Below are 55,437 nucleotides of genomic sequence, written 5' to 3'. Positions count from 1 at the left end.
GTGCCCGACCCGGCCGGGGTGATCGCCCTGTCCCGCGAGCTGCTGCTGCGCAACGCCGACCGCCCCGAGCAGTCCACCACCGGCGAGCTCGGCCGCAACCAGCACTGGGTCTTCGAACGGGGCGGGCAGCGTTGCCGCCGCTGCGGCACCCGGATCCGGGTGGCCGAGCAGGGCGACGGTGTCTACGCCCGCGTCGCCTACTGGTGCCCGACCTGCCAGCCCGGCCCGGCGCCCGTCCCGACCCGGCGTCCCCCGCGCCGGCGCTGACGGGACGGCGCTGACCCGGATGGCGCCGACCGGCCGGCGCACGGACGCGCCGACCCGGTCGCACGGATGTCCCGACTCGCGGGTGGGGGGTCAGGCGGTGCCGGGCTGCTGCTGCTTGTCCAGCTGCGGGGTGCCGGCGGGCTGCGGGGCGGCGGTGACCTCGCCCGCGACCGGGGTGCCGTGCAGCGAGGCCCGGATCTGCTCGAGCCGACTGGCGCCGGCCATGTCGGCGGTGGACGCCTGCACCTCCAGCATCCGGCCCTGCACCGAGTTCTGGGCCAGCTCCCCGGCGCCGAGCGCGTTGGCGTAGCGGCGCTCGATCTTCTCCCGGACCTCCTCCAGCGAGGGGGTGTTGCCCGGGGCGGCGAGCTCGCTCATCTGCCGCAGCGACGCCGCGGCCTGCTCCTGCATCTTCGCCTGCTCGAGCTGGCTCAGCAGCTTGGTGCGCTCGGCGATCTTCTGCTGCAGCATCATCGCGTTGCGCTCGACGGCCTGCTTGGCCTGCGCTGCGGCCTGGATCGACTGGTCGTGCAGCGTCTTCATGTCCTCGACGGACTGCTCGGCGGTGACCAGCTGCGTGGCGAACGCCTGGGCCGACTGCTCGTACTGCCCGGCCTTGACCTCGTCACCCGCGGCGCGGGCCTGGTCGGCCAGCACGAGCGCCTGGCGGGCCGAGGCCTGGAGCTTCTCGATGTCGCCGAGCTGGCGGTTGAGCTTCATCTCCAGCTGGCGCTGGTTGCCGATGACGGCCGCGGCCTGCTGCGACAGGGCCTGGTGCTGGCGCTGGGCGTCCTCGATGGCCTGCTGGATCTGGACCTTCGGATCGGCGTACTCGTCGACCTTGGACGAGAACAGCGCCATGAGGTACTTCCAGGACTTGACGAACGGGTTGGCCATCTCTTCCGCTACCTCCGGGGTGCCGTGTACGCGCTGTCCGATCCGGCCGCCGGTGCGCTCCTGCGCCCCATCGTGGCACTGCAGCCCGCCCGGCTTCCACCGGACGCCGACGATATCGGGGATGATCCCGACCTCGGCGTCGGGGCGTCCCCGAGATCCAGACTAGCGGCGGTGCGGATCAGGCGGCGGCCCGCGCGACCGGCTGCGGCCGGGTGACGGGCGCGGCGACCGGGCCCAGCGGCATCGCGGTCGGGTCGTCGGCACCGGCGATGCGCAGGTCGGTGTGGCGCAGCCCGACCGGGCGGCGCACGACGTCGAGGGTGGCGGCGAGGGTCTCGGCGGCGTCGCCCAGGAGGTCGGACAGCGTGATGTCGAGCGCCTCGCAGATCGCCGCGAGCAGCTCGCTGGAGGGCTCCTTGCGGCCGCGCTCGACCTCCGAGAGGTACCCGAGGCTCACCCGGGCGCGACGCGACACCTCGCGCAGCGTGCGCCGGCGGGCCGTCCGGGCCCGGCGGAGGCTGCCACCGATCGCCTCTCGCATCAGCACGGCATCCTCCGTTCGACGGCCACCCGGCCGGTGGACCGGCCGCGGGTCAACCGTACCCAGTTCCGCGCCCGGGTGCCCCGGACCGGTGGGCGCCGTCGCGTCCGCCCACGGCGAACACGCGCCTCAGGTCGTGGACGCCGAGCGCAGCCGGGCGGCGCGCAGCACGTAGTCCAGGCCGGTGACGACGGTGAGCACGACGGCCGCGGCGAGCACCGCCCCGCGCACGACGTCGATCGTCGTCGACGCCCCGAGCAGCTCGGGCAGCGGCAGCAGGTAGAGCCCGATCGCGAGGGTCTGCGTGGCGGTCTTGGCCTTGCCGCCGCGGCTGGCCGGGATGACGCCGAGCCGCAGCACCAGCAGCCGCAGCACCGTGACGCCCAGCTCCCGCCCCATGATGACGACGGTGACCCACCACGGGACGATCCCGAGCGCGGAGAGCCCGATCAGGGCCGACCCGGTGAGCGCCTTGTCGGCGATCGGGTCGGCGATCGTGCCGAAGGTGGTGACGAGGCCGAACCGCCGGGCGAGGTCGCCGTCGAGGCTGTCGGTGAACGAGGCGAGCGCGAACACCCCGAACGCGGTGAGCCGCCAGGCGACGCTCTGCCCGTCGTCGGTGAGCAGCGCGGCGAGGAAGACCGGCACCAACAGCAGCCGGACGCCCGTGAGGACGTTGGCGATGTTGAGCACCGGTGGCGGCCCCGTCGGCCGCGAGGTCATCCCCCGCTCCCCGCTCGGTGCAGCGTGCTGCGCGGGATCCGCTCCCCCGCCGAGACGACCAGGTCGGCGCCCTCGGTGCCGACGACGACCGCCTTCACCAGGTCGCCCACCGCGAGCCCGGAGCCGCGCTCGAACACGCACTCGCCGTCGACGTCGGGGGCCTGGTGCGCGGCGCGGCCGGTGCACTCGAAGTCCTCGTCCTCGGCCACCTCGACCAGCACCTCGACCTCGGTGCCGATCCGCTCCTCGGCCCGCTGGCTCATCAGCTCCTCGACCAGCGTGGAGAGCCGGGCCAGCCGCGCGGTGATCACCTCGGCGGGCACCTTGTCGTCCAGCCCGAGCGCCTCGGTGCCGTCCTCGTCGGAGTAGCCGAACAGGCCGACCGCGTCGAGGCGGGCCTGCGACAGGAAGGCCTCCAGCTCGGCGAACTCCTCGTCGGTCTCGCCGGGGAACCCGACGATGAAGTTGCTGCGGATCCCGGCCTCGGGGGCGAGCGCCCGGATCCGGGCGATCAGGTCCAGGAAGTCGGCGCGGGAGCCGAACCGGCGCATGCGGCGCAGCAGCGTGGGCGCGGCGTGCTGGAACGACAGGTCGAAGTAGGGCGCGACGCCGGGCGTCGACGCGATCACCTCGATGAGGTCGGGCCGCATCTCGGCGGGCTGCAGGTAGCTGACGCGCACGCGGTCGATCCCGGGCACCTGCGTGAGCCGGGGCAGCAGCCGCACCAGCGCGCGGGTGCCGCCGGGCAGGTCCTTGCCGTAGGACGTGGAGTTCTCGCTGACCAGGTACAGCTCGCGCACGCCCTCCATGCCCAGCCACGCCGCCTCGGCGACGACGTCGTCGGGCTGCCGGGAGACGAACGAGCCGCGGAACGACGGGATCGCGCAGAACGTGCAGCGCCGGTCGCAACCCGAGGCCAGCTTGAGGTTGGCGACCGGGCCGTCGGTGAGCCGGGCCCGGGGGATCCAGGCGTGGCCGGGCACCTCGACCCCCGCCGCGGCCGCGGGCCGCTCGACGGGGGAGATCGGCAGCAGGGTGCGACGGTCGACCGGTACGTGCGGCGCGGGGGCGTGCCCGCCCAGGAGGTCGCCCAGGCGGTCGGCCAGGTCGGGGTAGGCGTCGAACCCGAGCACCGCGTCGGCCTCGGGGAGCTGGTCGGCCAGCTCCTTGCCGTAGCGCTCGGCCAGGCACCCGACGGCGACGACCTTCGCCCCCGCGGCCACAGCGTCGGATTCGGAGGCGGCCAGCAGCGTGTCGATGGAGTCCTTCTTCGCCTGCTCGACGAACCCGCAGGTGTTGACCAGGATGACGTCGGCGCCCTCGTCGGCGTCGACCAGCTCCCAGCCGCTGTCGGTGAGCCGGCCCGCGATCTCCTCCGAGTCGACCTCGTTGCGGGCACAGCCCAGGGTGAGCAGGGCGGCACGGCGCGGGGCGGACACGCCCTCAGGGTACGGCCGTGTCCCCGCTCTCCCGACGGCCCCACCGTGGCTAGGCTGAACGGTCATGACGGCCGTTCTCGTGAGGCGGGCGCGCACGTCCGACGTCGGCACCATCAAGCACCTGGTGGACGAGTACGCGGGCCGCGTACTGCTGGCCAAGGAGATCGTCACCCTGTACGAGGCGGTGCCGGAGTTCCTCGTCGCCGAGCTCGACGGGCGGGTCGTCGGCTGCGGCGCGCTGCACGTGCTGTGGGAGGACCTCGGCGAGATCCGCACCGTCGCGGTGCACCCGCGCGTGCTGGGCCGCGGCGTCGGCCACGCGCTGGTCGGCGCCCTGATCGACGGCGCCCGCGAGCTCGGGCTGCAGCGCCTGTTCGTGCTGACCTTCGAGAAGCAGTTCTTCTCCCGCCACGGCTTCGCCGAGATCGACGGCACCCCCGTGGAGCCCGACGTGTTCGCCGCGATGCTGCGCTCCTACGACGCCGGCGTCGCCGAGTTCCTCGATCTCGCGCACGTCAAACCGAACACGCTGGGCAACGTGCGGATGCTGCTGGAGCTGTAGCCTGCGGAGATGATCTGGGCGCGACCCGCTCCGGCGCTGCGGCGCTGGGTCGGCGCGTACACCGGCTACCGCTCCGAGGCCGGCCCGCCCGGCACCCACCAGGGCGTCCCGTCGGCCCACCTGACGTTCCTGCTCTGTCTCGACGGCGCCGTCGAGATGGTCTCCAACGCCGACCCGGCGCGCCCGCCCGGCACGTTCGCGGCGATGGTCGCGGGCCTGCACGACGGACCGGCCACCATCGCCACCGGCACCGCCCAGACCGGCCTGCAGCTGCGGCTGACCTGGCGCGGCGCCCGGGCCCTGCTCGGCGTGCGGGCCGGGGAGCTGGCCGGCGACACCGTCGACCTCGCCGCCCTGCTCGGGGCCCGCACCGGCCCGCTGCTGGAGCGCCTCGCCGACGCCGGCACCTGGGAGCAGCGCTTCGCCCGGCTCGACGAGGAGCTGGCCGCGCTCGCCGGGTCCGCCGAGGGCGTCCGCCCCGAGGTCGGGTACGCCTGGGACCGGCTGGAGGAGACCGGGGGCACGCTGCGGATCGCCGACCTGGCCCGCGAGGTCGGCTGGAGCCGCCGCCACCTCGCCGACCAGCTGCGCCGCGAGACCGGGCTCGCGTCCAAGGCCGCGGCGCGCGTCATCCGCTTCGAGCGCGCCTGCGACCAACTCCGCTTCACCGAGGACCCGCTGGCGAGAGTGGCAGCCGACCGCGGCTACGCAGACCAGGCCCACCTCTCGCGCGACTTCAGAGACCTGGCGGGCCAGACCGCCACGGCATGGCGCGCAGGCAGCTCGCACACAGGCCCCGGGGCCGGCACATAGGGCCGGACCTGTGTGCGAGCCCCCGACCCTGTGTGCGAGGTCCGTTTCGTCCACGACACCGCCGTTGTGACCGCCCCGGACGATCTCCACGACCGCGCCGTGGCCGCCGGGGCGACGGTGCTTCGCCCGGTCGAGGACACCGACTACGGCAGCCGGCAGTTCGTCGTGCGCGATCCCGAGGGCAACGTCTGGAGCTTCGGGACCTGGTAGGAGTGACTACTGCTGCAGGATTCCCTGCACGTCGAGGGTGATCTCGATCGTCGAGCCCACCACCGGCACGCCGCGGGCCAGCATCTGCTGCCAGTTGACGGTGAAGTGCTCCCGGTGCAGCTGGGTGGTGGCCAGGCAGCCGGCGCGCAGCCCGTTCCACTCCTGCATGCCCAGGTAGGTGGTGTCGAGCTGGACGTCGCTGGTCATGCCGTGCAGCGTCAGCTCGCCGTCGATCAGCCAGCGGTTGCCGCCGGCGCGGGTGAAGCGGTGGCTGGTGAAGTGCAGCTTCGGGAACTTCGCGACGTCGAGGAAGTCGGGCGAGCGCAGGTGCTCGTCGCGCTTCTCGACGTTGGTGAACACGCTGGCCGCGTCGATCAGCACCTCGACGTGTGAGTCCTCGAAGCGCTCGGCGATGCGGACCTGGCCGGAGAACTGCTGGAACTGCCCGTACACCCGCGACATCGCGATGTGCCGGGCGACGAAGCGGACCGCGGAGTGGTCGGGGTCGATGTCGTAGACGCCGGGGACCGGGGTCGTCAGCGTCTCGTCGGGCAGCAGGGTGAGCTGGCCGACGGCGTTGTGCGTGCCCCACTCGACGGCGGCGCGCTCGTGCAGGCTCTGGTAGCCGCCCGCCTCGGCCCGGATCCGGTAGTCACCGGGCTGGACGGCGTGGGCGAAGAAGCCGTAGGCGTCGGTGTCGGAGTGCGCGACCCGCTTGGACGAGCGGTCGAACACCGAGATCTCGGCGCCCGCGAGCGGCTTGCCCTCGGCGTCGCGGACCTCCCCCGACAGCAGCCCCCCGGTCAGCGGGATGGGCATCACGGCCTGCCGCGCACCACTCTGCTGTGTGCGGCCACCCCGGCGACGTTTGGTCCAGAACATGGCGCCCAACATAACAGATCAGTGACTATTGCTACTTTGTGTAACGGAGACGCTGCGCGTGATCACTCGTCCGGCTCATCGGGTTCGGGACCGCCTCCCCCGCGCATCAGCCACAGCACCCCGTCGAGCTCGTCGGGCTTGATCAGCACGTCGCGGGCCTTCGAGCCCTCCGACGGCCCGACGACCCCGCGCGTCTCCAGCAGGTCCATCAGCCGCCCCGCCTTGGCGAACCCGACCCGCAGCTTGCGCTGCAGCATCGAGGTCGACCCGAACTGCGAGGTGACGACCAGCTCGGTGGCCTGCAGCAGGATGTCGAGGTCGTCGCCGATCTCCGGGTCGACCTCCTTGGCCTCGCCGGCCTTCTGCGCGGTGACGCCCTCGGTGTAGGTCGGCTCGGCCTGGTCCTTGGTGAACGCGACGACCGAGGTGATCTCGTCGTCGTCGACGAAGGCGCCCTGCATGCGGACCGGCTTGCTCGCCCCCATCGGCAGGTACAGCGCGTCGCCCATGCCGATGAGCTTCTCCGCGCCGGGCTGGTCGAGGATCACCCGCGAGTCGGTCAGCGACGACGTGGCGAACGCCAGCCGCGACGGCACGTTGGTCTTGATCAGGCCGGTGACGACGTCGACCGACGGCCGCTGGGTGGCCAGCACCAGGTGGATGCCGGCGGCGCGGGCCTTCTGGGTGATCCGCACGACCGCGTCCTCGACGTCGCGCGGCGCGGTCATCATCAGGTCGGCCAACTCGTCGACGATGCACAGGATGTAGGGGTAGGGCCGGTACACGCGCTCGGACCCCAGCGGTGCGGTGATCTCGCCGGAGCGGACCTTGCGGTTGAACTCGTCGACGTGGCGGACCTTGTTGACCTGCATGTCCTGGTAGCGCTGCTCCATCTCCTCCACCAGCCAGGCCAGCGCGGAGGCCGCCTTCTTCGGCTGGGTGATGATGGGCGTGATCAGGTGCGGGATGCCCTCGTAGGGCGTGAGCTCCACCATCTTGGGGTCGATGAGGATCATCCGGACCTCGTCGGGCGTCGCCCGGCTCAGCAGGGAGACCAGCATCGAGTTGACGAAGCTCGACTTGCCCGAGCCCGTCGACCCGGCGACGAGCAGGTGCGGCATCTTCGCCAGGTTCGCGGTGAGGAAGTGGCCCTCGATGTCCTTGCCCAGCCCGACGACCAGCGGGTGCTGTTCGGCGCGGGCGGTGCCCGAGCGCAGGACGTCGCCCAGGCGCACCATCTCGCGGTCGGTGTTGGGCACCTCGATGCCGACGGCCGACTTGCCCGGGATCGGCGCGAGGATCCGCACGTTGTCGGTGGCCACGGCGTAGGAGATGTTCTTCGTCAGCTGGGTGATCTTCTCGACCTTGACGGCCGGGCCCAGCTCGATCTCGTAGCGGGTGACGGTGGGGCCGCGGGTGAAGCCGGTGACCTGCGCGTCGATGCTGAACTGCTCCAGCACCCCGGTGATCCGCTCGATCATCGCGTCGTTGGCGCTGCTGCGGGTCTTGGGGACCGGGCCGGTGGGCAGCAGGTCGGCGGGCGGCAGCACGTAGGGGGGCTCGCCCTCGCGGTCCGGGACCGTGAGGCGCAGCTGCTCGCCCACCTCGGGTGGGTGGGGATCGGACAGAGCCTCGTCGACGGCGGGCGGGGTGGCCACGACCGCGGCCGGCGGGCGGCGGCGGGTCGTCGGGGGTGGCGGCTCGTCCGCGGGCGGCTCGTCGGGGAGCGGCACGTCCTCCGCGTCGACGACGAACGGGTCCTCGCCCAGCTCGTCGCGCACGACGTCGGCGACCTTCGCCTGGCGGCGCCGCGACGGGCGCCGCAGCCGCGCCGTCTCCGCCTCGATGACGGGGTCGGGGACGATCTCGTCGGACTCGGCCCCGGACTCGGCGTCGGGTTCCGGTACCTGTCCGAGCAGGCGGCGGACGCGGTCGGGCACCGCCCGGACCGGGGTGGCGGTGAGGACCAGGAAGGCGTAGCCGGTGAGCAGCACCAGCACGGGGGCCGCGACCCAGGCGGTGAGCCCGGTGGCCAGCGGGGTGGCCGCGAGGTAGCCGACGGCGCCGCCGCCGCTCGCCCAGGTGTCGGGCTCGACGGGCGAGCCGGACATCAGGTGCACCAGACCCAGCCCGCCCAGCGCCAGCAGCAGCGACCCGACGGCGACGCGCGGGCGCGAGTCGGGATGCGCCTCGGTGGCGACCAGCACGATGCCGGAGACGAGCAGGATCACCGGCAGCAGGTACGCGCCGCGTCCGACGACCGACCCGACCGCCCCGGAGAGCCACTGCCCGACCGGGCCGCCCGCCCCGAACCACACCCCCGCCGCGGTGACGACGGCGAGCACGAGCAGGGCGACGCCGAGGCCGTCGCGGCGGTGGGCGGGGTCGATCTCGCGGGTGCGCCCGACGGCCCGCCCGGCGGCCCGGCCCAGGCGCGCCATGCCGCGGCCGGTCGCGTCGATGCCCTTGTCGAGCAGGTCGCGGCGCGGCGGCGCCTTGCGGACCGGCGGCTTGCGCCCGGACGTGCGGCGGGCAGGCTTGCGGGGGGACGACGCGCGCGCCGTGCTGCTGGTCGTCGTCCGTCCTGCCATGGACCCCACGGTATCGGCCCGGGCCGGGTGGATCCGTGACCGACGCACCCCGCGCCCACCGCAGCGTCCCCGCCCGGACCGCGGCGTCCCCGCCGGGCCGCGGCGCGCACCGTCGGTACGCGGCGCGCACCGTCGACGGTGCGCGCCGGGACGGAACGTGCGCGCGGAACGGTGGACCGGCCCGGGGTCCGCGTTCACCGGTACCGGGTCAGCACCACCCAGGTGGTCGTCCGGACCGTCTCGCGCCAGCCCTGCACCCGGTCCAGCAGCGCGTCGAGCTGCCCGGCGGTCGGGGCGGTGACCAGCGCGATCAGGTCGTACTCCCCCGTCACCGTCTCGATCTCGGCGAACCCGGGCTGCGCGGCGAGCCGGGCGACGTACCCGGCGACGTCGGCCGTGCGGATCACGATGCCGACGCGCGCCCGGTGCGCGGTCGCCGAGCCGGGCAGGGCGACGTCGGCGTGGTAGCCGCGCAGCACGCCGTCGCGCTCCAGGCGCTGGACGCGGGCGAGCACCGCGGTGCGGGACAGGCCGACCACCCGGCCGAGGTCGGCCATCGTCGCCCGCGCGTCGGCCTCCAGGAGGGCGAGCAGGCGGCGGTCCAGGTCGTCGGGCTGACGATCCGTCGGCGGCACGGCCGACATCGTGGCACTTCGCCGCGCCATCCCGACGGTCGGTGTCGTGCCCGGCCGCGGCCGGGTCCGGACACTTGTGCCATGAATCCCGCCGAGGTCCACGACACGTTGCGGCGCCACCTGCTCGTCGACGGTTTCGACCTGGTGCTCGACACCCGGCGCAGCCGCGGCTCCCGGATCGTCGACGCCCGCGACGGGGGCACCTACCTCGACCTGTTCAGCTTCTTCGCCTCCGCCCCGCTCGGGCTCAACCACCCCGCCCTGGCCGAGGACCCGGAGTTCCTCGCCGAGCTCGCCGAGGTGGCGGTGAACAAGCCGTCGAACTCCGACGTGTACACGGTGGCCATGGCGCGGTTCGTCGAGACGTTCGAGCGCGTGCTGGGCGATCCCGCGCTGCCCCACCTGTTCCTCGTCGAGGGCGGGGCGCTCGCCGTGGAGAACGCGCTGAAGACGGCGTTCGACTGGAAGCGCCGGCACAACGCCGCGCACGGCCGCGACCCGGCGCGGGGTACGAGGGTGCTGCACCTGCGGAAGGCCTTCCACGGCCGCAGCGGCTACACGCTCTCACTCACCAACACCGACCCGGTGAAGACCGCGCTGTTCCCGACGTTCGACTGGCCCCGGATCGACGTCCCCGCGGTGCACCTCGGCGACGTCGACGCCGCGGAGGCGACCGCGCTGGCCCAGGCCCGCGCCGCGTTCGCCGCGCACCCGCACGACATCGCCTGCTTCCTCGCCGAGCCGATCCAGGGCGAGGGCGGCGACAACCACCTGCGCCCGCGGTTCCTCGCCGCGATGCAGGCGCTGTGTGTGGAGCACGACGCCCTGTTCGTCCTCGACGAGGTGCAGACCGGCTGCGGCCTGACCGGCACCGCGTGGGCCTACCAGCAGCTCGGCGTCGCCCCGGACGTCGTCGCGTTCGGCAAGAAGCTGCAGGTCTGCGGCGTGATGGCGGGCGGGCGCGTCGACGAGGTGCCCGACAACGTGTTCGCGGTACCGAGCCGGATCAACTCCACCTGGGGCGGCAACCTCACCGACATGGTGCGCGCGCGGCGGTACCTGGAGGTGATCGAGGCCGACGGGCTGATCCCGCGCGCGGCCGCGCTCGGGGCGTACCTCCTGGAGCGGCTGGCCACCGTCCCGGGCGTCGAGAACGTGCGCGGGCGCGGGCTGATGGCCGCGGTCGACCTGCCGACGCCCGCCGCCCGCGACGCCGCCGTGCGGTATCTGTACGAGCACGAGCGGGTGCTGATCCTGCCCGGCGGGGAGCGCTCGATCCGCTTCCGCCCGGCCCTGACGATCACCGAGGCCGAGCTGGACGAGGCGGTGGCCGCCCTGACCCGCGCAGTGACGGCGACGCAGGCTGCGGAGGTGGCGGCATGACGACCGCGGACGCGTCGCAGTGGGGTGGCTCCACTGCAACGGGGTTGGAGCAGAGCCACCCCACTGCAACCGGGGCGGCGGGGCCGGGCGTCGGGGCGTTCGTCAGCGGCACGTGGCGTACAGACTCGCCCGGAGGCACCACCGCCTCGGTGAACCCCGCCACCGGGGAGGAGGTCGCGACCGCCCTGCTCGGCGACGCCACCACGATCGTCGACGCCGCCCGCGCGGCCCGCGCCGCCCAGCGGGCCTGGGCGGCCACCCCGGCCCCGGTGCGCGGGCAGGTCGTCGGGCGGATCGGGCGGCTGGTGGAGGCCAACGCCGACGCCCTGGCCCGGCTCGTCACCCGCGAGATCGGCAAGCCGCTGGCCGAGGCGCGCGGCGAGGTGCAGGAGATCGTCGACACGGCCACGTTCTTCGCCGGGGAGGGCCGCCGCCTCTACGGGCACACGGTGCCGAGCGAGATGCCGGACAAGCAGCTGTTCACCTTCCGCGTGCCGGTCGGGGTGGCCGTCGTGGTCACCGCGGGGAACTTCCCGGTGGCCGTGCCGTCGTGGTACCTGCTGCCCGCGCTGCTGTGCGGCAACGCCGTGGTGTGGAAGCCGGCCGAGTACACCCCGGCGATCGCGCGGGCGTTCACGCAGCTGTGCGTGGCGGGCGGGGTGCCCTCCGGGGTGCTCAACACGGTGCTCGCCGACGGCCCCACCACCTTCGACGGCCTGTCGGCGGCGCTGGACGCACGGCTCGTCGACAAGATCGGGTTCACCGGGTCCTCGGAGGTCGGGGCCCGGATCGGGGCGCTGGCCGGGGCCCACCTGCAGACGCCCTGCCTGGAGCTGGGCGGCAAGAACCCGCTGGTCGTGATGCCCGACGCCGACCTCGACCTGGCCGTGGAGGGCGCGCTGTTCTCCGGGTTCGGCAGCGCCGGGCAGCGCTGCACGTCACTGGGCACGGCGATCGTGCACGCCTCGGTCCACGACGAGTTCGTCGCCCGCCTGGTCGCCGCCGTCCGGGACGCCGCGGTCGGCGACCCCACCGGCGACGTCCTCTGCGGTCCGATGCTCTCGGAGCGCTTCCTCGCCGCGTTCGTGAAGAACCTCGACCTGATCGAGCCGCACCACACCGTGCACGGGCCCACCGGGCGGATCACCCCCGACAACCCGCGCGGGGGCTTCACCGGCGAGCCCGGCGTCTACGCCCATCCCACGGTCGTCTCCGGGGTGCGGATCGACGACGCCCTCGCGAACACCGAGACCTTCGGCCCGATCGTCGGGGTGGCCCGCTTCGAGACCTTCGACGAGGCGGTCGCGCTGGCGAACCACCACGGCTACGGCCTCTCGGCGGCGATCTACACCCGCGAGGCGGGCCACGCGTTCCGGTTCCGGGAGCGGGTGGGTGCGGGGATGGTGAGCGTCAACAACTCCACCTCCGGGGCCGAGGCGCACCTCCCGTTCGGCGGCAACGGCCGCTCCGGCAACGGGTCACGGCAGTCGGGCGTCTGGGTGCTCGACCAGTTCACCCGATGGCAGTCGATGAACTGGGACTACGCCGGGAAGCTGCAGAAGGCCCAGATGGACACGCCCTCGGTGGACGGCGACCCGGACTTCACCCTGCCGGCCGGCTGACCAGGGTGTCGTGGCGGGCGACGACCCACCAGCGGCCGTCGCGGCGGGCCAGCACCCACAGCGTCGTCATGGAGTGGCCGACGTCGCGAGGCGTGCCGTCGGCGTCCGTGGCGTGCGCGTCGGTGTGGGCGATCGCCACGTCCGGCCCGACGAGGGCGGCGCGGGTGAGCACGTAGCGGGCGTGCTGCCCGCGCCACGGCCCGGCGAACCCCGCACGCGCCGCGGCGAGCACCGCGGGGCGCCCGTGCACCCGGGCCCCGTCGGCGCCGACGACCACGACGTCGGCGGCGATCGAGGCGACGAGCAGGTCGGGATCGGCGGTGCCGAAGGCGCGCTCGGCCTCGGCGACCACCGCCGCGATCCCGGCGCCGTCCACGGGGTCGGGGGCGGTCGTGGCGAGGGGTGCGGTCATCCCCGGAGTGTGCGACCTGGAGTCGGGTTCACCGCAAGACCGCGGCGGGCTCAGCGGCCCAGGGCCCGCGACAGCGACGCGGCGATCACGCTGGGGCGCCGGGTCAGGCGCTCCTCGGAGTCGGCGAGCGTCATCAGCCGCAGCCCGGCGTTGACCAGCAGCCAGCGCAGCGGCTCGGGCTCCCAGCGCCGGGACCGGTGCCCGACCCAGGGCAGCCCGGTGACGGGGTCGTCGCGGCCCAGGATCAGTGCCGCCAGCGTGCGCCCGGCCAGGTGGGAGGTGCCGACGCCGTCGCCGACGTAGCCGCCCGCCCAGCCCAGCCCGTCCGCGTACCCGACGCCGGCGTGCCAGTCGCGCGGGATGCCCAGCGGGCCGCCCCAGGCGTGGGTGAAGTCGCCGGGCCGGAGCGCCGGGAACAGCTCGCGGGCCGCGGCGCGCAGCCCGGCGAACACGCGCTCGTCGGCGTCGAACTCCGGGCGGATGCGCGAGCGCCAGTGGTACGGGGCGCCGCGGCCGCCGAAGACGAGCCGGTCGTCGGCGGTGCGCTGGCCGTAGACGATCAGGTGGCGGTGGTCGGTGAAGGTCCGCCCGCCCGCGAGGCCCGCCACCTCCCAGAACGACGCCGGCAGCGGCCGGGTGGCCACGATCAGCGAGTACACCGGCGCCACCGACCGCGGCGCCAGCCCCGCGCTCCACGCCTCGGCGGCCCGCACCACCGCCCCGGCCCTCACCACGCCCCGGTCGGTGACGACGCGCCGCGGCGCGACCGACAGCGCGGTGGTGCCCTCCACGATCCGGCCGCCCCGGCGCTCGACGGCGCGCGCCAGGCCGCGGACCAGCCGGGCGGGCTGCACCCGCGCGCAGTCGGGCGTGACGGTGGCCCCGAGCACCCCCGCGGCCCCCACCAGCGCGGACGCCTCCGCGGGCCCGATCCAGCCCGGCTCACGGCGGGCCCGGACGACCTGGGCGGGCGTGCGCGCGAGGGTGACCGTGCCGCCCTTGCGCCAGTCGCACGCGATGCCCTCCTCGGCGACGGCGGCACCCACGTCGTCGACGGTGGCGCGCATCGCCGCCCCCATCGCCGCCCCCGCCCCGGCGCCGTGACGCCGGTCGAGCGCCGCGGGACCGGCCGGGAACAGCGCCGAGCACCAGCCGCCGTTGCGCCCGCTGGCGCCGAACCCGGCGATCTCGCGCTCGACGACCACCACCCGCAGCCCGGGGTCGGCGCGCAGCAGCGCCCACGCCGTCCACAGGCCGGTGTAGCCGGCGCCGACGACGCACACGTCGGCGTCGGTGTCGCCGGTCAGCGGCGGCCGGGGCACGAGCGGGTCGCCGTCGGCGACGACCTGCTCGAACCACAGGTTCACTAGACCGCGATCACCGTGGGGACGATCATCGGGCGGCGCCGGTAGGTCTCCCCCACCCACTTGCCGACGACCCGGCGCACCTGCTGGGCCACCCGGTGGGTGTCGACGATGCCGTCGCTCTCGGTGCGGGCCAGCTCCTGCTCGACGATCGGCAGGACCGCGACCAGCGCCTTCGGGTCCTCGGAGAACCCGCGGCCGGACAGCGTGGGCGGGGCGACGGCGCGCCCGGTCGTGGCGTCGATGGCCACGGTGATCGAGATGAAGCCGCCCTCGCCCAGGACCAGCCGGTCGGCCAGGGTGGGCTGCTCGATGTCGCCGGTGGCCACACCGTCGACGTAGGCGCGGCCCACCTCGACCCGGCCGGAGATCACGGCCCGCCCGTCGACGAGGTCGACCGTGACGCCGTTCTCGGTGACGACGACGGCGTCGGCCGCCACCCCGGTCTGCTCGGCCAGCTCGGCGTTGGCCCGCAGGTGGCGCCACTCGCCGTGGACGGGCATGACGTTGCTCGGCCGCACCGCGTTGTAGAGGAACAGCAGCTCACCGGCGTAGGCGTGGCCGGAGACGTGCACGTTGGAGTTGCGGTTGTCGATCACCTGGATGCCGGCCCGGCGCATCCGGTTGATCACGCCGAAGACCGCGTGCTCGTTGCCCGGGATGAGCGAGCTGGACAGGATGACGGTGTCGGTGGAGCGCATCTGGAACGTGCGGTGCTCCCCGCGGGCGATCCGTGACAGCGCCGCCATCGGCTCGCCCTGCGATCCGGTGCACACGACCAGCAGCTTGTCGTCGGGCAGGTCGTCGGCGTCGTCGATGGCGACCATGGTGCCCTCGGGCACGTGCAGCAGCCCGAGGTCGGTGGCGATCTCCATGTTGCGCAGCATCGAGCGGCCGAGCAGGCAGATCCGGCGGCCGTGGGCCACCGCGCCGTCGACGATCTGCTGCACCCGGTAGACGTTGCTGGCGAAGCAGGCGACGAACGCGCGCCCCTGCGCCTTGCCGATCGCGGCCGTCAGGTTCGGGCCCAGCGACGCCTCCGACGGCGAGACCCCCGGGGTGTCGGCGTTGGTGGAGTCGCACAGGAACAGGTCGACGCCCTCGTCGCCCAGGCGGGAGAACCCGGGCAGGTCGGTGAGCCGGCCGTCGAGCGGGCGCTGGTCGAGCTTGATGTCGCCGGTGTGCAGGATCACGCCCGCGGGTGTGCGGATCGCGACGGCGAGGCACTGCGGGATGGAGTGGCTGACGGCGAAGTACTCGCACTCGAAGCTGCCGTGGCGCAGCCGGTCGCCCTCGTTGACCACCAGCATGTGCGGGGTGAGGCGGTGCTCCTTGCACTTGGCCGCCACCAGCGCGAGCGTGAACGGCGAGCCGACGATCAGCAGGTCGGGCCGCTGGCGCAGCAGGAACGGCACGGCACCGATGTGGTCCTCGTGGCCGTGGGTGAGCACGAGCGCGTCGATGTCGCCGAGGCGGTCGAGGATGGGGCGGAAGTCGGGCAGGATCAGGTCGACCCCGGGCGCGTCGGCGTCGGGGAACAGCACCCCGGCGTCGACGACGAGCAGCCGGCCGTCGTACTCGAAGACCGTCATGTTGCGGCCGATCTCGCCGATGCCGCCCAGGGTGAGCACGCGCAGCGCGCCCTCGGGCAGCGGGCCCGGCGGCTGCGTGGGCAGCCCGGGCAGGTCGGCTTCGACGACGGCGGGGGGACGGGGCTGGTCGCGCCGGGGCGGGCGGGACCGACGGTCGGACCGGTTGCGGTCGGACCGTGCAGGCGGGCGGCTCAAGGAACTCCTCAGATTGGCATGGGTCGTGCTACGTCATCAGCGTGGGACGGTCACCGCGCGAGCGGCGGTCACCGGTATGCGACCTCGGCCCCGAGGTCGGCGGCGGCCCGCGCGCCGAGCGCGCCGTGGCCGCGGGAACGGTGGCCCGCGCGGGCCTGCGGGTCGAGCGCGACGCCGGCGGCGTCGAGATCGGCGACGATCGCGGCCACCTCGGCCTCGGTGGCCGGCGGCAGCGGCAGGCGGGGGTCGCCGACGTCGAGGCCGCGCAGGCGCATCGCGGTCTTGGCGAACACCGCGCCACCCACCCGGCCCATGGCCCGCAGCACGGGCAGCATGGAGGCGTTGAGGTTGCGGGCGCGGTCGGTCTGGCCCGCCTCGAAGGCGTCGATCATGGCGCGCAGCCGGTCGGCCACGACGTGCCCGGTGACGCTCACCATGCCGACCGCGCCGACGGAGAGCCACGGCAGGTTCACCGGGTCGTCGCCGGAGTAGTAGGCCAGCGTGGTGGTGGCGATGATCTCGGTGCCGACGCGCAGGTCGTTGCGCGCGTCCTTCACCGCGACGATCCGCGGGTGCTGGGCCAGGCGCTGCAGCGTCTCCAGGTCGATCGGGATGACGCTGCGCGGTGGGATGTCGTAGAGCATCACCGGCAGGCCGGTGGCGTCGGCGATCGCGCTGAAGTGCAGGATCAGGCCGGACTGCGGCGGCCGCGAGTAGTACGGGGTGACCAGCAGCAGGCCGTGCGCGCCCGCCTCCTCCGCCGCGCGGGCCAGCTCGATGCTGTGCGCGGTGTCGTAGGTGCCCGCGCCGGCGACGACCGTGGCCCGGTCGCCCACCGCCTCGACGACCGCGCGCACCAGCTGCGCCTTCTCCTCGTCGCCGGTGGTGGGGCCCTCCCCGGTGGTGCCGTTGACCACCAGGCCGTCGTTGCCGAGATCGACCAGCCGGGTGGCCAGCTCCTGGGCGGTGTCGAGATCCAGGCGCCCCTCGGCGTCGAACGGCGTGACCATGGCCGTCAGCACCCGGCCGAACGGGCGGCCCGGCGTGCGCGCGGAGTCGGAGGTCATGGGTCGACGGTACCGCCCCACCCCGACCGGACCCGGGTCAGAGCCCGCGCGAGGCCCCGGCCAGTGCCGCGACGTCGGTCGCGGCTCCCTCCAGCTCGACCCGCGCGGCGTCGCGGCCGAACGCGTGCAGCACCAGCTCGCCCGGTTCGCCGACGATCGTGACCAGGCCCGGGCCGGTGCGCAGCACGTGCTCCGCACCCGAGGGCGTGCGCACCGCGACCCCGACCGGGCTGGAGCGGTGCAGCAGCCGGCCCATCCGCAGCAGCAGCGCCCAGAGCTGGGCGTCGCGGGTGGGGTCGGCCGGGCGCGGCTCCCAGCCCGGTACCCCGCGCCGCACGTCCTCGTGGTGGACGAAGAACTCCGCCCCGTTGGCCAGGTCGTCGACGGCGGGCACGCGGTAGGGCGACCAGAGCGGGGCGCCGCCGCGCAGCTGACCGACCATCTGCTCCCACGGCGTGTCGTCGTAGGACCGCATGGCGTGGTCGACGAGCGGGGCGAGCGCGGCGATCACGATGCCGGGGGCCGCCCACGGCTTGCGCTCGCGCACCAGCAGGTGGGCCAGCAGGTCGCGGGTGTCCCAGTCGCCGCACAGGGTGGGCCGGTCCGGGCCGACCCGCTCGAACTCGTCACAGATCGCCGCACGCTCGTCGGTGGCCAGGCTCATGCCCCGACCCTACGCGGGGCGCGCCGCGACGATCAGCCCTCCGCGACGTACGGGCTCGACGCGATCTCCGTGCCGTCGTCCAGCGAGGCGATCTCGAAGTCGCGGAACACGTTGGGCACCTCGCGGTGCAGCTGGCGCAGGCACTCGATGGCCAGCGCCCGGATCTCGACGTCGGCGTGCTCGGTGGCGCGCATGGCGATGAAGTGCCGCCAGGCCCGGTAGTTGCCGGTGACGACGATGCGCGTCTCGGTGGCGTTGGGCAGGATCGCCCGCGCCGCCTGCCGGGCCTGCTTGCGCCGCAGCGTGGCGTTGCCGACGTCGGCGAAGCGCTTCTCCAGGCCCTCCAGCAGCTGCTCGTAGGCCCGCACGGAGGCCGCCGTGGCCTCGGCGAACAGGGCGTGCAGCTCGGGGTCGTCGGCGATGACCTCGGGCTCGACCATCGCGGCGTCGCGCTCGGGGACGTAGCGCTGGGAGAGCTGGCTGTAGGAGAAGTGCCGGTGCCGGATGAGCTCGTGGGTGAGGCTGCGGGAGACCCCGGTGAGGTAGAAGCTCACCGACCCGTGCTCGAGCACCGAGAGGTGGCCGACCTCCAGGATGTGCTCCAGGTAGCCGGCGTTGGTGGCCGTCCGCGGGTTCGGCTTGCCCCAGGACTGGTAGCAGGCGCGGCCGGCGAACTCCGCGAGCGCCTGGCCGCCGTCGGCGTCGGTGCTCCACGGGACGTCCGGCGGGGCCGTGAACTCGGTCTTGGCCACGAGCTGGACGGTGAGCGGCACGGTCTCGGGCATGGCCGCAGGGTAACCGGCAGCCCCGGACGCCCGGGATGACGTCAGCGGATTCCTTGACTGACATCAGATGTGACGCCATGGTGGTGTCATGGACATCAGCCAGTACGTCGACCGGCTGCGCGAGGACCTCGGGTCCGCCGCCGCGGCGGGCGACGAGCAGACGCGGCGCACCGCCGCCCTGCTCGGCGCCGCGATCGAGCCCGCGGCCCGGCTCGCGATGATGAACGCGCTCTCGGACCTGGCCGCGGAGGTCACGGCGGCGCTGGGCGACCGCACCGTCGAGGTCCGCCTCGACGGCCGGGACGTCCGCGTGGTCGTCTCGCCCGACGCGCACCCGGCCCCGGAGCAGCCCCCGCGCGGGTTCGCCGGCGCCGAGGCGGGCGACATCAGCCGCATCACGCTGCGCCTGGTCGAGCAGATCAAGAGCCAGGCCGAGCAGGCCGCGTCCACGCAGGGGGTGTCGCTCAACACCTGGGTGGCGCAGGCCGTGCAGGGCGCGCTGTCGGGCAGCGGTCCGCGCAAGGGCCGCGACGGCCACCGGATCCAGGGATGGGTGCAGGGATGAGCGACGACGCGATCGACTTCACCAAGGGCTTCGCCGACGACGAGCCGGCCGCCGGACCGACGGTCCGCCAGCAGTCCTGGCCGTGCGACCGGCCGGCCGAGCTGGAGCTGCGGATCGACGTGGGCCGCATCCGCGTCGACCTGGTGGCGGACGACGAGGTGCGCGTGGAGGTCCGGCACGACCCCGACGCGGGCGGCGCGATCGGCCAGGGCATCGGCGGGCTGATGAACTGGCTCGGCAACGCCGGCGGCGGGTTCGAGGGCGCCTTCGCGGGCGGCTTCGGCGACCGGTTCCGGGGCGGCGCGTTCGGCGTCGACCCCGTGCGGCTCGCGGCCGAGGCCGTGCGGGCCGCGGAGATCACCTGGTCCGAGGGCGGGCGACGGCTGGTGGTGCGCTCGTCGGAAGAGCTGCCGCAGCGCGTGGTCCCCCTCGCGGTGACGGTCACCGCGCCCGTGGGGTCGCGGCTGGCCGCCCGCACCGGGTCCGGTGACGTCACCGTGTCCGGCACCGCGGGCTGGGCGGCCGTGCGCACCGGATCGGGCCGGGTCGAGCTGGGCCCCGTCGACGGCGACGCCGACGTCACCACCGGCTCCGGCGACGTCGAGATCGGGGCGGTGGCCGGGCGCGGGCGCGTCCGCACCGGCTCCGGCGGCGTGCGGGTGGCGGCCGTGCACGGGCCGACGGAGGTGCGCGCCAGCAGCGGTGACGTCGAGGTGCTGGAGGTGGCGGCCGACCTCGGTGTGCGCACCGGCTCCGGCGGCGTCGCCGTGCGCGACGCCCGCTCCGGGCGCCTCGACCTCACCACCGGCTCCGGCGACCTGCGCATCGGCGTGCACGGCGGGGTGGCCGCCCGGCTCGACCTGAGCTCCGGATCGGGCCGGGCCCGCAGCGAGCTCGACGTGGGCTCGGTGGCGCCCGCCGAGCCGGGCACGCTCACGGTGAAGGGCCGCACCGGCAGCGGCGACGTCCTGGTGACCCGGGCGACGGTCCCGGTCTGACCCCGGGCCGGACGGTCGCGGCGGGGGTGGGTCAGCGGGAGGCCAGGGCGAGCGGGGCGGCCAGGTCGCCCCGCTCGCCCACCACCACCGCGTCCAGCTCCAGCCAGCGCGCCATCTCGCGCAGGGCGCCCGCCAGCTCCGCCACCACCCGCACCGTGTCGGCACCGGGTTCGGCGAACGCGCCGGGCACGCGCAGGACCCCGGCGGCACGGTCGGCCTTGAGGTCCACCCGCGCCACGAGCTCGCCGTCGAGCAGGAACGGGAACACGTAGTACCCGAACTCCCGCTTCGCCTCGGGCACGTAGATCTCGATGCGGTAGCGGAAGCCGAAGATCCGCTCGGCGCGCTCGCGCTCCCAGACCAGGGGGTCGAACGGGCACAGCAGCGCCCGCCCGGTGACCCGCCGCGGCACCGGGGCGCCCGGCAGCCGGTAGGCCGGGCGCTCCCAGCCCCGCACCGCGACCGGGGCCAGCGCGCCGGCGTCGACCAGCTCGGCCACCGCCCGCTGCGACGTCACCGGGCCGAGGCGGTAGTAGTCGCGCAGCTCGGGCTCGGTGGCCACCCCCAGCGCCGACGCCGAGCGCAGCAGCAGCGTGCGTGCCGACTGCTCCGGATCGGCCGGGCCGGCCGCCAGCACCTCGGGCGGCAGGACGCGCTCGGGCAGGTCGTAGAGGCGCTGGAAGTGCCGGCGGGTGCCGGTGAGCAGCGCGCCGACGCCGAACAGGTACTCGCAGACCCGCTTGACGTCGGACCGCTCCCACCAGGTGGCGCCCGGGGGCCGCGGCCGCGACGCTCCCCCCAGCGCCTCCTCCAGCTCCCCCGCCCCGACCGGGCCGAGCTCCTTCACCGCGGCCAGCACGTCCTCGACCAGCCCGGGGTTGCCCTCGACCAGCGCGCCGTAGTGCCGCCACCATCCGCTGCGCTTGGCCCCGGACTGCAGAAGCGGCCAGTCGGCCACCGGCACCAGGCTCGCCTCGTGCGCCCAGGTCTCCACCAGCAGCCGCGGGCGGCGCGCCGAGTGCGCCCACGCCGCGTCGTCGAGGAGCCCCCGCGCGTACGGGCCCAGGCGGCTGAAGACCGGCATGTAGTGCGCCCGGACCGCCACGTTCACCGAGTCGAGCTGGAGCAGGCGCACGCGGTCGAGCACCCGCTGCAGGTGGCGACGGGTGACGGGGCCGCCGGGACGCGGGTCGGTGAAGCCCTGGGCGGCCAGCACCGCCCGCCGGGCGGCCGGGGCGCCGATCGTGTCGATGCTCACGCCGCGGATGGTGCCAGCTCACCCCGACGTCTCCGCTCGGCGGCGATCACCAGCACGACCGCCACCAGCACGACCGCCCCGCCGAGCACCTGCAGCGCCGAGAACCGCTCCCCGACGATGAGCACCCCGAGCAGCACGGCGATGACCGGGTTGACGTAGGCGTACGTCGCGACCGTCGACACCGGCAGCGACGCCAGCGCGTAGGCGTAGGCGCTGAACGCCCCGAGCGACACCACGACCGCCATGTACGCCCACGCCCACCAGGCGACCGGCGAGACCGCCGCGGGATCGAGGCGGTCGCCCTTGCCGAGGCTCACCGCGAGCAGCACCGCCCCGCCGACCAGCATCTGCACCGCGGCGAGCGCGAACGGGTTGGCCGGCACCGGGAGCCGGGTCGTGGCGAACGTGCCCGTCGCCCAGCCCAGGCCCGCCAGCAGGATCAGCCACGGTCCCCACCAGGCGTTCCCGACGGTCCCGCCGGAGCCCGACGATCCCGACAGCAGCAGCAGCGCGAGCCCCGCCACCCCCACCGCGACGCCGCCGACGGTCGCCGCGCGCGGCCGGTCGCCGGTCAGCGCGCGCAGGACGACGATGTAGAGCGGGACGGCCGCGATGAGCAGCGCCGCCAGCCCGGAGGACACCTGCTGCTGCCCGAGCGTGACGATCCCGTTGCCCCACGCGGGGAGCAGGACGCCCGACAGCGCCGTCGTGGCCAGCTGCGGTCGCGTCATCCGCAGTGCCCCTGCCCCGGCCACCAGCGCGACGACCAGCGCGAGCAGCCCGCCGCCGACGAGGAACCGCACACCGCCCGACAGCAGCGGCGGCACGTCGGTGATGATCAGGCGGTTGGCGAGGTAGGTCGATCCCCACAGGACGTAGACCACGCCGAGGGCGGCCCAGGCGGTACGGCGGTTCTGCACGCCCATGACGTTGCCATGGCGAACTACCCCGTGTCGTGCCGGACCGGGCGGCTGGGGTATCCATGCCCCATGGCCATCGCCGAGGTCCGTCCCGCCACGCCCGCCGACGTCGCGGAGATCGTGCGCATCCAGGGCGACACCTGGGAGGCCGCCTACTCCGCGTTCGTCCCGCCCGACGCGCTGGTCGCCCTGCGTGGCCCCGACGCCCGCGCGGCCTGGTCGGCCGCCGTCGACGCCGACGCCGGGCGCGTGCTCGTGGCCACCGAGGGCGGGTGGACCGTCGGGTTCTGCGCGGCCGCCCCGGCCCTGCCCCCCGGCGGCGCCACCTCCCCCGAGCAGGCGTGGGGCGAGATCGGCGCCCTGCTCGTGGAGCCGCGCTGGGGCCGTCGCGGGCACGCCGGGCGGCTGCTGGCCACGGCGGCGGAGTGGCTGCGCGAGGCGGGTGCCCGCTACGGGCTGGCCTGGGTGCCCGAGCCGGACGAGGCCTCCCGCCGGTTCTACGCCCGCGCCGGCTGGGAGACCGACGGCGGCGTCCGCGCCCTGGACACCGGCGCCGGCACCCTGCGCGAGATCCGCCTCACCGGCTCGCTGGACCTCAAGCTCACCTAGGGCACGCAGCTCCTACAGGCCGAGCAGGGACTCCAGCCCGACGGTCAGCCCGGGGTGCTCGCGCACCCCGCGGACGGCGAGGACCACCCCGGGCATGAACCCGGCGCGGTCGATCGAGTCGTGGCGCAGCGTCAGCGTCTCCCCCGCCATGCCCAGGATCACCTCCTGGTGCGCGACGAGCCCGGGCATCCGCACCGAGTGCACGTGCACTCCGTCGACGACGGCGCCGCGCGCGCCGTCGAGCTCGCTGGTCGTGGCGTCCGGGACCGGGCCCAGGCCCGCGCGGGCCGCCGCGATCCGTGACGCCGTGCTCACCGCGGTGCCCGACGGGGCGTCGACCTTGCGCTCGTGGTGCAGCTCGATGATCTCCACCGACTCGAAGAACCGCGCCGCCTGCTCGGCGAACCGCATCATCAGGACCGCGCCCACACCGAAGTTGGGGGCGACGAGCACGTGCCCGTCACGGGCGGAGAGCAGGCCGCGGACCGTGTCGAGCCGCTCGGCGCCGAACCCGCTCGTGCCCACGACCGCGGCGATGTCGTGGTCGACGCAGAACGCGACGTTGTCGAGGGCGACCCCGGGGTGGGTGAAGTCGACGGCCACCTGCGCGCCCGCGTCGGTGAGCAGCGTCAGCGGGTCGCCCTCGTCGACCTCGGCGACGAGTTCCAGCCCCTCGGCGGCCGTGACGGCCCGGCACACCTCGGACCCCATCCGCCCCCGCGCCCCGAGCACACCCACCCTGATCGTCATGGGGCCAGCCTAGGTCGCAGTCTCAGGTCGCCGCGATCACCAGCCCGGCGATCCACACCCCCACGGCCATCAACCCGGTGAGCAGCTCGATCACGATGCTCCAGCCGACGGCCGCGAGCGCGCCGCGCGTCGAGGGCCAGGCGAGCGCGTGGTCGCCCAGCCGGACCCGCTCGGCCAGGTAGACGCCCAGGACGAACCCCAGGAACAGGCCCACGACCGGGATCACGAAGAACCCGACGACGCCCAGCACCGCCCCAGCGCCGATGGTGCGCCCCGGCACCCCGGAGTCGCGCAGCCGCCGCCCGGGGAGCAGGTACTTCGCGACGCTGCCGGCCACCACGATCGCGACGGCGAGCCCGAGCACCGACCAGCCCACGACGTCGTTGCGGGGCACCGCCCACACCGCGATCCCGGCCAGTACCAGTATCAGCCCGGGCAGCACCGGCAACACGATCCCGGCGATGCCGACGACGATCAGCACGCCCGCGACCAGCGTCTCCACACCCATGCGCGGAGCATCCCACGCGGGCGGCGTCCCCGGCCGGGGACGGAGGGCTCAGCGGATCTCGGGCGGGCGCGGGAAGTCGCCGGGCCGGGCGGGCGGGTCGAGCGGGCCGGGCGGGTCGTGCGGGCTCCGGGCCGGCCGCTCCCCCGGCAGCGGCCCGGGAACCTCCGGACGCGGGCCGGGCCGGGCCGCCGCCCGCAGCGCCGCCAGCACCGTCTCCGGCGCCCCGTGGGTGCCCAGCGCGAGCGCGGCCCGGCCGAGCAGCTCGTCGTCGACGTCCATCTCGATGCGCGCCATGCGCCCGAGGGTAGGCGCGTCAGCCCAGCGAGCGCAGCGGGTCGGGCAGCTCGGAGACGTCGTCGTAGGGACCGACGACGGCGGCCGTCAGGGGCGCGGCCAGCAGGTCGCGGGCCACCCCGGCGACCTGCTCCGGGGTGACGGCGGCGATCCGGTCGAGGCTCTCGGCGATGCCGCGCTGGCGGCCGTGGTCGAGCTCGGCGCGGCCGAGCCGGTTCATCCGCGACGGGGTGTCCTCCAGCCCGAGGACGAGCCCGCCGCGCAGGTTGCCCTGCGCCCTGGCCACCTCGACGGGGGTCAGGCCGTGCTCGGCGACGTCGGCGAGGACCTCGCGGACCACCGTCGCGACCTCGCCGAGCCGGTCGGGCGCGCAGCCGGCGTAGACGGCGAGGATGCCCGCGTCGGTGTAGGTCGACAGCGCCGAGTACACCGAGTACGCCAGCCCGCGCTGCTCGCGGACCTGCTGGAACAGCCGCGAGCTGGGCCCACCGCCGAGCGCGGTGTTGAGCACGCCGAGCGCGCTGCGGCGCGGGTCGTGCCGGGCGATGCCGGGGACGCCGAGCATGACGTGGGCCTGCTCGGTGTCCTCCCCGCGCAGCACCAGCCGCGGGCCCGGCCGCGACACGGCGGCACCCGGCGCGCGCGGCGGCACCGGCTCGGCCGACCCGGCCCGGGCGATCGCCCCCGCGAACGCCTCCTCGACGAGCGCGACGAGCACGCCGTGGTCGAGGTTGCCCGCGGCCGCGACGACCATCCGCGGCGTCGTGTACTCCCCGCGCCAGAACGCGTGCAGCGTCTCCCGGGACATCCCGGTGACCGACTCCTCGGACCCGATCACCGGCCGCCCCAGTGGGTGGTCGCCGAGCAGCGACTCGTCGAACAGCTCGCCGAGCAGGTCCTCGGGGTCGTCGTCGCGGATCGCGATCTCCTCGAGCACGACGCCGCGCTCGATCTCGACGTCGGCGGGCGCCAGCACCGCGTCGGTGACGACCCCGGCCAGCACCTCGACGGCGAGCGCCACGTCGGTGTCGAGGACCTGCGCGTAGTAGCAGGTGTGCTCCTTCGCGGTGAACGCGTTGAGCTCGCCGCCGACCGCGTCGACGTCCTCGGCGATCTGCGCGGCCGTCCGCGTCGAGGTGCCCTTGAACAGCAGGTGCTCGAGGTAGTGGGCGGCCCCGGCCTGGGTCGGCGACTCGTCGCGCGAGCCCACGCCGATCCACACCCCGATCGACACCGAGCGCACGCCCGGCACCGTCTCGGAGACGACCCGCAGGCCGCCGCCGAGGTGGGAAAGGGAGACGCCGGGGACGCGGTGCGTCCCCGGCGTCAGGAGGTCGGTCAAGAGGAGGCGACCTCGGCCGGGACCGTGACGTCGCCCGCGGGGGCGGCGTCCTCGACGACCGGCAGCAGGCTGATCTTGCCGCGGTTGTCGATGTCGGAGACCTCGACGCGGATCTTGTCGCCGACGTTCACGACGTCCTCGACCTTGTTGATCCGCTTGCCGTTGCCCAGCTTCGAGATGTGGACGAGGCCGTCCTTGCCGGGCACCAACGAGACGAACGCGCCGAAGGCGGCGGTCTTGACGACCGTGCCCAGGAAGCGCTCGCCGATCTTCGGCAGCTGCGGGTTGGCGATGGCGTTGACCATGCCGATCGCGGCGTCGGCCGACTCGCCGTCCGACGCGCCGACGTAGACGGTGCCGTCGTCGTCGATGGAGATGTCGGCACCGGTCTGCTCGGTGATCGAGTTGATCATCTTGCCCTTCGGGCCGATCAGCTCGCCGATCTTGTCGACCGGGATCTTGATCGCGATGACGCGCGGGGCGAACCGGCTCATCTCGTCGGGCCGGTCGATCGCCTCGCCGATGACCTCGAGGATCGTCATGCGGGCGTCCTTGGCCTGGCTCAGCGCCGCGGTGAGGACGGCCGACGGGATGCCGTCGAGCTTCGTGTCCAGCTGCAGCGCCGTGACGAACTCCGGCGTGCCGGCGACCTTGAAGTCCATGTCGCCGAACGCGTCCTCGGCCCCGAGGATGTCGGTGAGCGCGACGTAGCGCGTCTCGCCGTCGACGGTGTCGGTGACCAGGCCCATCGCGATGCCCGCGACCGGCGCCTTGAGCGGCACGCCGGCGTTGTAGAGCGACATCGTCGACGCGCAGACCGAGCCCATCGAGGTGGACCCGTTGGAGCCCAGCGCCTCGGACACCTGGCGGATCGCGTAGGGGAACTCCTCGCGCGTGGGCAGCACGGGCAGCAGCGCCCGCTCGGCCAGCGCGCCGTGGCCGATCTCGCGGCGCTTGGGCGACCCGACGCGGCCGGTCTCACCGGTCGAGTAGGGCGGGAAGTTGTAGTGGTGCAGGTAGCGCTTGTGCGTCTCCGGGCCGAGGGAGTCGATCTGCTGCTCCATGCGCAGCATGTTCAGCGTGGTGACGCCCATGATCTGGGTCTCGCCGCGCTCGAACAGCGCCGAGCCGTGGGCGCGCGGGATGACCTCGACCTCGGCCGAGAGCGGCCGGATGTCGGTGACGCCGCGGCCGTCGATGCGGACCTGGTCGCGCAGGATGCGCTGGCGCACGAGCTTCTTGTTCAGCGAGCGGAACGCCGCGCCGAGCTCCTTCTCGCGGCCCTCGAACTTGGCCTCCAGCGCGGTGAGCACGGCCAGCTTGACCTCGTCGAGCCGGGCCTCCCGCTCCTGCTTGCCCGCGATCGTCAGCGCGGCGGCCAGGTCGGCGGAACCCGCGGCCTCGACCGCGTCGAAGACGTCGGGCTGGTAGGCCGGGAACGTCGGGAACTCGCGCGTGGGCTTGGCGGCCACGTCGGCGAGCTGCTGCTGGGCGACGCACAGGGTGCGGATGAACGGCTTGGCCGCCTCCAGCCCGGCCGCGACGATCTCCTCGGTGGGCGCCTGGGCGCCCTCGGCGACGAGGTTGTTGGTCTCGACGGTGGCCTCGGCCTCGACCATCATGATGGCCACGTCGTCACCGACGACCCGGCCGGCGACGACCATGTCGAACACGGCGCGCTTGAGGTCGTCGTGCTGCGGGAACGCGATCCACTGGCCGTCGATCAGCGCGATGCGGATGCCGCCGATGGGGCCGGAGAACGGCAGGCCGGACAGCTGCGTGGACGCCGACGCGGCGTTGATCGCCAGCGCGTCGTAGGGGTCCTGCGGGTCCAGGCTCATCACCGTGACGACGATCTGGATCTCGTTGCGCAGGCCGTCGACGAACGACGGGCGCAGCGGGCGGTCGATCAGCCGGCAGGTCAGGATCGCGTCGGTGCTGGGGCGACCCTCGCGGCGGAAGAACGAGCCGGGGATCTTGCCGATCGCGTACATGCGCTCCTCGACGTCCACCGTGAGGGGGAAGAAGTCGAAGTGCTCCTTGGGGTGCTTGGACGCCGTGGTGGCGCTCAGCAGCATGGTCTCGTCGTCGAGGTAGGCGACGACGGATCCGGCGGCCTGGCGCGCGAGGCGCCCGGTCTCGAACCGGACGGTGCGGGTGCCGAAGCTCCCGTTGTCGATGACGGCGGTCGTCTCGTGGACGCCGTCTTCCATGGGGTCGGTCAAGGTGCATCTCCTCGTGAGATGTCAGCCCCCGCCCCGGTGATCCTCGTCGGGCCGGCCTTCGATCGAAGCCGTCGGGCGCGTGCCCGGCGGCCACTACCGAGGACCGGCGGATCTGCTGCCGGGCGCGGAGGTGTGGTTGGAGTTGTGCGGTTCGGGCCGGGCCGCGCGAGGCGGCCCGGCCCGATGAGGTCAGCGGCGGATGCCGAGGCGCTCGATGAGCGACCGGTAGCGCGCGACGTCGACCTCGCGGAGGTACTTGATGAGCCGACGGCGGCGGCCGACGAGCAGCAGCAGTCCGCGACGGGAGTGGTGGTCGTGCTTGTGCATCTTGAGGTGCTCGGTCAGATCGACGATCCGCTTGGTCAGCAGGGCGATCTGCGCCTCGGGGGATCCGGTGTCACCCGCGTGGGTGCCGTACTCGTCGAGCACGGTCTTCTTCTGGGCGGCGTCGAGAGCCACGTGCCTGTCCTCTTTCGTTGATGTGCCGTGCGGTTCGGACGCCGATTCGCGCCGATCTGCGTCGTGGGCGCCCTCGCGGGCCTGCCCGACGCGGGTCACGGCCACCACGGACTGCAGCCGGACCCAGCGCTCCACGCTACCAGCCGGGACCGGGGCACCCCTGCTCAGCCCGGGCGTCCGGCCGCCTGGCGCAGCACCTCGGCCAGCTCGGGGAACCCGGGGCCCAGTGCGGCCGCGGCGGCGGCCAGGCGGGCGGGGGCCGCGATCCGGCGCAGCGCCTCGGCCGCCGAGCCGGCGGACCCCGGGCCGGCGGCGGCGCGGGCCCCGGCCGGGGTGCGGGGACGGGGCACCGCGTCGCCGGCCGGGCCGACCGACGGCGCCCACCGCAGCTGCGCGTGCGCGACGTCGGCGAGCAGCACCTCCACCGCCCGCGGCGGCAGCGGCGTGGCCACGGCCGCGCACCGGTGGTCGAGCAGCTGCAGCCGGGCCAGCACCGCAGGGCTCCCGATCTTGACCCGCCGCCCGCTGGCCAGCTGGCTCAGCATCGCCGGGCTGATGCCCAGCGTGCGGGCCAGGCGCGCCTGGGAGATGCCCAGGGCCGTGAGCAGGCCGCGGACGCGCTCCCCCAGCGGCGCGCCGTACAGCTCGGCCTGGCGGGCGCGATTGTCGGCGAACTCCTCGGCAGCGGTCATGCGCCGATGCTGGCACCCCGACCCGGTTCCCGTGGGCGAACGGGAGAACTCAGCCCACGAGCTCGCGGGTGCGGGCGACGTCGCGGTGCATCTGTGCGACGAGCGCGTCGACGTCGTCGTAGTGCTCCTGGCCGCGCAGCCGGTGGGTGAGGTCGACGGCGACCTCGTGGCCGTAGAAGTCCTCGTCGACGTCGAGCACGTAGGCCTCGACCGTCTTGACCCGCCCGGAGAACGTGGGGTTGGTGCCGACCGAGATCGCGGTGGGCAGCAGCCGGCCGCCGATCGCGAACCGGCCCGCGTAGACGCCGTCGGCGGGCAGCGCGGTGTGCGGCGCGGTGGCGATGTTGGCGGTGGGGAACCCCAGGTCGCGGCCCCGGCGCGCACCGTGCACCACCACGCCCTCGACGCGGTGCGGCCGGCCCAGCGCCGCCGCGGCGGCCTCGACGTCACCGGCGTCGATGCAGGCGCGCACGTAGGTGGAGGAGAAGGTCACGCCGTCGTCGCCGGTGAGGTCGAGGCCCTCGACGGCGAACCCGAACCGCTGCCCCAGCTCGGTGAGCAGCGCGACGTCGCCCGCGGCGTGGTGGCCGAACCGGAAGTTGCGCCCCACCACGACCGCGGCCGCGTGCAGCCGCTCCACCAGCACGTGGTGGGCGAACGCGGCGGGTTCGGTGCGGGACAGCTCCGGGGTGAAGGGCAGCACGCAGAAGGCGTCGATGCCCAGCTCGGCGGCCAGGTCGGCGCGCCGCCGCAGGGTGGTGAGGGCGGCCGGGTGGCTGCCGGGGCGGACCAGCTCGGCGGGGTGCGGGTCGAAGGTCACCAGCACCGCGGGCAGGCGCCGCTCGCCCGCCCGGGCCACCGCACGGGCCACCAGCTGCTGGTGGCCGCGGTGCATCCCGTCGAACACCCCGACGGTGACGACGCTGCGTCCCCACCCGGTCGGTACGGCGTCCAGCCCGCGCCAGCGCTCCACGCGACGGAGCCTACGGACCGGGCCGCCCGCACGCCCACCACCCCCGCCGCGCCCGCTCAGGGGGCGGGTTCGTTCGCCGGTGCCAGCACCACCACCGGCCGGGCCACCTCGCCGCGGTCGGCCATCAGCGCCAGCACCCGCCCGTCGGGGGCGAAGGCGCCGTGCACCCCCGGCAGACCCGACGGCGGCAGCGGCCGGCCGTGCCGCACGTCCTGCGCGGCGGCGTCGTCGAGGTCGCGGCGGGGGAAGGCGACGGCGACGGCGGCGTCGAGCGGCAGGGACAGGGTGGGGTCGGCGTCGAGCTGCTCCAGGGTGCGGGCGAGACCCAGGTCGAACGGGCCGACGCGGGTGCGGCGTAGCGCGGTCAGGTGCCCGCCCACCCCCAGACCGGCCCCCAGGTCGCGGGCCAGCGCCCGGACGTAGGTGCCCGACGTGCACTCCACGACCACGTCGAGGTCGTCGCCGCGGCGGGCCAGCAGCGTGAACGCCGACACCGTGACCGGGCGGGCCGCCAGCACGACCTCCTCCCCCGCCCGCACCCGTGCGTACGCCCGCCGCCCGTCGACCTTGATCGCGCTGACCGAGCTGGGCACCTGGGCGATGTCGCCGGTCAGGGCGGCGATCCCGGCCGCGACCGCCGCGTCGGTGACCCCGGACGCGTCGGCGGTCGAGAGGGTCTCCCCCTCGGCGTCGTCGGTGGCGGTGGCGACCCCGAGCCGGATCGTGGCCGTGTAGGCCTTCGTGTCCAGCGCGAGGTGCCCCAGCAGCTTGGTGCCCCGCCCGACGCCGCAGACCAGCACCCCGGTGGCCATCGGGTCGAGCGTGCCGGCGTGGCCGACCTTGCGCGTGCGCAGGATGCGCCGCAGCCTGCCGACGACGTCGTGCGAGGTCAGGCCCCCCGGCTTGTCGACGACGACGAGACCGGACGGCGGGGAGGGGCTCACGCGCGGCGATTCTGCACGGGTCCCCGGGGGACGGCGTCCATGGGTCCCGGAGGGACAGCAACGCCCGGGTACGGCAGGGTCGGGCGTATGCAGTTGCTCACCGACGGTGCCACCATCTGGCCCGACCAGCTGACCGGACGCCTGGTCCTCGTCCTCTCCGACGACCTGCACGCCGATCCCGACGCCGCGCGCACCGCGCTCGGGGAGCTGACCGGCGGCGGCGACGGGCCGGTGCTGTTCCCCGCACTGGGCATCGCGGTTGTCCCGCTCGACGCGGCCGACGCCGACGCCGTCACCGCGATGATCGCCGACCCGCGCATCGTCGCGGCGGAGCCGGAGCGGCTCTACCACGTGCGCGGATCGCTGTCGGAGGAGTACCTGCGGGGCTTCGCCGACGCCGCGACGTTCCTGCACGGGCGGTCCGTCGACGCGCCCGCGGAGGACACGGCCGCACCCGTCGCCGAGGACACCGCCGAGCTGACCTGGGGCCTCCAGGTCACGAACGCGGCCGCGGTCGCGGAGTCCGGCGCGGGCATCACGGTCGCGGTCCTGGACACCGGGGTCGACCTGGAGCACCCCGACCTCGCCGGCCGCGACGTCCTGGCCGAGTCCTTCGTCGAGGGCGAGAGCGCGCAGGACGGCAACGGCCACGGCACGCACTGCATCGGCACGGCCTGCGGCCCCCTGCTGCCCGGCACCGGCCCGCGCTACGGCGTGGCGCACGAGGCCCGCATCCTGGCCGGGAAGGTGCTCAGCGACGCGGGCTCGGGCACCGACGCGGAGATCCTGGCCGGCATGAGCTGGGCCATCGAGAACGGCGCGCAGATCGTCTCGATGTCGTTGGGCGCCGACGTCGACGAGGTCTCGTCGGTCTACGAGACGGTCGGGCGGCGTGCGCTGGCCGCGGGCACGCTGGTCGTCGCGGCGGCGGGCAACAACGCCGACCGCCCCGGCGGCGACCCCGGTTTCGTGGGCGTCCCGGCCAACAGCCCGTCGATCATGGCGGTGGGCGCGGTCGACAACGCGCTGGCCGTCGCCCCGTTCTCGGCCCGCAGCTCGGGCGTCGAGGGGGGCCAGGTCGACCTCGCCGGGCCCGGGGTCGACGTCTACTCCTCGTGGCCGATGCCCGACCGGTATCTGACGATCTCCGGCACCAGCATGGCCACCCCGCACGTCGCGGGCCTCGCGGCGCTGTGGGCACAGCGCACCGGGGCCCGCGGTGAGGCACTCTGGGGGGCACTGGTCCGCGGCGCCAGGCGGCTGCCGCTCGCGTCCGCCGACGTGGGCGCCGGTCTCGTGCAGGCGCCGCCTGCCACCTGAGCCCGGGAGGACGCCGTGAGCGAACAGGTCACCGTGTCGGTCGACGACGCGTACGTGGACCGGATCGACGAGGTGGCGCAGCGCTGCCGCGCGGCCGGGATGGACGTGCAGTACGTCCTCGCCGCGGTCGGCATGATCACCGGCTCGGTCGACACCGGTGAGCTGCGCACCGCGCTCGGGTCCGTCCCGGGCGTGGCCGCGGTGGAGCAGCAGCACACCTTCCGGCTGCCGCCGCCGGGCTCGCCCGCCCGGTAGCGCGACGGGGACGCGCGGGGGCCGTCGGTCGGGGTCGGGTCCGGAAGCCGGTCGACCCTGATGGGTTGGGCAGGCTAACCTCCATCATCGCCCGCCCCGCCGACGAAGGACCCGCCGTGCCCCCAGCACCGATCACGGCGGGTTCCGTCCTGCGTGGCGCCGCCCGCGGCCGCCGCCGCGACGTCGTCGCCGCCTCGCTGCTCGTCGCGGGCCACCAGCTGTCCGAGGCCGCCGTGCCGGTCGTCGTCGGCGTGGTGATCGACCTGGCCGTCTCCACCGGTGACGGGACGGCGCTGCTGGGCGGCCTCGGCGCCGTCGCGGCGGTCTTCGTCGTGCTCGCCACGTGCGCCTACTTCGGGTACTGGCTCACCGTCAGCACGGAGAAGGAGTCAGCGCACGCGATGCGGCTCGACGTCGCCGGCCGCGTGCTGCACCCGGCGGGCGGGGCGCCGGGGCGCTCCGGCGAGCTGGTCAGCCTCGCCGGTTCCGACGCCGACCGCGCCGGGCTGGTGTGCGCGGCCATCGTCGTCGGCACCGCCGCGCTCGCGGCGCTGGTGGGCGGGGCCGTCGTGCTGGTGAGCGCCTCCCTGCTGCTCGGGCTGGTCGTGCTCGCCGGGGTGCCGCTGGTGCTGGTCGCCTCGCGGCTGCTGGCCGCGCCGCTGGTCGGGCGGGCCGAGGCCGAGCAGGCCACGCTCGCCGCCGCCACCGGCGTGGCCACCGACCTCGTCACCGGGCTGCGGGTCGTCAAGGGCATCGGGGCGGAGGACGCCGCCGACGCGGCCTACCGCCGCGCGAGCCGCACGGCGCTGGCCGCCCGGCTCTCCGCGGTCCGGTTCGAGGGCGGCTACGGCGCCGCGACCGGCGTCATCACCGGGGTGTTCCTCGTCGTCGTCGCCTGGGTCGGCGGACGGCTGGCGCTGGACGGCACGATCAGCGTCGGTGAGCTGGTGGCCGCCGTCGGGCTCGCCCAGTTCCTGATCGGGCCGTTGGAGCGGCTCACCGGGGTCGGCCCGCTGCTCGCCGGGGCCCGCGGCTCCGCCGCGCGCGTGGCCGCCCTGCTCGCCGCCCCGCCCGCGGTCCGCGCCGGCACCGCCCGGCTGCCCGCCGACCCGGCCGGGGCGCTGCGGGTGGGGCCGGTCGAGGTCGCCGCGGGCGAGCACGTCGGTGTCGTCACCCTGTCCCCCGCCGACGCCGCGGCCCTGCTCGACGTCCTGGCCCGCGACCGCGACGCCGACGACCTGGTGCTGGACGGGGCCGACCTGGCCGCCGTCGACCTCGACGACGCCCGCCGCGCGGTGCTGGTCGACCGCCACGACTCGGCGCTGTTCGAGGGCACCGTCGGCGACAACACCGGCACCGACGCGGCCGCGCTCGCCGCGGCCGGTGCCGACGACGTGCTCGACGCCCTGCCCGGCGGCCTGGCCGCCGAGCTGACCGAACGCGGCCGCACCCTCTCCGGCGGGCAGCGCCAGCGGCTCGTGCTGGCCAGGGCGCTGGCCGCGCACGCACCGGTGCTGGTGCTGCACGACCCGACCACCGCCGTCGACGCCGCCACCGAGCACCGCATCGCCGCCGGCCTGTCGGCGCTGCGCAGCGGGCGCACCACGCTGCTGCTCACCTCCAGCCCGGCGCTGCTGGCCCGCTGCACCCGCGTCCTGCTCGTGCACGAGGGCGCGGTGGTCGCCACCGGCACCCACACCGAGCTGGCCGCGGACCCCCGCTACCGCGCCGCGGTGCTGTCGTGACCGCCCGCCTGCTGCCGGTCGCGAGCGCCGCCCGCACCCGGCGCTCGGTCGGTGCACTGGTCCGCCCGCACCGCCTGCTGCTGGTCGCCACGGTGGCCACGCTCGTCGCGGCGGCGGTCGCGATCCTGGCGGTGCCCGCCCTGCTGGGCCGGATCGTCGACGTCGTCGTCGACGGCGGCGCGCCCGGCACGGTCGACCTGTTCGCACTGGGGATCCTCGCCGCGCTGGTCCTGCGCGCGCTGCTGGCCGCCCTCGGCACCGTGCTGGTCGCGCGCCTGGGCGAGCTGGTGCTCGCCGGGCTGCGCGAGCGGGTGGTGCGCCGGGCGCTGCGGCTGCGCCTCTCCGACGTCGAGCGGGCCACCTCCGGCGACCTGCTGCAGCGGGTGGGCGGCGACATCTCGGTGATCTCCGAGGGGGTGCGGCAGGCCGTCCCGATGCTGGTCATATCCGCGCTCGACGTCGGGCTCACGCTGGTCGGGCTGGCCCTGCTGGACTGGCGCCTCGCGCTGGCCGGGCTGGTCCCGCTGCCGATCTGGATCCTGGTCACGCGCTGGTACGTCCGCGTCTCCGGCCCGCTCTACGCCGCGGAGCGGGTGGCCGAGGGCCGGCGCACCCAGTCGCTGCTGGCCGGGGTGGGCGGGGCCGCCACGGCGCGCGCGCACGGGCTGCGGGTGCCGCTGCTCGCGCGCATCGAGGGCGAGTCCGCCGCCGCCGTCCGGGCCTCGATGCGGGCGATGCGCGCCCAGTCGACCTTCGGCGCGGTGCTCAACGGCGCCGAGCTGACGGGCGTGCTGGCCCTGCTGGTCACCGGGTTCTGGCTGGTGCGGGCCGACGCCGTCACCGTCGGTGCGGCCACCGCGGCCGTCCTGTACTTCCTGCGGCTGTTCGACCCCATCGGCGCGCTGCTCTACCTGCTCGACGAGGCGCAATCGGCGGGCGCCGCGCTGGCCCGGCTCGTCGGCGTCACCGACATGCCGGAGCCGCCCGCCCCGGAGCACCCCCGGCTCCCGCGCGACGCCTCGGTGCGCCTGACCGGCATCCGGCACTCCTACGACGGCGGCCCCGAGGTGCTGCACGGCGTCGACCTGGAGATCGCGGCCGGGGAGCGCGTCGCCGTCGTCGGGCCCAGCGGGGCGGGCAAGACCACGCTCGGCGCGGTGCTGGCGGGCGCGCAGCTCCCGGCGGCGGGCACCGTCGAGATCGGGGGCGTGCCGCTGGCCGCGCTGGAGCAGCCGCGCCGCCACGTCGCCGTCGTCACCCAGGAGGTGCACGTCTTCGCCGGCACGGTCGCCGACAACCTGCGCCTGGCCCGCCCCGGGGCCTCCGACGCCGAGCTGACGGCCGCGCTGGCCACGGTGGGCGCCGCCGACCTCGGCCTGGACGAGGTCGTCGGCGACGGCGGTGACGAGCTGTCCGCCACCGCCGCCCAGCAGCTCGCGCTGGCGCGGCTCGTGCTGGCCGACCCGGCCGTCGCGGTCCTCGACGAGGCCACGGCCGAGGCGGGCAGCGCGGGCGCCCGGGTGCTGGAGGTGGCCGCCGACGCCGCGCTCGCCGGGCGCACCGCGGTCGTCATCGCCCACCGGCTCACCCAGGCCGCCGCGGCCGACCGCGTCGTGGTGCTCGACAAGGGGCGGATCGTGGAGTCCGGCCCGCACGCCGAGCTGGTGGCCGCGGGCGGGCCCTACGCCGCGCTCTGGGCGGCCTGGGCCGGGCCCCGGGCGTAGCCGGTCGACCTGCCGGCGGCGCCGATCCCGGCGTCAGCGCACCGCGCCCGGCACCGCCCACCGGCCCCGGTGGGCCCGCACCCCGACCGCCACCAGCCGCGCCGCCATGAACACCGACAGCCCGGTCCAGATCCCGACCAGCCCCCAGCCGAACACCAGCGACGCCCAGATCAGCGGCAGGAAGCCCAGTACCGCCGCCGCGAGGGTCGTGGTGCGCAGGAACGCCGCGTCCCCCGCACCCAGCAGCACGCCGTCCAGGGCGAAGACCACCCCGGCCACCGGCTGCATCGCCACGAAGAACCACCAGGCGACGGGCACCAGCGCGAGCACGGCGGCGTCGCCGGTGAACACCGGCGGCAGTACCCCGACCAGCGCCGCGAACAGCACCCCGAAGCCGACGCCGAGCACCAGCCCGTAACGGGTGACCTGACCGGCCAGCGCCCGCGCCCTGGCCACTCCCCCCGCCCCCAGCGCCGCCCCGACCAGCGACTGCGCCGCGATGGCCACCGCGTCGAGCACCAGCGTCATGAAGAACCACAGCTGCAGCACGATCTGGTGGGCGGCCACCGACGCCGCCCCGAAGCGCGCGGCCACCGCGGCGGCGGACAGGAAGCACGCCTGGAACGCGAGGCTGCGCGCGATGAGGTCGCGGCCCAGCACGAGCTGGGCGCGCATCGTGGCCGGGTCCGGGCGGCGCAGGCCGCCCTCGCGGCGCAACGCCGCCAGGAACAGCCCGGCGGCCACCGCCTGCCCCGCGACGTTCGCCGCCGCCGACCCGGGCAGCCCCCAGCCGACGCCGTGCACCAGCACCGGGCACAGCACCGCCGAGAGCCCGTTGCCGGCCAGCACGTAGCGCAGCGGCCGGACGGTGTCCTGCACGCCGCGCATCCAGCCGTTGCCCGCCAGCGTCACCAGGATCAGCGGCGCCCCGAACAGCGCGATCCGCAGCCAGGACACGGCGGCGTCGGCCACCGCGCTGTCGCCCGCCTCCCGGCTGCCGGAGAAGAACGCGGCCACCGGTTCGGCGACGAGCTGCCCGACGACGAGCAGGGCCGTCCCGACGGCGAGCGCGAGCCAGGTCGCCTGCCCGCCCTCGGCGACGGCGTCGGCCCGGCGCCCCGCCCCGTGCAGCCGCGCGGCGCGCGCCGTGGTGCCGTAGGACAGGAAGGTCAGCTGGCTGGTGACCTGCGCGAACAGCACGCCCCCGATCGCCAGCCCGGCCAGCGGCACCACCCCGAGCCGTCCGACCACCGCGGTGTCGACGAGCAGGTACAGCGGCTCGGCCGCCAGCACCGGCAGCGCGGGCGCGGCCAGGCGGACGACCTCGCGGAGCGGGACCCGTTCAGCCAACGGGACGGCGGCACACGTACACGAACGCGGGCGGCACGTTGCGCCACACCGTGGCGCTGACCAGCACCTCCTCGAACGCGCCGCGCAGGCGCGCCCGGAAGCGGTGCGCCGCGGGCAGCGCCATGCCCTGCACGTAGGCGAACGTCGTGAACGCGCCGGTGTCGCCGATGGCGCGGCCGATCTCGGTGAGCACCGCGGTCTGCGCGGCGTCGTCGAACAGCGCCCACGGCAGGCCGCAGACGATCGCGTCGACGTGGTCGACCCCCTGGTCGGCCAGCAGCTTGCCCAGGTCGCGGGCGTCGCCGGGCACGACCTCCAGGCCGGGGCGGGTGCGGCGCAGGTAGTCGACCATCGCCGGGTCCAGCTCGACGGCGAGGTGCCGCCCGCCGGGCGGGAGCCGGCGGGCGATCACGGCGCTCACCGCGCCCGTGCCGGGCCCGAGCTCGACGACGACCGGCGCTCCGGAGCGCGGCACGACCGAGGCCAGCACCGTGGCCAGCCGTTCCGAGCTCGGCGCCACCGCCCCCATCGTGGCCGGGCGGCGCAGGGCCGCGGACAGGAAGGCGCGGCGGGCGTCGGAGCTGCGGGGGGCGGGGGCGTCGGCACTCACCGGTGCACGGTAACCGTCAGCCCGCGATCGGCACGGCGGGCTCCAGCGCCCCGCGCAGCAGGCGCAGGACGTCCTCCTCGGTCCCGTCGAGCGTCACCCCGGCCGCGGCCCGGTGCCCGCCGCCGCCGATCCGCCCGGCCGCCGCCGCCACGTCGACGGAGCCGTGCGAGCGCAGCGACACCGACCAGCGCCGGTCGCCCACCTGCTTCAGGACGGCCGCCACCTCGGCCTCCGCGGTGGTGCGGACGACGTCGACGACCCCGTCGACCTCCTCCACCCGGAACCGCGAGACGTCGGCCGCGCCGACGCTGGTCCAGGCCAGCCCGAGCCCACCCGCCGCCGCCGGGTCCAGCACGCACCGGCCGAGCGCGGACCCGAGTACCGCGAGCCAGGCGTGCGGGTGGGTGTCCATGATCGGGCGGACCAGCGCCTCCGCGTCGACCCCGGCCTCGATCAGCTCGGCCGCCATCCGGTGGGCGCCCGCGCCCGCGGTGCGGAACCCGCGGGTGTCGGTGACCAGGCCCGCGTAGAGGCAGCGGGCGACGTCGGCGTCCGGCGGGGCGCCCATGGCGCGGATCACCGCGTGGGCGAGCACGGCGGTGGCCTCGGCCGCCGGGTCGAGGACCTGGACGTCGCCGAACCCCGGGTTGGACGCGTGGTGGTCGATCATCACCGTGGTGCCCGCGGTGTCGAGCAGCCCGCGCAGGTCGCCCAGGCGGGACGGCTCCGCGGCGTCGCAGACCACCAGCAGCGCCGGCCGTCGCGGCAGCGCCTCGGGCGGCACGACCAGGCCCAGGACGTCGAGCGGGCGCAGTGTCTCGGGGACGGCGTCGGGCGTCGCGAACGAGACCCGCACCCCGACCCCGCGCCTGCGCAGCGTGATGCCCAGAGCGAGCGCGCTGCCCAGCGAGTCGGCGTCGGGCTGGACGTGCGCGAGCAGGGTGACGTCAGAGGCGTCCCCGAGCAGCGCGGCGGCCACCCGGACGGGGTCGGCGACCACGTACGGTCCCTCCAGATCGGAACAGGGTTACGACGGAGGGTAGCCGTGTTCCGGCGATCCGACCCCATTGCGACGCCCCGACGCACCGGTGACGTCGATCCCCCGCACCGTCGTCACTCCTCGTCGTCACGCTCCCGCGGCACGCGGTACGGATCGGGGTCGCCGGCGGGCCGGGCCGTCGCGGCGAGCCGCGCCACCTCGGCGTCGGACTCGCGGGTGCGGGCGAGCAGCTCCTCCATGCGGCGCGACTCGTCGGGAACCACGTCGGCGACGAACGTCAGCGACGGGGTGCGCCGCACGCCGGTGCCGGCGCCGACCTTCGAGCGCAGCACGCCCGTGGCACTGGCCAGTGCGGCCGCGACCCCCGCGGTGTCGGGGTCCTCGTCGACGGTCTCGCCGAGAACGGTGTAGAAGACCGTGGCCTCCTGCAGGTCGCCCGTCACGCGGGTGTCGGTGATCGTCACCCGCTTCAGCCGCGGGTCCTTGATCTCGCTCTCCAGCGCTCCGGCCACGATCTGCGAGATCCGCTTCGCGAGCCGACGGGCGCGTGCCTGGTCCACCATGTCCGCACTCCTGTTCAATCCTCGGGGCCGAGCATCCGGTGCCGGGCCGCGAGCAGTTCGAGCTCCGGGCGGGCGGCGACGAGCCGCTCGCACCGGTCCAGCACCTCGACCACGTGGTCGTGGTCGGCGGCCACACAGGACACGCCGATCAGCGCCCGCCGGTGCAGGTCCCGGTGGCCCGCCTCCGCGGCGGCCACCTCGAACCGGCGCCGCAGCTCGGCCACCAGGGGCCGCACCAGCGAGCGCTTCTCCTTCAGCGAGTGGACGTCCCCGAGCAGGACGTCGAACTCGACCGCACCGACGTACATCCCACCTCCGGCGAGACCGGGGTGCGGGCCTGCGCCCGCACCCCGTGACCGGCTACGCGCGTGGCTTCTCGCGCAGCTCGTAGGTCTCGATCATGTCGCCGTCCTTGATGTCGTTGAAGTTGCCGAGCGTAAGACCGCACTCGAAGCCCTCGCGGACCTCGACCACGTCGTCCTTGACCCGCCGCAGCGAGTTGATGGACAGGTTCTCGGCCACGACGACACTGTCGCGCAGCAACCGGGCCTTGGCGTTGCGACGGATGATCCCGTCCATCACCAGGCAGCCGGCGATCGAGCCGAAGCGCGAGGAACGGAAGACCTGGCGGACCTCCGCGTGGCCGAGGACGGCCTCCTCGTACTCGGGCTTGAGCATGCCCTTGAGAGCCTGCTCGATCTCGTCGATCGCCTGGTAGATCACGGAGTAGTACCGGATCTCCACGCCCTCGCGGTTGGCCAGCTCGGTCGCCTTGCCCTCGGCCCGGACGTTGAAGCCCAGGACGATGACGTTGTCGGCGATGGCGAGGTTGATGTCGCCCTCGGTGATGCCACCGACACCGCGGTGGATCACGCGCAGCTCGACGTCGTCGCCGACCTCGATCTTCATGAGCGCGTCCTCGAGAGCCTCGACGGTTCCCGAGTTGTCACCCTTGATGATCAGGTTGAGCTGGTTGGTCTCCTTCAGCGCGGCGTCGAGGTCCTCGAGCGACACGCGCTTGCGACGGCTCGCCAGCTCGGCGTTGCGCTCGCGCGCCCGCCGGCGGTCGGCGATCTGCCGGGCCACGCGGTCCTCGTCGACGACGAGGAACGTGTCGCCCGCGCCGGGCACCGAGGTGAAGCCGACCACCGCGACGGGGCGCGACGGGTAGGCCTCGGTGATGTCCTCGCCGTGCTCGTCGAACATCCGCCGGACGCGCCCGGAGGCGTCGCCCGCGACGATCGAGTCGCCGACGCGCAGCGTGCCGCGCTGCACCAGCACCGTGGCCACCGGGCCGCGGCCGCGGTCGAGGTGGGCCTCGATCGCGACGCCCTGGGCCTCCATGTTCGGGTTGGCCCGCAGGTCCAGCGAGGCGTCCGCGGTGAGCAGGATCGCCTCGAGCAGCTGGTCGATGTTGGTGCCCTGCTTGGCGGAGATGTCGACGAACATCGTGTCGCCGCCGTACTCCTCGGCCACCAGGTTGTACTCGGTGAGCTGCTGCCGGATCTTGTCCGGGTTCGCGCCCTCCTTGTCGATCTTGTTGACCGCCACGACCACCGGCACGTCGGCCGCCTGGGCGTGGTTGATGGCCTCCACCGTCTGCGGCATGACGCCGTCGTCGGCGGCGACCACGATCACCGCGATGTCCGTGGACTTCGCGCCACGGGCACGCATGGCGGTGAACGCCTCGTGACCCGGGGTGTCGATGAAGGTGATCGGGCGCTCGTAGCCCTCCAGCTCGGTGACGACCTGGTAGGCGCCGATGTGCTGGGTGATGCCACCGGCCTCCCCGCCCATCACGTTCTCCTTGCGGATCGTGTCGAGCAGGCGCGTCTTGCCGTGGTCGACGTGACCCATGACGGTGACGACCGGCGGCCGGACGACCAGGTCGTCCTCCCCGCCCGCGTCCTCGCCGTAGGAGATGGAGAAGCTGTCGAGCAGCTCGCGGTCCTCCTCCTCGGGGCTGACGACCTGCACGACGTAGTTCATCTCGCTGCCGAGCAGCTCGAGGATCTCGTCGGACACCGACTGCGTGTTGGTGACCATCTCACCGAGGTGGAACAGCACCTGCACGAGCGACGCCGGGTTGGCGCCGATCTTGTCCGCGAAGTCGGTCAGCGACGCGCCGCGGGCGAGCTTGATCGTCTCGCCGTTGCCCCGGGGCAGGCGGACGCCGCCGGCCGACGGGGCCTGCATCGACTCGAACTCCTGGCGCTTCGCGCGCTTGGACTTGCGCCCCTTGCGCACCGGCCCACCGGGACGGCCGAACGCACCCGCGGCACCGCCGCGACCGCGCGGGCCACCGGGACGGCCACCGCCGCCACCGGGTCCACCGCGGAAGCCACCGCCCGCGGGGGCACCGCCACCGGGGCCACCGCCGCCGGGACGGAAACCGCCACCGCCGCCGGGACCACCGGGACGACCGCCGGGACCACCCGGACGTCCGCCCGGACCACCGGGTCGGCCGCCGGGACCACCACGGCCACCGGGCGCCGGGCGCCCACCGGCCGGACGCGCCGGCATCATGCCGGGGTTCGGGCGCGGGGGCATGTTGCCCGGGCTGGGCGGGCGCGGGCCGCCGGGACGCGGACCACCGGGACGGGGACCGCCCTGACCGGGAGCACCGGGACGGGGACCGCCCTGGCCGGGGGCCGGTCGCTCACCCTGTGCGGGCGGACCCGCGGCCGCCGGCCGGTCGCCCTGGGCGGGCGGGCCGGGACGCGGTGCGGCCGGGCGGGGCGGTGCCCCGGACCCGACGCCGAACGGGTTGTTGCCGACGCGCGGCGTGCGCGGGCCCGGACGCGGGCCGGACGGCTTGGGCGGGACGACGGCGGAACCGGCGTCGGCCGCGGCCGGTCGCTGCTCGGCGGGGCGGGCCCGCTCCGGGCGGGCCTGCGGCCCGGGCCGGGCCGCGGGCGGCGCCGGGGTGTTCCCGGCGACGGGGGACTCGGACCGGATCGGCTCCGGCGTCGCGGCCGGGCCGGGCCGGGGGCCGGGACGCGGGCCGGCGCCACCCGGACGGGGTGCGGCCGGGGTGGTGGGGGCGCTCTCCGCCGCCGGTGCGGCGGGAGCCGCCGGGGTGGCGGGCGCGGCGGGGGCCGCGGGCGCCGCCGGTGCGGCGGGTCGCGGGCCGGGCCGGGGCCCGGGCACGCCACCGGAACGGGGCGGGCCGGGGACGGCCGACGGGGCGGCCGGGCCGCCGCGCGGGCGGCCGCCACCGCCGCCTCCGCCGGACACCGACTCCCGCAGCTTGCGGGCGACCGGCGCCTCGACGGTGGAGGACGGCGACTTCACGTACTCGCCGAGGTCCTGCAGCTTGCTGAGGACCTGCTTGCTGGAGATGCCGAGCTCTTTCGCGAGCTCGTGCACACGGGCCTTGCCTGCCACTGCACTCCTTGTTTCTCGGAGGCCGGCGGCTGGTCCCGCTCGACCTCGAACCTAGTGTCGAAGCACGTTCATGGTGCGATCTTCACGACTGGCTCATGACGGGTCGACCTTGCTCTCCTCGATGACGGATCCGGGTGTGTCCCGAACCCCGTTGACCTCTGCCCCGGCGCGGTGGAGATGCGCCCGGACCCCGGCGGTGTCCAGCGGCCCCGGGACGCGCAACGCCCGTGGGAACGCCGAGCGCCGCTCGGCACGGTGGAGGCACTCCGGATCGGGGTGCAGCCAGGCACCTCGGCCGGGGAGCCGTCGGCGCGGGTCCGGGATCAGCATCCCGTCCTCCGCGACGACCCGCAGCAGATCGTCGGCCCCCGCCCGCGTCCGGCATCCGACACAGGTGCGCACCGGAGTGCGTCGTGCGGGAGCCGGGCCCGGATCGTGGACCGTGGCCGAGTGTAGCCCACCGCCCCCCGGGCGGCTGCCACGACGGGAGCCGGTCAGCCGACCGACTCCGACTCGGACCCGGCCTGCCGCGCCGCCCCGTCGCCGACCACACGCGGGTCGGCGTCGCTGCGGATGTCGATCCGCCACCCGGTGAGCCGGGCGGCCAGCCGGGCGTTCTGCCCCTCCTTGCCGATGGCCAGGGAGAGCTGGAAGTCCGGGACGACGACCTGCGCGGACCGCGTGGCCTCGTCGATCACCTTGACCGACACCACCTTCGACGGCGACAGCGCGTTGCCCACGAACGTGGCCGGGTCCTCGTCCCAGTCGATGATGTCGATCTTCTCTCCGGCCAGCTCGCTCATCACGCCGCGCACCCGTTGGCCCATCGGCCCGATGCAGCTGCCCTTGGGGTTGACCCCGGCGACGGTGGAGCGCACCGCGATCTTCGAGCGGTGCCCCGCCTCGCGGGCCACGGCGACGATCTCCACCGTGCCGTCGGCCAACTCGGGCACCTCGAAGGCGAACAGCTTGCGCACCAGGTTGGGATGCGTGCGGCTCAACGTGATCTGGGTGCCGCGCATTCCGCGCGTCACACCCACGACGTAGCACCGGATCCGCTCGCCGTGCGCGTAGGCCTCGCCCGGCACCTGCTCGGCCGCGGGCAGCACGCCCTCGGTCTGGCCGCCCAGGGAGACGATCACCACACCGCGGGCGTTGGCGCGGGCGTCGCGCTGCACGACCCCCGCGACGATCTCGCCCTCCTTGGTGGCGAACTCGCCGTAGGTGCGCTCGTGCTCGGCGTCGCGCAGCCGCTGCAGGATGACCTGGCGGGCGGTGGTGGCGGCGATACGACCGAAACCCTCGGGGGTGTCGTCCCACTCCCGGTCGACCACACCGTCCTCGCCCAGCTCCTGGGCCATGACGCGGACCAGGCCGGACTTGCGGTCGATGTCGACGCGGGCGTGCGCCTCGTGACCGTCGGTGTGCTTGTAGGCCGTGAGCAGCGCGGTCTCGATGGCGTCGATCACCGTCTCGAACGGGATGTCCTTGTCGCGCTCGATGGCGCGCAGAGCCGCGATGTCGACGTTCATGAGTCGTCCTCGTCTTCAGTTGTGTCGTCGTCGGTGGTGTCCTCGTCGGCGCCGAGCGCGCGCAGCTCCGCGGCCGGGGGCCTGCGGAACTCGACCTGCACGGCCGCGTGGGCCACGTCGGCGTAGCGCACGTCCCGGAGCCTGCCGTCGACCAGCAGCGCGACGGAGTCCTCACCGGCGTCGCCGACGCGGGCGGTCAGCGTGTCGCCGGTGGCCAGCCGCACGAGCACCTGCCGCAGCCGGTTGCGCCGCCAGTGCCGGGGCAGCGTCAGCGGCCGGTCGACCCCCGGGGAGGTGACCTCCAGGGTGTAGGAGCCCGGGATCAGGTCCTCGTGCAGCTCCAGCTCCGCCGACGCCGCACGGGAGACCCGCGCGATGTCGTCGAGCCCCACACCGGCGTCGGCGTCCACCACGAGCCGGACGGTGTGCCGCCTGCCCACGGTGTGGACGTCGAGCTCGTCGAGCTCGAACCCCGCCGAGACGACGACGGGCTCCAGCACGCCGTGCAGCGGGGTGCCCTGCTGCGCGGGCCGGTGGGTGGACATGCGGTCTCCTGAACGTCGGTGGCTCGTGGTCGGCGGCCCCGTCGGCCGCGCCGGACGGGCCAGCAAGGGTAGCGCGCCGCACGGGGTGCCCCGGCCCCGCGCGCTCCGGCGGCGGGGCCCGCCGCGGCGCCTGGCAGGATGGGCGGCCGTCCGGCGCCGACGCGGCGCCGGGGGGCGAGGAGGGGTCGTGCCACGAGGGCTGGTGCCGGACGTCACCGGCCCCGATCCGGCTCCCGGTGCCCTGTCGCGCCGCCGGGTGCTCACCGGACTGGCCCTCGCGCCGGTCGTGCTCGTCGCGCTCCCGGGCTGCTCGGCGATGGCCGACGACGGGCCCGACCCGCTGGTCGCCCTCGCCGACGCCGCCCGCGCCGACGCCGCGCTCGCCGCGGCCGTCGTGGCCGCCGAGCCGGGCCTCGCCGAGCGCGTCGACCCGTTGCGCGACGCGCGCACCGCGCACGCCGCCGCCCTCGACGCGGAGGTCGCCCGGCAGGCCGGCGACCCCGCCCCGGCCTCCGCCCCGGCCCCGGCACCCGCCGGGCCGCCCGTCCCGGCCGATGCCGGGCTGCCCGCCCTGCGCTCCGCGGTCGAGGCCTCCGCGGCCGCCGCGGCCGGGGCGGCGCTGGACCTGCCGGTCGAGCGCGCCGGGCTGGTCGCGTCGGTGTCGGCCTGCTGCGCGACCTACGCGGCGGTGCTCGGGTGAGCGTCATCGACGAGGGGGCCACCGACGCCCTGCAGGCCGCGCTCGCCGCCGAGCACGCCGCGCTGTGGAGCTACGGCCTCGCGGTGGCGTTCCTCGACCCGGCGGAGCGGGCGCAGGCCCGCGACGACGCCGAGGCGCACCGCACGCTGCGGGCCGCGGTGGAGACGACGCTGTCGCAGATCGGTGCCCGGGCGGTGTCGGCGCAGCCGTCCTACGCCACCCCGCAGCCGGTGGTCGACGCCGCGTCGGCGGCCGCGCTCGCGGTCGTCGCGGAGACCGACGCGCTCGGCGCCTGGCGGTCGGTGCTGGAGCGCACCACCGACCGCCCGCTGCGGCAGGCCGCCCTCGACGCCCTCACCGAGGGCACGCTGCGCTGCGCCCGGTGGCGGGTCGTGGTCGGCAGCCCGCCGGCCATCCCGGTCTTCCCCGGCCTCTGACTCCGGCCCTCAGGTGAGGGCCTCCAGGGCGGCGTCGACGTCGGCGCGGGTGTTGTAGAGGTGGAAGGCCAGCCGGGCGGCACCGGCCCGGGCGGCACCGACCACGCCCGCGGCGTCGAGCCGCCGCTGGGCGTCGGGTGTGCGCACCGCGACGATCGCCGACCCGGCGGGCTCCATCCCCAGCCCGGCGCGCAGGGCGTCGGCCAGGCCGGTGCAGTGGGCGTGCACGGCGGCCCGGTCGAGCCCGGCCAGCCACGGCAGGGCGACGGCGGCGCCGACGTGGCTGAGCCAGGCCGGGGAGGTGTCGAGGGACCGCGCTCCGGCCGCCAGGCGCAGCGGCAGGCCGTAGACGCTGTCCCAGACCTGCTCGCCGGCGAACCAGCCGGCCTGCTCCGCGGGCGGGTCCCAGCCCGGGTGCACCGCGAGCCACGCCGCCCCGCGCGGGCTGAGCAGCCACTTGTAGGCCCCGCAGGCGACCGCGTCGGCCCAGCCGAGGTCGGCGTCGAGCCAGCCGGTGGCCTGCGTGGTGTCCAGCACGACGCGGGTGCCCGACGCGCGGGCGGCGCGCAGCGCGTCGAGGTCGACGATCCGGCCGTCCGCCGACTGCACCACCGAGACGGCGACGGCGTCGAACTCCGCGGCCCGGGCGCCGATCCCGTCGAGCGGGACCTCGGTCAGCTCGTGGCCGCGGGCCGCGAACGGCCAGGTGACGCTGGTGAACTCCCCCGCGGCGACGAGGACCCGCGAGCGCGGCGGCAGGGCGGCGGCCACCGTCGAGAGCAGCCCGGACACCGTCGCCCCGATCGCCACCCGCCCGACCGGCACCCCCACCAGCCGTGCCCAGGCGGCCCGGGCGGTGGCGACGGGGGCGTCGAAGTCGGCGGGACGCCCGGCCCCGGTGCGCCACGCCCGCACCGCGTCGGCGACGGCGTCGGCGGCGTCGTCGGGCGGGATCCCGATGCTCGCGGTGTTGAGGTAGGTGTCGGGCACGTCGAACCGGCGACCGAAGGCGTTGCGCACCCCGGCGACGCTAGCGCCCGCGTGCGAGGCTGGGCCCGTGCGCAGCGACGTGATCGAGATCCGGACCGGCGACCGGGAGGCCGTGGTCGACCTCACCGCGCAGATCGACGCCTTCCTCGCCGCGGGCGACGGCGGGGACGGCCTGCTGCACGTGTGGGTGCCGCACGCCACGGCAGGGATCGCGGTGATCGAGACCGGGGCGGGCAGCGACACCGACCTGCTCGCGGCCCTGCGCGACCTGCTGCCCGCCGACGACCGGTGGGGGCACCGGCACGGCAGCGCGGGCCACGGGCGCGACCACGTCCTGCCCGGGATCGTCGCCCCGTCCATGACCGTCCCGGTGCTCGGCGGGCGGCCGGCGCTGGGTACGTGGCAGTCGGTGTGCCTGGTCGACACCAACACCGACAACCCGGTGCGCTCGGTCCGCCTGTCGTTCCTGGCGGGCTGACCGGCCGCCCGGTGTCCTAGAGTCGCGAACCGTGACGACGCCGCAGGGGGGCTCGCCGGACGAGGGTCCGGACGCGACGCGTGGCCGGACCGACGGGCCCGGCGCGTACCCCGATCCGGACGTCACCTCGATCGCCGGCCCGCCCCGGGACGCCCCGTTCCCCGGCGCCCGGCCGGGTGGGCCGGGATCGGGCTGGTCGGAGTCGGGCTGGTCGGGCGAACCCCCCGGTCCCCCGCCGGGCCGGCCCGCGGCTCCCGCCGACCCGACCGTCGTGGGCGGCTGGCCGCCGCCGCCCGTCCCGGGGCCGCCGCCCGGTGGGGCGGAGACCCGCGTCGGGTGGGCGCCGCCACCCCCGGGCTGGGCGCCGCCACCGCAGCAGCAGTGGGCACCCGGCCCGCCCCCGTGGGGCGCCGGCCCCCCGACGCAGGTGGGCGCCCCGTGGGGCCCGCCGCCGGGGGGCCCGTACCCGGGCTGGGGCCCGCCCCCGCCGCCCCCGGCCCGGCGCGGACGGCTGGTCGCGCTGATCGCGGTCGGGGTCCTGCTGCTGGCCGCGCTCGGCGTCGGCGGCTACCTGCTGGTGACCCGCACCTCCGGTGGCCCGGTGGTCCCCGCCGACTTCCGGCCGGTCTCCACCTCCGTCCTCACCTACGCCGTGCCGCCGGGCTGGCAGGACTCGGCGAGCCCCGGTTCGGTGCTCGGTGCCCCGCTGGAGGGCCGCGTGGAGGGCCCCGCCTACGAGTGCGGCGGCGGCCGGTACCTGCGCGGACTGGTGGCGAGCGCGTTCGTCCCCGGCGAGCGACCGGCGGCCGCGGTGGCGGCGGCCTTCGCCCGCGAGACCGGGTCGGCGTTCTACAGCACCGCCGACGGCGCCCTCCCCGAGGTCCGGGTCTCCGACGCCCGCCCGTTCGACGTCGGCGGGGTGCCGGGCCGGCTCGTGGAGGCCACCTCGCGCACCCCCGCCGACGACGGTTGTCTCGCCACCTCCGGCACGGTGCTGCTGCTCGCCGTGCCGGCGGCCGGGCCCGACGGCTCGCCGGGCACCGCGGTGCTCGTCGTCAACGGCGACACCGCGGGCGGCCCGGCGGACGCGCCCCCGGTCGCCGACCGCGCCACCCTCGACGCGGTGCTGGCCAGCGCGCGGCTGCCCACGATCTGACCCCGCGCCCGACGCCGGGCACCCGGACGGTCGATACTCGGGGGGCATCGGCGAGGGGAGCGGAGGGCGTGGCGGAGATGTTCGGGCCGTACCGGCTCGACGGGCTGCTCGGCAGCGGCGGGATGGGCGAGGTCCACCGCGCCTACCACGTCGAGCAGGACCGCACGGTCGCCCTGAAGCTGCTGCACGCCGACCTCGGCGAGGACGAGGAGTTCCGGCGGCGCTTCCTGCGGGAGTCGCGGGTGACGGCCCGGCTGACCGACCCGCACGTCATCCCCATCCACAACTGGGGCGACATCGACGGTCGCCTCTACCTGGACATGCGCCTGGTGGAGGGCGAGGACCTGGGCGAGCTGCTGGACCGCTCCGGGCGGTTGTCGCCCGCCCGGACGGTCGCGGTGCTCTCCCAGGTGGCGCGGGCCCTGGACAGCGCCCACCGGTCCGGACTCGTCCACCGCGACGTCAAGCCGTCCAACGTGCTGCTGGCGGCGAACGAGGACGGCGAGGACTTCGCCTACCTCGTCGACTTCGGCATCGCCCGCTCCCTGACCAGCGACACCACCGGCGCCGGGATCACCCGCGCGGGCACGGCCGTCGGCACGCTCGACTACATGGCGCCCGAGCGCTTCCTGGAGCAGCCCGTCGACGGCCGCACCGACGTGTACGCGCTGGCCTGCGTCCTGCACGAGTGCCTGACCGGGGAGAAGCCGTTCCCGGTCGAGGGCCTGCCGGCGATCATGCGGGCGCACCTGCGCACCCCGCCGCCGCGACCGTCGCAGCACCGGATCGCCGCGCCCGCCGCGATCGACGACGTCGTCGCGCAGGGGATGGCGAAGGACCCGACACGCCGCTTCCCCACCGCCGGGGCGTTCGCGCTGGCCGCGCGCCGGGCGCTGGAGGGCTCCCCGACGGTCGCCGGGCTGGCCCGACCCGAGCCGGCCCGACCCGCCGTCCCCGTGGCCTCCGTGGGCCCGGTGGCCCCCGGCGACCCGACCGTGGTGCCCGGCGGCCCCGCCGACCTGCCCGCCGACCGCGCGATGCTCATCGACCGTGCGGCCCTGGAGCGGGCGGCCCGCCGGGCCCGGGCGCCACAGCGTGCCGCCGAACCGCCGCCCGTCCCGCGCACCCGCCAGGGCCCGGTGTGGGGCGCGGAGGCGACCACCCCGCTGGGTGCGGCCCCCCGCCGCCCCGGCCCGGCCGCGCGGATGCCGTTGCCCCCGGCCCCGCCGCCCGTCCCGCCCGCGCCGCGGCGGAGGCGCTGGCCGTTCCTGGCCGGTGGCGCCGTGCTGCTGGCGGTGGCCGTCGCGGCCGCGGTGCTGCTGCGTCCGGCTCCCCCCGCACCGCCGCCCGACGACCTGACGCCCGCGCAGCGCTCGCTGGTCGCCGTGCTGCCGATCGGGTTCTCCGCGGCCAACTGCGCCCCCGCGCCCGACCGGGAGACCGCCACCGTCGACGCCGCCCTGAGCTGCACCGACGGCCCGCCCAACGGCCCCGGCACGGCGTCGTTCGTGCACTACCGCGACGTGGGCGCCCTCGCCTCCGACCACGCCGCCGACGCGGCGGACCGCGGCCTGGCCGAGGGCGAGATCGCCGCCTGCCGCGACGGGACCGCCACGACCGGCCGCTGGAACCGCAACCGCGACGGCGGTGCCCTGTCCTGCTTCGCCGAGGCCGGCGCCGGCGCCGGCGCCACGATCGACTGGACCGACCCGCGCAACCGCACCCGCGCCGTCGTCACCCGCTCCGACGGCGACACCGCCGTGCTCTACGACTGGTGGTTCTCCGGCGGGTTCCTCTGACCGCCGCTCACCCCGGCAGCCCGGCCAGCCGGTCGGCCACCTGCTCGGCGGTGGCCAGCCGCCCGGACCCCTCGGCCAGGCACGCCCGCACCAGCTCGGCGTCGGCGGGCGCGAGCCCGGCGTGCACCACCGGCTCGCCGGAGAGCACCTTGCGGATCGCCAGCAGCGGCTGGGTGTCGGGCAGCTCGCCGAACAGGCCGGTGCCGGCGAGCACGCGGTGGATCGTGGCGCCCAGCGCCCACACCTCCGTGCGCCGCGACGGCCGGGCGCCCGCGAGCAGGTCGGGGTCGGTGAACTCCACGGAGCTGGCGCGGCCCATGCCGGTCAGCGTGGAGCCGGGGCTGAGGTGGCGCGCCAGCCCCAGGTCGGAGAGCCTGCCGCCGACCGGCGTGCCCCCGGCGTCACCGGCGAGCAGGACGTTGGCCGGTTTGACGTCGCCGTGGGCGAGCCCCGCCTCGTGCAGCGCGTGCGCGGCCCGGGCGGCGTGCTCCAGGGCCAGGACGGCGGTGGCGCGGTCGACCGGCCCGGCCGGAGCCGCGAGCGAGCCCAGCGGGAAGTACTCCATCGCGTAGACGAAGCTGTCCTCGAGCACGGCGTCGAACACCCGCACCAGGTAGGGCGAGCGCACCGCGGCGAACGCGCGCAGCTCCCGCACGCCGCGCTCGTAGGCCTGCTCCCCCACGCGGTCGCCGAACACCTTGAGCGCCACGTACTCCTCGGACAGCCCGAGCCGGGCGGGCGGCCGGGCGAGGTAGTAGCGCCCGTGGTTGCCCTCGCCGAGCAACCGCACGATCTCGTAGTCGGCCACCGCGGTGGGGGCCGTCAGCGCAGCGTCCACGCCGCTCCTCGACAGGTCGTCGCACCGGGTGGGCTCCCGGGCGGTGGCCGCTAACATACGCGCGCTCCGAGGGAGGGCACCCGGATGGACATGAAGCACGTCATCGCCTACGTCCTGCTCGACGTGGCGATCGTGGTGGTCGCGGCGCGGCTGATGGGGCGGCTGTTCCGGCGGCTCGGGCAGCCCGCGGTGATCGGCGAGATCGTCGCCGGCATCGCGCTCGGGCCGACGCTGCTCGGCGCGTTCCCCGGCGATCTCGACCAGCTGCTGTTCCCCGCCGAGGTCCGCCCGTTCCTGGCGGTGATCGCCCAGCTGGGTCTCGCGCTGTTCATGTTCATCGTCGGGATGGAGGTCGACCTCTCGCTGATCCGCGGGCGGCGCCGGGCCGCGGGGGCCGTCGCGGCCGGGTCGGTGGTGCTGCCGTTCGCGCTCGGCGTCGGGGTCGCGGTGGTCCTGTACCCCTTCCACGCGGAGTCCGTCGCCCCGCTGCCGTTCGTGCTGTTCATGGGCGTCGCGATGTCGATCACCGCGCTGCCCGTGCTGGCCCGGATCCTCACCGAGCGGGGGATGCAGCGCACGCCGACCGGGGTTCTCGCGCTGGCATGTGCCGCGATCGACGACGTGATCGGCTGGACGCTGCTGGCCGTCGTCGTCGCGGTGGCGGCCGGGGGCAGCGCCGGCGGCGCGCTGGTGATCATGGGATGGACGCTGCTGTTCGCCCTGGTCATGTTCTTCGGGGTCCGGCCGCTGCTGGGCCGGCTGGTGGCCTGGCACGCCCGGGCGGGGCGGCTCACCCCGGACATCCTCGCGATCGTCCTCGCCGGGCTGCTCGCCTCGGCCTGGATCACCGAGATCATCGGCGTGCACGCGATCTTCGGGGCGTTCCTGTTCGGGGCGATCATGCCGCGGCGCGACGCCGCCGCGCTCACCCGCGAGATCCTGGAGCGGCTGGAGCAGGTGAGCCTGCTCCTGCTGCTGCCGGTGTTCTTCGTGGTGGCCGGGCTGCAGGTCGACGTCGGCGCGCTCGGCCTGGGCGGGATCTGGCAGCTCGCGCTGATCCTGGTGGCGGCGATCGCCGGCAAGTTCCTCGGGGCCTCGGTCGCGGCCCGCACGCAGGGCCTGCCCCGTCGGCAGTCGACGGCGCTGGGCGTGCTGATGAACACCCGCGGGCTCACCGAGATCGTCATCCTGCAGGTCGGGCTGCAGCTCGGCGTGCTCAGCCCCGCCATGTTCACGCTCATGGTGATCATGGCCCTGGTGACGACGGCCATGACGGGCCCGCTGATGAAGGTCGTCTACCCCGACCGCGTGCTGGCCCGCGAGCTGGCCGCGGCCGAGCGGGCCGAGCTGGGCGAGGTCGAGGCGTACACGGTGCTCGCCGTCGTCGACGACCCGGCGGACGGGCGGCGCGTCGCCGAGCTGGCGCGCGACCTCACCGGCCGCGAGCACCCCGCCCGCGTCGTCCTGTGCCGGCTGCTGCCCGCGCAGGTGGAGCTGGAGGTGGCCAGCGGGCTCGGGGCCGAGCTGGGGATGATCGCCGCCGCCGGTGACGAGCTGCGCGTCCTCGCGCGGGAGCTGGCGGCGTGCGGCACGCCGGCGTCGGTCGTGGCCCGGTTCGGCACCGACCCCGCCGCGCTCGCCGCCACCCTCGACGCCGATCTCGTGCTGCTCACCGGCGACGGCGACGCGGCGGTGGCCGCGCTGGCCGCGGTGCCCGAGACCACCGTCGTCGTGGCCGCGTTCGGCCCCGGGGAGTCCGCGGGCGGGACGCCCGTGGCGCTGGTCGACGGGGCCGCGGGCGGGCGGGCGACGCTGCGCGTGGCCGCGCACCTGGCGCTGCGTACCGCCGACGAGGTCGCCGTCGACTCGTCCGACGGCCGGGGCGGCACCCGCCGTACCGGGGCCGCGGCCGAGGCCCTCACCCGCCGCGGCGTCACGGCCCGGCCCGCCCGCCCCGGTGAGACCGCGCAGGCCGCGGTCGTGGTGCTGCCCGACTCGGCCGAGGCACCCGCCGACCTCGGGGACCGGGCGGTGGTGCTGCGGGTGCGGCCGTCGGGGGCGGACGTGGACGAGGACCTCGACCAGGCTGTCGCCCGGATCACGGTCACCCCCGCCCCCGCCCCCGGCACCGTCGCGGCGGAGACGACGCCCTGACCGCTGCGGCCGATGCCGCCGGCACGCCACCACACGGGAAGCGGCAGGTCGCCCGCCGGCCCGGCCGGCGGCGGGCGTGGGAGCGATCGCGTCGAACCGATCGGCAGCGGTCACGGTCGGCGGGTCGTCGGGCCGGCAGCCCCCGGTGTGCGCAGCGCGGGTCTCGTCGTACTCGCCGGGCCCGGTAGCACGGTGCCTCGCCGGTGGTCTCGTAGTTCCCGGCGGCCAGGTCGACCCCGACCTCCCAGGAGATCGTCCTCGGTACGGGTAACACCGGCCATCCCGACGACGATCCAGGTGCGCCCCCCGTACCAGTTCGGCTGACGACGCTCCCCCGACGTCGGGCCGATCCGCATCATCGGAGTGTCGTGATCAGGCCGTCCCGTCGAGTCCTTCTCGCCCTGTCCTGCGCTGCCGCGGGGGTGCTCGCGGCCGGCACGATCACCGCGGTCGCCTACGCCGGCGGCCCCAGCCGTGACACCGCCGGCATCCACGGCTGCGTGCAGCAGCGGACCGGCGCGCTGCGGGTCGTCGATCCCGCCCGCGGCCAGGGCTGTCGTACCGGTCACGGGTACTTCGCGGAGTACGCGGTGACCCTGAGCCAGGCAGCCGGCCTTCCCGGCCCGGCCGGGCCGCGAGGTCCGCGGGGTCCCGCCGGTGGCGGGATCGAGAGCCTCGACGACCTCGAAGGTCTGCCGTGCAACGAGGGATCCGCCGACGAGGGCGTGGTCGACATCAGGATCTTGCCGCCCGAGCAGGGCTCCCAGGTGCTGTGGCGATGCCTGACGGATCGAACCGTGACCACTGCTCCAACACCCCAGCCGACGCTCCAGCCGACGCCGACGATGCCCGAGGGAACTCCCGATCCGTCGGCCCCGCCGCCGATGAGCGAGACGCCACCGACGACGGCGCCGCTCGTGGAGCCGACAACCAGCGGCGCCTCCAGCTGAGACCTCCCCGCTCTCGCCTGCCCCGGTGGTCGGCGGAGTCGACACGGGCGCGGACAACGCCCGTCACGGCTGCATCAGCACACGGCCATGCTGATCCCGTCCTCCCCCATCCCAGCGCGGGCACCGTGCGTCGAACGGCCTCCGAGCTGCGACGATCGGTCGCATATCGAACATGTGTTCGACTACACTAGAAGCATGGCCCCCGACCCCCTCCGAGCCGCGCACCAGCACCTCGCTGCCGCGCTGGAGGAGCTCGCGACGGCCACCCGGACCGCTTCGGACACCGACCTCGTCTCGGTGCTGACGCTGTGCGAGGGCCTCTCCCGGCGGGTCGACGCGATCTCCGTCTCGGCGGTCGCCACGCTCGACCAGCGGGGCGTGTTCCTGACCCGTGGCTACACCTGCACCGCCCGCGCCCTGGCCGACCTGCTGGGCTGGACCGGGCGCGAGGCGCGCCGGCACGTCGTCGCCGCCACGGACGTCCATCGCCGCGCCACCCTGGGCGGCGAGCCGCTGCCGGCGCGGTTACCGGCCACCGCGGCGGCGTTCTCCGCGGGGGACGTCGCGCTGCGGCACGTCGAGGTCATCGGCCGGGTGCTGTCCACCCCGGCCGCCCGGCGGTTGACGCCGGAGCGCTGGAGCGGGGCCGAGGCCCAGCTCGCCGTCGCCGCCACGACGCTGAACTCCGGGCAGCTGGAGACCTTCGGGACCACGCTGGTCGAG

56 protein-coding genes (2 of these 56 cut by a window edge) are annotated in these 55,437 nt (G+C 75.6%); 21 read left to right on the top strand and 35 right to left on the bottom strand.

All coding sequences use genetic code 11. From position 1 onward, the window contains the following. Positions 1-267, top strand: partial view of a DNA-formamidopyrimidine glycosylase family protein gene (locus tag PHY01_RS09405; RefSeq protein WP_141278159.1) — the final stretch only. The gene continues 561 nt to the left of window position 1, outside the view; only the last 267 of its 828 coding nucleotides appear in the window; the start codon falls outside the window, past its left edge; the stop codon is at positions 265-267. 90 nt (positions 268-357) lie between these two features. On the opposite strand, the gene PHY01_RS09400 is transcribed toward PHY01_RS09405, so the two are convergent. From PHY01_RS09400 to rimO, 4 genes are all read right to left on the bottom strand, one after another. After that, entirely contained in the window at positions 358-1,164 is an 807-nt protein-coding gene (locus tag PHY01_RS09400) for a PspA/IM30 family protein (protein WP_141278158.1), read from the bottom strand. 178 nt (positions 1,165-1,342) lie between these two features. Next, complete coding sequence (locus PHY01_RS09395; protein ID WP_141278259.1) at positions 1,343-1,705, bottom strand: helix-turn-helix domain-containing protein; 363 nt, start codon at positions 1,703-1,705, stop codon at positions 1,343-1,345. A gap of 129 nt (positions 1,706-1,834) precedes the next feature. Then, positions 1,835-2,428, bottom strand: a complete 594-nt coding sequence (gene pgsA / locus PHY01_RS09390; protein WP_141278157.1) for a CDP-diacylglycerol--glycerol-3-phosphate 3-phosphatidyltransferase — start codon at positions 2,426-2,428, stop codon at positions 1,835-1,837. Continuing rightward, complete coding sequence (rimO, locus tag PHY01_RS09385; RefSeq protein ID WP_246085802.1) at positions 2,425-3,867, bottom strand: 30S ribosomal protein S12 methylthiotransferase RimO; 1,443 nt, start codon at positions 3,865-3,867, stop codon at positions 2,425-2,427. Before rimO ends, pgsA begins: the two co-directional genes overlap by 4 nt. Before the next feature lie 64 nt (positions 3,868-3,931). Between rimO and PHY01_RS09380 the strand changes: the two genes are divergently transcribed. From PHY01_RS09380 to PHY01_RS09370, 3 genes are read left to right on the top strand one after another with little or no spacing between them, the layout of a single operon-like run. Then, entirely contained in the window at positions 3,932-4,429 is a 498-nt protein-coding gene (locus PHY01_RS09380; protein WP_141278155.1) for an amino-acid N-acetyltransferase, read from the top strand. A 9-nt stretch (positions 4,430-4,438) separates the two neighbouring features. Beyond that, positions 4,439-5,242, top strand: a complete 804-nt coding sequence (locus PHY01_RS09375; protein ID WP_141278154.1) for a helix-turn-helix domain-containing protein — start codon at positions 4,439-4,441, stop codon at positions 5,240-5,242. Between the two features lie 12 nt (positions 5,243-5,254). Continuing rightward, a complete protein-coding gene (locus tag PHY01_RS09370; RefSeq protein ID WP_141278153.1) occupies positions 5,255-5,452 on the top strand; it encodes a VOC family protein in 198 nt (65 codons plus the stop codon). Between the two features lie 6 nt (positions 5,453-5,458). Here PHY01_RS09370 and PHY01_RS09365 read toward each other — a convergent pair whose 3' ends face one another. The 3 genes from PHY01_RS09365 to PHY01_RS09355 all read right to left on the bottom strand — a co-directional run bounded on the left by PHY01_RS09365 (position 5,459) and on the right by PHY01_RS09355 (position 9,560). Continuing rightward, a complete protein-coding gene (locus PHY01_RS09365) occupies positions 5,459-6,271 on the bottom strand; it encodes a YceI family protein (RefSeq protein WP_141278152.1) in 813 nt (270 codons plus the stop codon). Positions 6,272-6,396: 125 nt separating this feature from the next. Next, a complete protein-coding gene (locus PHY01_RS09360; RefSeq protein WP_141278151.1) occupies positions 6,397-8,925 on the bottom strand; it encodes an FtsK/SpoIIIE family DNA translocase in 2,529 nt (842 codons plus the stop codon). Between the two features lie 194 nt (positions 8,926-9,119). Next, complete coding sequence (locus PHY01_RS09355) at positions 9,120-9,560, bottom strand: Lrp/AsnC family transcriptional regulator (RefSeq protein ID WP_170183725.1); 441 nt, start codon at positions 9,558-9,560, stop codon at positions 9,120-9,122. 81 nt (positions 9,561-9,641) lie between these two features. On the opposite strand from PHY01_RS09355, the gene lat reads away from it, so the two are divergent. Both lat and PHY01_RS09345 read left to right on the top strand, forming a co-directional pair. Continuing rightward, positions 9,642-10,943: an L-lysine 6-transaminase gene (gene lat / locus PHY01_RS09350; protein WP_141278149.1), complete on the top strand. Its 1,302-nt coding sequence runs from the start codon at positions 9,642-9,644 to the stop codon at positions 10,941-10,943. Next, on the top strand, positions 10,940-12,565 hold the full coding sequence (locus tag PHY01_RS09345; RefSeq protein ID WP_141278148.1) for an aldehyde dehydrogenase family protein: 1,626 nt from the start codon (positions 10,940-10,942) through the stop codon (positions 12,563-12,565). The genes lat and PHY01_RS09345 overlap by 4 nt, the downstream gene beginning before the upstream one ends. On the opposite strand, the gene PHY01_RS09340 is transcribed toward PHY01_RS09345, so the two are convergent. The 6 genes from PHY01_RS09340 to thyX all read right to left on the bottom strand — a co-directional run bounded on the left by PHY01_RS09340 (position 12,546) and on the right by thyX (position 18,644). Continuing rightward, on the bottom strand, positions 12,546-12,977 hold the full coding sequence (locus PHY01_RS09340; protein WP_141278147.1) for an SgcJ/EcaC family oxidoreductase: 432 nt from the start codon (positions 12,975-12,977) through the stop codon (positions 12,546-12,548). The two genes, PHY01_RS09345 and PHY01_RS09340, sit on opposite strands and share 20 nt — an antisense overlap. A 50-nt stretch (positions 12,978-13,027) precedes the next feature. After that, positions 13,028-14,344 (bottom strand): NAD(P)/FAD-dependent oxidoreductase, encoded by a 1,317-nt coding sequence (locus PHY01_RS09335; RefSeq protein WP_218030075.1) that lies wholly within the window; start codon positions 14,342-14,344, stop codon positions 13,028-13,030. Continuing rightward, entirely contained in the window at positions 14,344-16,026 is a 1,683-nt protein-coding gene (locus tag PHY01_RS09330; protein ID WP_281283614.1) for a ribonuclease J, read from the bottom strand. The genes PHY01_RS09335 and PHY01_RS09330 overlap by 1 nt, the downstream gene beginning before the upstream one ends. A gap of 170 nt (positions 16,027-16,196) precedes the next feature. Then, positions 16,197-17,195 carry a 4-hydroxy-tetrahydrodipicolinate synthase gene (gene dapA / locus PHY01_RS09325; protein WP_141278145.1) on the bottom strand — a complete coding sequence of 333 codons (999 nt, stop codon included), beginning with the start codon at positions 17,193-17,195 and terminating at the stop codon, positions 16,197-16,199. Positions 17,196-17,232: 37 nt separating this feature from the next. Continuing rightward, on the bottom strand, positions 17,233-17,859 hold the full coding sequence (locus tag PHY01_RS09320; RefSeq protein ID WP_141278144.1) for a TIGR03085 family metal-binding protein: 627 nt from the start codon (positions 17,857-17,859) through the stop codon (positions 17,233-17,235). Between the two features lie 32 nt (positions 17,860-17,891). Further along, entirely contained in the window at positions 17,892-18,644 is a 753-nt protein-coding gene (gene thyX, locus PHY01_RS09315) for an FAD-dependent thymidylate synthase (protein WP_141278143.1), read from the bottom strand. Between the two features lie 88 nt (positions 18,645-18,732). Here thyX and PHY01_RS09310 point away from each other — a divergent pair, with 88 nt between their 5' ends. Continuing rightward, positions 18,733-19,209 (top strand): toxin-antitoxin system HicB family antitoxin, encoded by a 477-nt coding sequence (locus PHY01_RS09310; RefSeq protein ID WP_141278142.1) that lies wholly within the window; start codon positions 18,733-18,735, stop codon positions 19,207-19,209. Beyond that, positions 19,206-20,207, top strand: a complete 1,002-nt coding sequence (locus PHY01_RS09305) for a DUF4097 family beta strand repeat-containing protein (protein WP_141278141.1) — start codon at positions 19,206-19,208, stop codon at positions 20,205-20,207. Before PHY01_RS09310 ends, PHY01_RS09305 begins: the two co-directional genes overlap by 4 nt. 31 nt (positions 20,208-20,238) lie before the next feature. Here PHY01_RS09305 and PHY01_RS09300 read toward each other — a convergent pair whose 3' ends face one another. Next, a complete protein-coding gene (locus tag PHY01_RS09300; protein ID WP_141278257.1) occupies positions 20,239-21,459 on the bottom strand; it encodes a winged helix-turn-helix domain-containing protein in 1,221 nt (406 codons plus the stop codon). Positions 21,460-21,461: 2 nt separating this feature from the next. After that, the gene (locus tag PHY01_RS09295) at positions 21,462-22,385 is read right to left on the bottom strand and encodes an EamA family transporter (protein WP_246085800.1); all 924 of its coding nucleotides are present in this window, start codon (positions 22,383-22,385) and stop codon (positions 21,462-21,464) included. Positions 22,386-22,454: 69 nt separating this feature from the next. Here PHY01_RS09295 and PHY01_RS09290 point away from each other — a divergent pair, with 69 nt between their 5' ends. Further along, complete coding sequence (locus PHY01_RS09290) at positions 22,455-22,994, top strand: GNAT family N-acetyltransferase (protein WP_141278139.1); 540 nt, start codon at positions 22,455-22,457, stop codon at positions 22,992-22,994. A 12-nt stretch (positions 22,995-23,006) separates the two neighbouring features. Here the strand turns inward: PHY01_RS09290 and dapB are convergent, their stop codons facing one another. The 9 genes from dapB to truB all read right to left on the bottom strand — a co-directional run bounded on the left by dapB (position 23,007) and on the right by truB (position 31,181). After that, complete coding sequence (gene dapB / locus PHY01_RS09285) at positions 23,007-23,744, bottom strand: 4-hydroxy-tetrahydrodipicolinate reductase (protein ID WP_141278138.1); 738 nt, start codon at positions 23,742-23,744, stop codon at positions 23,007-23,009. Between the two features lie 22 nt (positions 23,745-23,766). Then, complete coding sequence (locus PHY01_RS09280; RefSeq protein WP_141278137.1) at positions 23,767-24,252, bottom strand: DUF456 domain-containing protein; 486 nt, start codon at positions 24,250-24,252, stop codon at positions 23,767-23,769. Positions 24,253-24,300: 48 nt separating this feature from the next. Further along, positions 24,301-24,546, bottom strand: a complete 246-nt coding sequence (locus tag PHY01_RS09275; protein ID WP_141278136.1) for a hypothetical protein — start codon at positions 24,544-24,546, stop codon at positions 24,301-24,303. Between the two features lie 19 nt (positions 24,547-24,565). Further along, entirely contained in the window at positions 24,566-25,888 is a 1,323-nt protein-coding gene (locus PHY01_RS09270) for a M16 family metallopeptidase (RefSeq protein ID WP_141278135.1), read from the bottom strand. Continuing rightward, positions 25,885-28,101, bottom strand: coding sequence for a polyribonucleotide nucleotidyltransferase (locus PHY01_RS09265; RefSeq protein WP_370467447.1), 2,217 nt, complete (start codon positions 28,099-28,101; stop codon positions 25,885-25,887). The genes PHY01_RS09270 and PHY01_RS09265 overlap by 4 nt, the downstream gene beginning before the upstream one ends. 201 nt (positions 28,102-28,302) lie before the next feature. After that, entirely contained in the window at positions 28,303-28,572 is a 270-nt protein-coding gene (gene rpsO, locus PHY01_RS09260; RefSeq protein WP_141278133.1) for a 30S ribosomal protein S15, read from the bottom strand. 164 nt (positions 28,573-28,736) lie between these two features. Then, complete coding sequence (locus tag PHY01_RS09255) at positions 28,737-29,264, bottom strand: helix-turn-helix domain-containing protein (protein WP_141278132.1); 528 nt, start codon at positions 29,262-29,264, stop codon at positions 28,737-28,739. Between the two features lie 49 nt (positions 29,265-29,313). Next, complete coding sequence (locus tag PHY01_RS09250; protein ID WP_141278131.1) at positions 29,314-30,237, bottom strand: bifunctional riboflavin kinase/FAD synthetase; 924 nt, start codon at positions 30,235-30,237, stop codon at positions 29,314-29,316. Between the two features lie 56 nt (positions 30,238-30,293). After that, a complete protein-coding gene (gene truB / locus PHY01_RS09245; RefSeq protein ID WP_141278130.1) occupies positions 30,294-31,181 on the bottom strand; it encodes a tRNA pseudouridine(55) synthase TruB in 888 nt (295 codons plus the stop codon). A gap of 87 nt (positions 31,182-31,268) precedes the next feature. Here truB and PHY01_RS09240 point away from each other — a divergent pair, with 87 nt between their 5' ends. The 4 genes from PHY01_RS09240 (at position 31,269) to PHY01_RS09225 (ending at position 36,225) form a co-directional block, all read left to right on the top strand. Beyond that, positions 31,269-32,501: a S8 family serine peptidase gene (locus tag PHY01_RS09240; RefSeq protein ID WP_246085799.1), complete on the top strand. Its 1,233-nt coding sequence runs from the start codon at positions 31,269-31,271 to the stop codon at positions 32,499-32,501. A gap of 15 nt (positions 32,502-32,516) precedes the next feature. Continuing rightward, a complete protein-coding gene (locus PHY01_RS09235) occupies positions 32,517-32,756 on the top strand; it encodes a ketohydroxyglutarate aldolase (protein ID WP_141278128.1) in 240 nt (79 codons plus the stop codon). A 116-nt stretch (positions 32,757-32,872) separates the two neighbouring features. Then, positions 32,873-34,501: an ABC transporter transmembrane domain-containing protein gene (locus PHY01_RS09230; RefSeq protein WP_246085798.1), complete on the top strand. Its 1,629-nt coding sequence runs from the start codon at positions 32,873-32,875 to the stop codon at positions 34,499-34,501. Beyond that, on the top strand, positions 34,498-36,225 hold the full coding sequence (locus PHY01_RS09225; protein ID WP_141278127.1) for an ABC transporter ATP-binding protein: 1,728 nt from the start codon (positions 34,498-34,500) through the stop codon (positions 36,223-36,225). Before PHY01_RS09230 ends, PHY01_RS09225 begins: the two co-directional genes overlap by 4 nt. 33 nt (positions 36,226-36,258) lie before the next feature. Here PHY01_RS09225 and PHY01_RS09220 read toward each other — a convergent pair whose 3' ends face one another. From PHY01_RS09220 to rimP, 9 genes are all read right to left on the bottom strand, one after another. Further along, entirely contained in the window at positions 36,259-37,575 is a 1,317-nt protein-coding gene (locus PHY01_RS09220; protein WP_141278126.1) for an MATE family efflux transporter, read from the bottom strand. Next, positions 37,568-38,185 carry a class I SAM-dependent methyltransferase gene (locus PHY01_RS09215; protein ID WP_307723955.1) on the bottom strand — a complete coding sequence of 206 codons (618 nt, stop codon included), beginning with the start codon at positions 38,183-38,185 and terminating at the stop codon, positions 37,568-37,570. Before PHY01_RS09215 ends, PHY01_RS09220 begins: the two co-directional genes overlap by 8 nt. 16 nt (positions 38,186-38,201) lie before the next feature. Next, the gene (locus PHY01_RS09210) at positions 38,202-39,185 is read right to left on the bottom strand and encodes a DHH family phosphoesterase (RefSeq protein ID WP_141278125.1); all 984 of its coding nucleotides are present in this window, start codon (positions 39,183-39,185) and stop codon (positions 38,202-38,204) included. Positions 39,186-39,298: 113 nt separating this feature from the next. After that, entirely contained in the window at positions 39,299-39,748 is a 450-nt protein-coding gene (rbfA, locus tag PHY01_RS09205; protein WP_141278124.1) for a 30S ribosome-binding factor RbfA, read from the bottom strand. A 14-nt stretch (positions 39,749-39,762) separates the two neighbouring features. Then, positions 39,763-40,056 carry a DUF503 domain-containing protein gene (locus tag PHY01_RS09200; protein WP_141278123.1) on the bottom strand — a complete coding sequence of 98 codons (294 nt, stop codon included), beginning with the start codon at positions 40,054-40,056 and terminating at the stop codon, positions 39,763-39,765. Between the two features lie 52 nt (positions 40,057-40,108). Further along, a complete protein-coding gene (gene infB, locus PHY01_RS09195; protein WP_141278122.1) occupies positions 40,109-43,135 on the bottom strand; it encodes a translation initiation factor IF-2 in 3,027 nt (1,008 codons plus the stop codon). A 93-nt stretch (positions 43,136-43,228) separates the two neighbouring features. Next, complete coding sequence (locus PHY01_RS09190) at positions 43,229-43,537, bottom strand: YlxR family protein (protein WP_246085797.1); 309 nt, start codon at positions 43,535-43,537, stop codon at positions 43,229-43,231. A 92-nt stretch (positions 43,538-43,629) separates the two neighbouring features. Then, positions 43,630-44,667 (bottom strand): transcription termination factor NusA, encoded by a 1,038-nt coding sequence (gene nusA, locus PHY01_RS09185; RefSeq protein WP_141278121.1) that lies wholly within the window; start codon positions 44,665-44,667, stop codon positions 43,630-43,632. Next, positions 44,664-45,212 carry a ribosome maturation factor RimP gene (gene rimP / locus PHY01_RS09180; RefSeq protein ID WP_141278120.1) on the bottom strand — a complete coding sequence of 183 codons (549 nt, stop codon included), beginning with the start codon at positions 45,210-45,212 and terminating at the stop codon, positions 44,664-44,666. The genes nusA and rimP overlap by 4 nt, the downstream gene beginning before the upstream one ends. 187 nt (positions 45,213-45,399) lie before the next feature. Here rimP and PHY01_RS09175 point away from each other — a divergent pair, with 187 nt between their 5' ends. Both PHY01_RS09175 and PHY01_RS09170 read left to right on the top strand, forming a co-directional pair. Then, complete coding sequence (locus PHY01_RS09175; RefSeq protein ID WP_141278119.1) at positions 45,400-45,912, top strand: hypothetical protein; 513 nt, start codon at positions 45,400-45,402, stop codon at positions 45,910-45,912. Then, a complete protein-coding gene (locus tag PHY01_RS09170; RefSeq protein ID WP_141278118.1) occupies positions 45,909-46,349 on the top strand; it encodes a DUF4439 domain-containing protein in 441 nt (146 codons plus the stop codon). Before PHY01_RS09175 ends, PHY01_RS09170 begins: the two co-directional genes overlap by 4 nt. 9 nt (positions 46,350-46,358) lie before the next feature. Here the strand turns inward: PHY01_RS09170 and PHY01_RS09165 are convergent, their stop codons facing one another. Continuing rightward, the gene (locus PHY01_RS09165; protein ID WP_141278117.1) at positions 46,359-47,369 is read right to left on the bottom strand and encodes an aminotransferase class V-fold PLP-dependent enzyme; all 1,011 of its coding nucleotides are present in this window, start codon (positions 47,367-47,369) and stop codon (positions 46,359-46,361) included. Between the two features lie 37 nt (positions 47,370-47,406). Here PHY01_RS09165 and PHY01_RS09160 point away from each other — a divergent pair, with 37 nt between their 5' ends. From PHY01_RS09160 to PHY01_RS27060, 3 genes are all read left to right on the top strand, one after another. Beyond that, a complete protein-coding gene (locus PHY01_RS09160; RefSeq protein ID WP_141278116.1) occupies positions 47,407-47,817 on the top strand; it encodes a secondary thiamine-phosphate synthase enzyme YjbQ in 411 nt (136 codons plus the stop codon). Between the two features lie 31 nt (positions 47,818-47,848). Beyond that, positions 47,849-48,973 (top strand): DUF8017 domain-containing protein, encoded by a 1,125-nt coding sequence (locus PHY01_RS27920; RefSeq protein WP_141278115.1) that lies wholly within the window; start codon positions 47,849-47,851, stop codon positions 48,971-48,973. Positions 48,974-49,050: 77 nt separating this feature from the next. Further along, positions 49,051-50,772 carry a serine/threonine-protein kinase gene (locus PHY01_RS27060; RefSeq protein ID WP_141278253.1) on the top strand — a complete coding sequence of 574 codons (1,722 nt, stop codon included), beginning with the start codon at positions 49,051-49,053 and terminating at the stop codon, positions 50,770-50,772. Positions 50,773-50,779: 7 nt separating this feature from the next. Here PHY01_RS27060 and PHY01_RS09145 read toward each other — a convergent pair whose 3' ends face one another. Next, the gene (locus PHY01_RS09145; RefSeq protein ID WP_218030073.1) at positions 50,780-51,610 is read right to left on the bottom strand and encodes a protein kinase domain-containing protein; all 831 of its coding nucleotides are present in this window, start codon (positions 51,608-51,610) and stop codon (positions 50,780-50,782) included. Positions 51,611-51,694: 84 nt separating this feature from the next. On the opposite strand from PHY01_RS09145, the gene PHY01_RS09140 reads away from it, so the two are divergent. The 3 genes from PHY01_RS09140 to PHY01_RS09125 form a co-directional block, all read left to right on the top strand. Beyond that, entirely contained in the window at positions 51,695-53,764 is a 2,070-nt protein-coding gene (locus PHY01_RS09140) for a cation:proton antiporter (RefSeq protein ID WP_246085796.1), read from the top strand. Positions 53,765-54,132: 368 nt separating this feature from the next. Beyond that, positions 54,133-54,714: a hypothetical protein gene (locus PHY01_RS09130; protein ID WP_141278113.1), complete on the top strand. Its 582-nt coding sequence runs from the start codon at positions 54,133-54,135 to the stop codon at positions 54,712-54,714. 195 nt (positions 54,715-54,909) lie between these two features. After that, positions 54,910-55,437, top strand: partial view of an HNH endonuclease signature motif containing protein gene (locus tag PHY01_RS09125; protein WP_170183724.1) — the 5' portion only. The gene runs 753 nt beyond the window's last position; 528 of the gene's 1,281 nt are visible here — the first part of the coding sequence; the start codon lies at positions 54,910-54,912; its stop codon lies off the right edge, out of view.

Origin of the sequence: Pseudonocardia hydrocarbonoxydans (genome assembly GCF_006539565.1) — a bacterium.
GTDB classification, from domain to species: domain Bacteria; phylum Actinomycetota; class Actinomycetes; order Mycobacteriales; family Pseudonocardiaceae; genus Pseudonocardia; species Pseudonocardia hydrocarbonoxydans.
Note: the sequence above shows the minus strand (reverse complement) of the source record. Positions and strands in the feature narration are given on the sequence as shown.

What these genes read in the sequence shown, in the direction of transcription:
- PHY01_RS09400 (WP_141278158.1), bottom strand. Translation starts at nt 1,164, where the DNA reads ATGGCCAACCCGTTCGTCAAGTCCTGGAAGTACCTCATGGCGCTGTTC.
- PHY01_RS09395 (WP_141278259.1), bottom strand. Translation starts at nt 1,705, where the DNA reads ATGCGAGAGGCGATCGGTGGCAGCCTCCGCCGGGCCCGGACGGCCCGC.
- pgsA (WP_141278157.1), bottom strand. Translation starts at nt 2,428, where the DNA reads ATGACCTCGCGGCCGACGGGGCCGCCACCGGTGCTCAACATCGCCAAC.
- PHY01_RS09380 (WP_141278155.1), top strand. Translation starts at nt 3,932, where the DNA reads ATGACGGCCGTTCTCGTGAGGCGGGCGCGCACGTCCGACGTCGGCACC.
- PHY01_RS09375 (WP_141278154.1), top strand. Translation starts at nt 4,439, where the DNA reads ATGATCTGGGCGCGACCCGCTCCGGCGCTGCGGCGCTGGGTCGGCGCG.
- PHY01_RS09365 (WP_141278152.1), bottom strand. Translation starts at nt 6,271, where the DNA reads ATGCCCATCCCGCTGACCGGGGGGCTGCTGTCGGGGGAGGTCCGCGAC.
- PHY01_RS09360 (WP_141278151.1), bottom strand. Translation starts at nt 8,925, where the DNA reads ATGGCAGGACGGACGACGACCAGCAGCACGGCGCGCGCGTCGTCCCCC.
- lat (WP_141278149.1), top strand. Translation starts at nt 9,642, where the DNA reads ATGAATCCCGCCGAGGTCCACGACACGTTGCGGCGCCACCTGCTCGTC.
- PHY01_RS09345 (WP_141278148.1), top strand. Translation starts at nt 10,940, where the DNA reads ATGACGACCGCGGACGCGTCGCAGTGGGGTGGCTCCACTGCAACGGGG.
- PHY01_RS09340 (WP_141278147.1), bottom strand. Translation starts at nt 12,977, where the DNA reads ATGACCGCACCCCTCGCCACGACCGCCCCCGACCCCGTGGACGGCGCC.
- dapA (WP_141278145.1), bottom strand. Translation starts at nt 17,195, where the DNA reads ATGACCTCCGACTCCGCGCGCACGCCGGGCCGCCCGTTCGGCCGGGTG.
- PHY01_RS09320 (WP_141278144.1), bottom strand. Translation starts at nt 17,859, where the DNA reads ATGAGCCTGGCCACCGACGAGCGTGCGGCGATCTGTGACGAGTTCGAG.
- thyX (WP_141278143.1), bottom strand. Translation starts at nt 18,644, where the DNA reads ATGCCCGAGACCGTGCCGCTCACCGTCCAGCTCGTGGCCAAGACCGAG.
- PHY01_RS09310 (WP_141278142.1), top strand. Translation starts at nt 18,733, where the DNA reads ATGGACATCAGCCAGTACGTCGACCGGCTGCGCGAGGACCTCGGGTCC.
- PHY01_RS09305 (WP_141278141.1), top strand. Translation starts at nt 19,206, where the DNA reads ATGAGCGACGACGCGATCGACTTCACCAAGGGCTTCGCCGACGACGAG.
- PHY01_RS09290 (WP_141278139.1), top strand. Translation starts at nt 22,455, where the DNA reads ATGGCCATCGCCGAGGTCCGTCCCGCCACGCCCGCCGACGTCGCGGAG.
- dapB (WP_141278138.1), bottom strand. Translation starts at nt 23,744, where the DNA reads ATGACGATCAGGGTGGGTGTGCTCGGGGCGCGGGGGCGGATGGGGTCC.
- PHY01_RS09280 (WP_141278137.1), bottom strand. Translation starts at nt 24,252, where the DNA reads ATGGGTGTGGAGACGCTGGTCGCGGGCGTGCTGATCGTCGTCGGCATC.
- PHY01_RS09275 (WP_141278136.1), bottom strand. Translation starts at nt 24,546, where the DNA reads ATGGCGCGCATCGAGATGGACGTCGACGACGAGCTGCTCGGCCGGGCC.
- PHY01_RS09265 (WP_370467447.1), bottom strand. Translation starts at nt 28,101, where the DNA reads ATGGAAGACGGCGTCCACGAGACGACCGCCGTCATCGACAACGGGAGC.
- PHY01_RS09255 (WP_141278132.1), bottom strand. Translation starts at nt 29,264, where the DNA reads ATGACCGCTGCCGAGGAGTTCGCCGACAATCGCGCCCGCCAGGCCGAG.
- PHY01_RS09240 (WP_246085799.1), top strand. Translation starts at nt 31,269, where the DNA reads ATGCAGTTGCTCACCGACGGTGCCACCATCTGGCCCGACCAGCTGACC.
- rbfA (WP_141278124.1), bottom strand. Translation starts at nt 39,748, where the DNA reads ATGGTGGACCAGGCACGCGCCCGTCGGCTCGCGAAGCGGATCTCGCAG.
- PHY01_RS09200 (WP_141278123.1), bottom strand. Translation starts at nt 40,056, where the DNA reads ATGTACGTCGGTGCGGTCGAGTTCGACGTCCTGCTCGGGGACGTCCAC.
- nusA (WP_141278121.1), bottom strand. Translation starts at nt 44,667, where the DNA reads ATGAACGTCGACATCGCGGCTCTGCGCGCCATCGAGCGCGACAAGGAC.
- rimP (WP_141278120.1), bottom strand. Translation starts at nt 45,212, where the DNA reads ATGTCCACCCACCGGCCCGCGCAGCAGGGCACCCCGCTGCACGGCGTG.
- PHY01_RS27060 (WP_141278253.1), top strand. Translation starts at nt 49,051, where the DNA reads ATGTTCGGGCCGTACCGGCTCGACGGGCTGCTCGGCAGCGGCGGGATG.
- PHY01_RS09140 (WP_246085796.1), top strand. Translation starts at nt 51,695, where the DNA reads ATGGACATGAAGCACGTCATCGCCTACGTCCTGCTCGACGTGGCGATC.